General features: G+C 43.2%; 55 protein-coding genes, 3 tRNA genes and 3 rRNA genes (1 of these 61 cut by a window edge). 30 read left to right on the top strand and 31 right to left on the bottom strand.

Going from position 1 to position 57671, the window contains the following annotated elements; all coding sequences use genetic code 11:
* Nucleotides 1-376: 376 nt before the first annotated feature.
* On the bottom strand, nucleotides 377-607 hold the full coding sequence (locus ANME2D_RS06260; RefSeq protein WP_048089876.1) for a hypothetical protein: 231 nt from the start codon (nucleotides 605-607) through the stop codon (nucleotides 377-379).
* Between the two features lie 498 nt (nucleotides 608-1105).
* Here ANME2D_RS06260 and ANME2D_RS06265 point away from each other — a divergent pair, with 498 nt between their 5' ends.
* Nucleotides 1106-1627, top strand: a complete 522-nt coding sequence (locus tag ANME2D_RS06265) for a ribonuclease III domain-containing protein (RefSeq protein WP_157833989.1) — start codon at nucleotides 1106-1108, stop codon at nucleotides 1625-1627.
* 42 nt (nucleotides 1628-1669) lie between these two features.
* Here the strand turns inward: ANME2D_RS06265 and ANME2D_RS06270 are convergent, their stop codons facing one another.
* The 3 genes from ANME2D_RS06270 to ANME2D_RS06280 are packed head-to-tail and all read right to left on the bottom strand — an operon-like array spanning nucleotide 1670 to nucleotide 7700.
* Nucleotides 1670-4669: a type I restriction endonuclease subunit R gene (locus ANME2D_RS06270; RefSeq protein WP_048089878.1), complete on the bottom strand. Its 3000-nt coding sequence runs from the start codon at nucleotides 4667-4669 to the stop codon at nucleotides 1670-1672.
* A gap of 2 nt (nucleotides 4670-4671) precedes the next feature.
* Nucleotides 4672-5982 (bottom strand): restriction endonuclease subunit S, encoded by a 1311-nt coding sequence (locus ANME2D_RS06275; RefSeq protein WP_048089879.1) that lies wholly within the window; start codon nucleotides 5980-5982, stop codon nucleotides 4672-4674.
* Entirely contained in the window at nucleotides 5982-7700 is a 1719-nt protein-coding gene (locus ANME2D_RS06280; RefSeq protein WP_048089880.1) for a type I restriction-modification system subunit M, read from the bottom strand. The genes ANME2D_RS06275 and ANME2D_RS06280 overlap by 1 nt, the downstream gene beginning before the upstream one ends.
* Before the next feature lie 433 nt (nucleotides 7701-8133).
* On the opposite strand from ANME2D_RS06280, the gene ANME2D_RS06285 reads away from it, so the two are divergent.
* Nucleotides 8134-8517: a GxxExxY protein gene (locus tag ANME2D_RS06285; protein WP_048089881.1), complete on the top strand. Its 384-nt coding sequence runs from the start codon at nucleotides 8134-8136 to the stop codon at nucleotides 8515-8517.
* Between the two features lie 442 nt (nucleotides 8518-8959).
* Here ANME2D_RS06285 and ANME2D_RS06290 read toward each other — a convergent pair whose 3' ends face one another.
* Entirely contained in the window at nucleotides 8960-9247 is a 288-nt protein-coding gene (locus ANME2D_RS06290; protein WP_048089882.1) for a hypothetical protein, read from the bottom strand.
* A 125-nt stretch (nucleotides 9248-9372) separates the two neighbouring features.
* On the opposite strand from ANME2D_RS06290, the gene ANME2D_RS06295 reads away from it, so the two are divergent.
* On the top strand, nucleotides 9373-9594 hold the full coding sequence (locus tag ANME2D_RS06295) for a hypothetical protein (protein WP_048089883.1): 222 nt from the start codon (nucleotides 9373-9375) through the stop codon (nucleotides 9592-9594).
* Nucleotides 9595-9604: 10 nt separating this feature from the next.
* On the opposite strand, the gene ANME2D_RS06300 is transcribed toward ANME2D_RS06295, so the two are convergent.
* From ANME2D_RS06300 to ANME2D_RS06320, 5 genes are all read right to left on the bottom strand, one after another.
* Nucleotides 9605-9688, bottom strand: a tRNA-Ser gene (locus tag ANME2D_RS06300).
* A gap of 38 nt (nucleotides 9689-9726) precedes the next feature.
* Nucleotides 9727-10731 (bottom strand): RNA-guided pseudouridylation complex pseudouridine synthase subunit Cbf5, encoded by a 1005-nt coding sequence (locus tag ANME2D_RS06305; RefSeq protein WP_241763321.1) that lies wholly within the window; start codon nucleotides 10729-10731, stop codon nucleotides 9727-9729.
* Entirely contained in the window at nucleotides 10719-11240 is a 522-nt protein-coding gene (gene cmk, locus ANME2D_RS06310) for a (d)CMP kinase (RefSeq protein ID WP_048089885.1), read from the bottom strand. Before cmk ends, ANME2D_RS06305 begins: the two co-directional genes overlap by 13 nt.
* Nucleotides 11241-11837 carry a DUF106 domain-containing protein gene (locus tag ANME2D_RS06315; protein ID WP_048089886.1) on the bottom strand — a complete coding sequence of 199 codons (597 nt, stop codon included), beginning with the start codon at nucleotides 11835-11837 and terminating at the stop codon, nucleotides 11241-11243. It abuts the gene before it with no gap.
* Nucleotides 11830-12480: an adenylate kinase gene (locus ANME2D_RS06320; protein ID WP_048089887.1), complete on the bottom strand. Its 651-nt coding sequence runs from the start codon at nucleotides 12478-12480 to the stop codon at nucleotides 11830-11832. Before ANME2D_RS06320 ends, ANME2D_RS06315 begins: the two co-directional genes overlap by 8 nt.
* A gap of 537 nt (nucleotides 12481-13017) precedes the next feature.
* On the opposite strand from ANME2D_RS06320, the gene ANME2D_RS06325 reads away from it, so the two are divergent.
* Nucleotides 13018-13908, top strand: a complete 891-nt coding sequence (locus ANME2D_RS06325; protein WP_048089888.1) for an NOP5/NOP56 family protein — start codon at nucleotides 13018-13020, stop codon at nucleotides 13906-13908.
* A gap of 13 nt (nucleotides 13909-13921) precedes the next feature.
* On the opposite strand, the gene sppA is transcribed toward ANME2D_RS06325, so the two are convergent.
* Together sppA and ANME2D_RS06335 are read right to left on the bottom strand one after the other, a co-directional pair.
* Nucleotides 13922-14827, bottom strand: a complete 906-nt coding sequence (gene sppA, locus ANME2D_RS06330; protein ID WP_048089889.1) for a signal peptide peptidase SppA — start codon at nucleotides 14825-14827, stop codon at nucleotides 13922-13924.
* 39 nt (nucleotides 14828-14866) lie between these two features.
* Nucleotides 14867-16576, bottom strand: a complete 1710-nt coding sequence (locus ANME2D_RS06335; protein ID WP_048089890.1) for an ATP-binding cassette domain-containing protein — start codon at nucleotides 16574-16576, stop codon at nucleotides 14867-14869.
* 192 nt (nucleotides 16577-16768) lie between these two features.
* Here ANME2D_RS06335 and ANME2D_RS06340 point away from each other — a divergent pair, with 192 nt between their 5' ends.
* The 6 genes from ANME2D_RS06340 to ilvN all read left to right on the top strand — a co-directional run bounded on the left by ANME2D_RS06340 (nucleotide 16769) and on the right by ilvN (nucleotide 24012).
* Entirely contained in the window at nucleotides 16769-17794 is a 1026-nt protein-coding gene (locus tag ANME2D_RS06340; RefSeq protein ID WP_048089891.1) for a tetratricopeptide repeat protein, read from the top strand.
* A 51-nt stretch (nucleotides 17795-17845) separates the two neighbouring features.
* Nucleotides 17846-19138: an outer membrane protein assembly factor BamB family protein gene (locus tag ANME2D_RS16775; RefSeq protein ID WP_052368599.1), complete on the top strand. Its 1293-nt coding sequence runs from the start codon at nucleotides 17846-17848 to the stop codon at nucleotides 19136-19138.
* Nucleotides 19139-19172: 34 nt separating this feature from the next.
* On the top strand, nucleotides 19173-20222 hold the full coding sequence (locus ANME2D_RS06350) for a M42 family metallopeptidase (protein WP_048089892.1): 1050 nt from the start codon (nucleotides 19173-19175) through the stop codon (nucleotides 20220-20222).
* Between the two features lie 74 nt (nucleotides 20223-20296).
* Nucleotides 20297-21784 carry a (R)-citramalate synthase gene (locus ANME2D_RS06355; protein WP_048089893.1) on the top strand — a complete coding sequence of 496 codons (1488 nt, stop codon included), beginning with the start codon at nucleotides 20297-20299 and terminating at the stop codon, nucleotides 21782-21784.
* A 41-nt stretch (nucleotides 21785-21825) separates the two neighbouring features.
* Nucleotides 21826-23505 (top strand): acetolactate synthase large subunit, encoded by a 1680-nt coding sequence (locus ANME2D_RS06360; RefSeq protein WP_048089894.1) that lies wholly within the window; start codon nucleotides 21826-21828, stop codon nucleotides 23503-23505.
* A 6-nt stretch (nucleotides 23506-23511) separates the two neighbouring features.
* Nucleotides 23512-24012, top strand: a complete 501-nt coding sequence (ilvN, locus tag ANME2D_RS06365; RefSeq protein WP_048089895.1) for an acetolactate synthase small subunit — start codon at nucleotides 23512-23514, stop codon at nucleotides 24010-24012.
* Nucleotides 24013-24019: 7 nt separating this feature from the next.
* On the opposite strand, the gene ANME2D_RS06370 is transcribed toward ilvN, so the two are convergent.
* From ANME2D_RS06370 to mptA, 5 genes are all read right to left on the bottom strand, one after another.
* Entirely contained in the window at nucleotides 24020-25648 is a 1629-nt protein-coding gene (locus ANME2D_RS06370) for a hypothetical protein (RefSeq protein ID WP_048089896.1), read from the bottom strand.
* A 101-nt stretch (nucleotides 25649-25749) separates the two neighbouring features.
* Nucleotides 25750-27528 (bottom strand): ribosome biogenesis/translation initiation ATPase RLI, encoded by a 1779-nt coding sequence (locus ANME2D_RS06375; protein ID WP_048089897.1) that lies wholly within the window; start codon nucleotides 27526-27528, stop codon nucleotides 25750-25752.
* A gap of 8 nt (nucleotides 27529-27536) precedes the next feature.
* Nucleotides 27537-27908 carry an EMC6-like membrane protein gene (locus ANME2D_RS06380; RefSeq protein ID WP_052368600.1) on the bottom strand — a complete coding sequence of 124 codons (372 nt, stop codon included), beginning with the start codon at nucleotides 27906-27908 and terminating at the stop codon, nucleotides 27537-27539.
* 6 nt (nucleotides 27909-27914) lie between these two features.
* Nucleotides 27915-28799, bottom strand: a complete 885-nt coding sequence (gene argB / locus ANME2D_RS06385) for an acetylglutamate kinase (protein ID WP_048089899.1) — start codon at nucleotides 28797-28799, stop codon at nucleotides 27915-27917.
* A gap of 59 nt (nucleotides 28800-28858) precedes the next feature.
* On the bottom strand, nucleotides 28859-29809 hold the full coding sequence (gene mptA / locus ANME2D_RS06390; RefSeq protein ID WP_048089900.1) for a GTP cyclohydrolase MptA: 951 nt from the start codon (nucleotides 29807-29809) through the stop codon (nucleotides 28859-28861).
* A 273-nt stretch (nucleotides 29810-30082) separates the two neighbouring features.
* Here mptA and ANME2D_RS06395 point away from each other — a divergent pair, with 273 nt between their 5' ends.
* The 15 genes from ANME2D_RS06395 to rrf all read left to right on the top strand — a co-directional run bounded on the left by ANME2D_RS06395 (nucleotide 30083) and on the right by rrf (nucleotide 44644).
* On the top strand, nucleotides 30083-30646 hold the full coding sequence (locus ANME2D_RS06395) for a DUF4367 domain-containing protein (RefSeq protein ID WP_048089901.1): 564 nt from the start codon (nucleotides 30083-30085) through the stop codon (nucleotides 30644-30646).
* A 26-nt stretch (nucleotides 30647-30672) separates the two neighbouring features.
* Nucleotides 30673-30903 (top strand): transcriptional regulator, encoded by a 231-nt coding sequence (locus ANME2D_RS06400; protein ID WP_048089902.1) that lies wholly within the window; start codon nucleotides 30673-30675, stop codon nucleotides 30901-30903.
* A 69-nt stretch (nucleotides 30904-30972) separates the two neighbouring features.
* Nucleotides 30973-32223 (top strand): TolB family protein, encoded by a 1251-nt coding sequence (locus tag ANME2D_RS06405; protein ID WP_048089903.1) that lies wholly within the window; start codon nucleotides 30973-30975, stop codon nucleotides 32221-32223.
* Nucleotides 32224-32248: 25 nt separating this feature from the next.
* On the top strand, nucleotides 32249-32839 hold the full coding sequence (locus ANME2D_RS06410; protein WP_048089904.1) for a helix-turn-helix transcriptional regulator: 591 nt from the start codon (nucleotides 32249-32251) through the stop codon (nucleotides 32837-32839).
* Nucleotides 32829-33770 carry a hypothetical protein gene (locus ANME2D_RS06415; protein ID WP_048089905.1) on the top strand — a complete coding sequence of 314 codons (942 nt, stop codon included), beginning with the start codon at nucleotides 32829-32831 and terminating at the stop codon, nucleotides 33768-33770. Before ANME2D_RS06410 ends, ANME2D_RS06415 begins: the two co-directional genes overlap by 11 nt.
* 36 nt (nucleotides 33771-33806) lie before the next feature.
* Entirely contained in the window at nucleotides 33807-34745 is a 939-nt protein-coding gene (locus ANME2D_RS16780) for an S-layer protein domain-containing protein (protein WP_052368601.1), read from the top strand.
* A complete protein-coding gene (locus tag ANME2D_RS16785; RefSeq protein WP_052368602.1) occupies nucleotides 34742-35218 on the top strand; it encodes a PLD nuclease N-terminal domain-containing protein in 477 nt (158 codons plus the stop codon). The genes ANME2D_RS16780 and ANME2D_RS16785 overlap by 4 nt, the downstream gene beginning before the upstream one ends.
* 207 nt (nucleotides 35219-35425) lie before the next feature.
* Entirely contained in the window at nucleotides 35426-36169 is a 744-nt protein-coding gene (locus tag ANME2D_RS06430) for a hypothetical protein (protein WP_048089906.1), read from the top strand.
* 59 nt (nucleotides 36170-36228) lie between these two features.
* On the top strand, nucleotides 36229-36768 hold the full coding sequence (locus tag ANME2D_RS06435; RefSeq protein WP_157833991.1) for a hypothetical protein: 540 nt from the start codon (nucleotides 36229-36231) through the stop codon (nucleotides 36766-36768).
* A gap of 192 nt (nucleotides 36769-36960) precedes the next feature.
* Nucleotides 36961-37605 (top strand): CehA/McbA family metallohydrolase, encoded by a 645-nt coding sequence (locus tag ANME2D_RS06440; protein WP_048089908.1) that lies wholly within the window; start codon nucleotides 36961-36963, stop codon nucleotides 37603-37605.
* A 70-nt stretch (nucleotides 37606-37675) separates the two neighbouring features.
* Nucleotides 37676-39082 (top strand): phytoene desaturase family protein, encoded by a 1407-nt coding sequence (locus ANME2D_RS06445; protein WP_048089909.1) that lies wholly within the window; start codon nucleotides 37676-37678, stop codon nucleotides 39080-39082.
* A 652-nt stretch (nucleotides 39083-39734) separates the two neighbouring features.
* Nucleotides 39735-41205: ribosomal RNA gene (locus tag ANME2D_RS06450) — 16S ribosomal RNA — on the top strand.
* A 105-nt stretch (nucleotides 41206-41310) separates the two neighbouring features.
* Nucleotides 41311-41383, top strand: a tRNA-Ala gene (locus tag ANME2D_RS06455).
* 151 nt (nucleotides 41384-41534) lie between these two features.
* Nucleotides 41535-44464 (top strand): 23S ribosomal RNA (locus ANME2D_RS06460).
* Nucleotides 44465-44522: 58 nt separating this feature from the next.
* A 5S ribosomal RNA gene (gene rrf, locus ANME2D_RS06465) occupies nucleotides 44523-44644 on the top strand.
* Together the 16S, 23S and 5S rRNA genes with 1 tRNA gene alongside form the textbook arrangement of a ribosomal RNA operon.
* A 57-nt stretch (nucleotides 44645-44701) precedes the next feature.
* On the opposite strand, the gene ANME2D_RS06470 is transcribed toward rrf, so the two are convergent.
* Nucleotides 44702-45448: an A24 family peptidase C-terminal domain-containing protein gene (locus tag ANME2D_RS06470; RefSeq protein WP_048089910.1), complete on the bottom strand. Its 747-nt coding sequence runs from the start codon at nucleotides 45446-45448 to the stop codon at nucleotides 44702-44704.
* Between the two features lie 100 nt (nucleotides 45449-45548).
* Between ANME2D_RS06470 and ANME2D_RS06475 the strand changes: the two genes are divergently transcribed.
* The 3 genes from ANME2D_RS06475 to ANME2D_RS06485 all read left to right on the top strand — a co-directional run bounded on the left by ANME2D_RS06475 (nucleotide 45549) and on the right by ANME2D_RS06485 (nucleotide 46636).
* Nucleotides 45549-45622: transfer RNA gene (locus ANME2D_RS06475), tRNA-Thr, on the top strand.
* A 43-nt stretch (nucleotides 45623-45665) separates the two neighbouring features.
* Complete coding sequence (locus ANME2D_RS06480) at nucleotides 45666-46079, top strand: nucleoside 2-deoxyribosyltransferase (RefSeq protein ID WP_048089911.1); 414 nt, start codon at nucleotides 45666-45668, stop codon at nucleotides 46077-46079.
* The gene (locus ANME2D_RS06485) at nucleotides 46076-46636 is read left to right on the top strand and encodes a flavodoxin family protein (RefSeq protein WP_048089912.1); all 561 of its coding nucleotides are present in this window, start codon (nucleotides 46076-46078) and stop codon (nucleotides 46634-46636) included. The genes ANME2D_RS06480 and ANME2D_RS06485 overlap by 4 nt, the downstream gene beginning before the upstream one ends.
* A 3-nt stretch (nucleotides 46637-46639) precedes the next feature.
* Here ANME2D_RS06485 and ANME2D_RS06490 read toward each other — a convergent pair whose 3' ends face one another.
* From ANME2D_RS06490 to ANME2D_RS06540, 11 genes are all read right to left on the bottom strand, one after another.
* Nucleotides 46640-47635: a radical SAM protein gene (locus ANME2D_RS06490; RefSeq protein ID WP_048089913.1), complete on the bottom strand. Its 996-nt coding sequence runs from the start codon at nucleotides 47633-47635 to the stop codon at nucleotides 46640-46642.
* Nucleotides 47622-48227: an endonuclease III domain-containing protein gene (locus ANME2D_RS06495; protein ID WP_048089914.1), complete on the bottom strand. Its 606-nt coding sequence runs from the start codon at nucleotides 48225-48227 to the stop codon at nucleotides 47622-47624. The genes ANME2D_RS06490 and ANME2D_RS06495 overlap by 14 nt, the downstream gene beginning before the upstream one ends.
* Nucleotides 48224-48880 carry an NADPH-dependent F420 reductase gene (gene npdG / locus ANME2D_RS06500; protein WP_048089915.1) on the bottom strand — a complete coding sequence of 219 codons (657 nt, stop codon included), beginning with the start codon at nucleotides 48878-48880 and terminating at the stop codon, nucleotides 48224-48226. The genes ANME2D_RS06495 and npdG overlap by 4 nt, the downstream gene beginning before the upstream one ends.
* Entirely contained in the window at nucleotides 48877-49800 is a 924-nt protein-coding gene (gene aglJ, locus ANME2D_RS06505; protein WP_048089916.1) for an S-layer glycoprotein N-glycosyltransferase AglJ, read from the bottom strand. The genes npdG and aglJ overlap by 4 nt, the downstream gene beginning before the upstream one ends.
* A gap of 55 nt (nucleotides 49801-49855) precedes the next feature.
* A complete protein-coding gene (gene ubiE / locus ANME2D_RS06510) occupies nucleotides 49856-50539 on the bottom strand; it encodes a bifunctional demethylmenaquinone methyltransferase/2-methoxy-6-polyprenyl-1,4-benzoquinol methylase UbiE (protein ID WP_081810166.1) in 684 nt (227 codons plus the stop codon).
* Nucleotides 50540-50549: 10 nt separating this feature from the next.
* Nucleotides 50550-51380: an HAD family hydrolase gene (locus ANME2D_RS06515; protein ID WP_048089917.1), complete on the bottom strand. Its 831-nt coding sequence runs from the start codon at nucleotides 51378-51380 to the stop codon at nucleotides 50550-50552.
* A 26-nt stretch (nucleotides 51381-51406) separates the two neighbouring features.
* Nucleotides 51407-52186, bottom strand: coding sequence for a 16S rRNA (adenine(1518)-N(6)/adenine(1519)-N(6))-dimethyltransferase RsmA (rsmA, locus tag ANME2D_RS06520; protein WP_048089918.1), 780 nt, complete (start codon nucleotides 52184-52186; stop codon nucleotides 51407-51409).
* 4 nt (nucleotides 52187-52190) lie between these two features.
* Nucleotides 52191-52781 (bottom strand): DUF655 domain-containing protein, encoded by a 591-nt coding sequence (locus tag ANME2D_RS06525; protein ID WP_048089919.1) that lies wholly within the window; start codon nucleotides 52779-52781, stop codon nucleotides 52191-52193.
* Nucleotides 52782-52859: 78 nt separating this feature from the next.
* On the bottom strand, nucleotides 52860-53210 hold the full coding sequence (locus tag ANME2D_RS06530; RefSeq protein WP_048089920.1) for an RNA polymerase Rpb4 family protein: 351 nt from the start codon (nucleotides 53208-53210) through the stop codon (nucleotides 52860-52862).
* A 17-nt stretch (nucleotides 53211-53227) separates the two neighbouring features.
* The gene (locus ANME2D_RS06535) at nucleotides 53228-53521 is read right to left on the bottom strand and encodes a 50S ribosomal protein L21e (protein WP_048089921.1); all 294 of its coding nucleotides are present in this window, start codon (nucleotides 53519-53521) and stop codon (nucleotides 53228-53230) included.
* The gene (locus ANME2D_RS06540) at nucleotides 53464-54789 is read right to left on the bottom strand and encodes a tRNA pseudouridine(54/55) synthase Pus10 (protein ID WP_081810167.1); all 1326 of its coding nucleotides are present in this window, start codon (nucleotides 54787-54789) and stop codon (nucleotides 53464-53466) included. The genes ANME2D_RS06535 and ANME2D_RS06540 overlap by 58 nt, the downstream gene beginning before the upstream one ends.
* An 82-nt stretch (nucleotides 54790-54871) precedes the next feature.
* Between ANME2D_RS06540 and ANME2D_RS06545 the strand changes: the two genes are divergently transcribed.
* Nucleotides 54872-55105 carry a type II toxin-antitoxin system HicB family antitoxin gene (locus tag ANME2D_RS06545; protein WP_048089922.1) on the top strand — a complete coding sequence of 78 codons (234 nt, stop codon included), beginning with the start codon at nucleotides 54872-54874 and terminating at the stop codon, nucleotides 55103-55105.
* Nucleotides 55098-55319 carry a type II toxin-antitoxin system HicA family toxin gene (locus tag ANME2D_RS06550; protein WP_048089923.1) on the top strand — a complete coding sequence of 74 codons (222 nt, stop codon included), beginning with the start codon at nucleotides 55098-55100 and terminating at the stop codon, nucleotides 55317-55319. Before ANME2D_RS06545 ends, ANME2D_RS06550 begins: the two co-directional genes overlap by 8 nt.
* Here the strand turns inward: ANME2D_RS06550 and trmY are convergent.
* Entirely contained in the window at nucleotides 55314-55925 is a 612-nt protein-coding gene (gene trmY / locus ANME2D_RS06555) for a tRNA (pseudouridine(54)-N(1))-methyltransferase TrmY (protein ID WP_048089924.1), read from the bottom strand. The genes ANME2D_RS06550 and trmY overlap by 6 nt on opposite strands.
* Before the next feature lie 95 nt (nucleotides 55926-56020).
* Nucleotides 56021-57671 carry the 3' portion of a sensor histidine kinase gene (locus ANME2D_RS16790; protein WP_052368603.1) on the bottom strand. Its footprint extends 113 nt past the window's final position, so 1651 of the gene's 1764 nt are visible here — the last part of the coding sequence; its start codon lies beyond the right edge, outside the window; it ends in the stop codon at nucleotides 56021-56023.

The following is a 57671-nucleotide window of genomic DNA, read 5'->3' on the forward strand; positions in this document are numbered from 1 at the left end:
GATATATCATGAAGAACATATAATATATATCTTACGACTTTAAACTATTGACGTGACACTAGGACACAGAGCAAAAACCACAACTCTCTGTGCTCTCGGTGTCCTGGTATGAAAAAGTTCAACTATATTGCATCTTAGATTCCGATGTGGTTCAGCTAATATATAACAACGAACTGGTACGAACTTAAACGAACTCGGGCTCTATAAGTTCATTTTGAGTTCGTTGTTAATCGTCTTTTTCATGTTCATTTATGAACAGCGTTCATAGTCGACTCTGTGGTTGATTTTGACTGATTTACATAGATACGAAATCCGCGCAATCCCCGTCCAATCGTATCTATCCTAACCAGTTATGTGTGGATTTCTTATTGCAGGATTATGGCTCTTCAGTATATTTTTTAATAACGAGACATTTATTTTCAGGGTCAATCCTGACAATTACTTCATCACCTGATTTAAAAGGAAAATTGCTATCTCTTGCGACTTCACTGGGAACATAAACAAAATACTTATCATATAATTTGCCCTTGCTCCTGCTTGGTCTGTTCATCAGCTTACTTTTTCCTTCAATCACTGTGGTATCACTGACCTGTGTAACAATGTCCATGCATAATCACCTTTTCCGATCACTGATTAGTTATACTGGATTGTGTAACAAAGTTATATATAGACATTGATACAGAACTATGGAACAAACGAGTGAAGATAAAAAATGTGTTTAAAAACCTCTGATCAAAGAAAAAAGCTATTGAAATCTGGTTTTACTGGAAATGAGATTGAAAATCTCTATATTATGCTAAATAATTTCATATTTTTAGAAATTGATTGGCAGAAGAATGATAATACAGTATAAAGATAGCTGCACCAAATTGTTTCACAACTTTTATATACATGAACGTTTTAACGAACCAGTGGCGGTGGTCAAAACCTTTTTTAAAACACTAACCCCCACTCCCCAAATAGACCACCGCACCCGTCAAACATACTTCTTTTTTTTGACAATATCCCGGTAATTGAAAAGACATTGGAAAATCGGCTAAATCAACTTCCTGATCATCTTCGAGAAAAGAGGAAAATTACAAACTGGATGAACCATATTAAAAAAATGAACGATAATATTCATAATATTAAAAAATCTAAAATTGTTGAACTGGAAAGGAATATTAATTATAATTTTACTGAACCTGATTTAGTCGTCTTATCTTTTATTCAGCCAAGCATTATAAACATATTTAGAGAATTATATACGGATTCTTCTAAACTCAACTTAAACATTGATTTTGAACCTTATCTGAGTATGGGCGACGCGGCTAAAGTATTAGCATTATTTGGTGATGCTGCAATTAGTCTGGCATTATTAATGAAAACTCCCTGGCAGCCTGATATTCCAAATGCTGGATGGTTAACAATACAGCGAGCAGAATATGCAAAAAATAAAAATCTGGCAAAGATATGTGATAAATGGGGTTTGTATGACTTTAGAATTCATTTTGATTCAAATCAATCTGAGAATAGTGGAGAAAAAATTAATCATGCAAAAGGAACCATAGTAGAAGCCCTGTTTGGTGTTGTATATATTGAAGCCGGGCTAGATCAAGTAATATTATCAGTTGATGCGTTAAAGTAAAATCCTTGTTTATAACCTTGTATCAGACAATGTATATACGCTTTAGTAGGTGCTGAAAGCAGGGTTTAATCTTTTATAAACTTTTTTCAGCATGTAATCTTTAACCACCTCTGCAACTACGTTATCATCCATTATCTTTATGAAAATCTCTTTATTTTGTTCCATTCTGTCTATCAATTTATTTATAAAAACATCCTGAAATCCATATTTAAAATTATCAATAGTATTGATTTTAGCTTGCTTTGATAATGTTTCATCTGCCACAAGCTCTTCTTCTATCTGGTCAAAGAAAAGTTTATCCGCATCAGTAAGTGGTTTTCCAAATCTCTCATTAAATACCTTTATAATCTCAGAAAGTATGGCAAACTCTTCTTTGTCCTTTTTTGTACCAGCTTCAGTTGTTGGTTTTAGTCCACTCTCTCCGCCTTTTTCAAGAATAATACTTCCTTCACTAATTTTCTGAAGCCTGTAATATTCCAGAGCAACTTCATCATTCAATTTTAATTTCTCTGACATTACTTTCTTAGGAAGTTTGTTGAGCAGTAAACGTCCATATGAATAGAATTTCTCCAGTTCAGCATCTTGAAAAGGCATGATTTGTGATAGGAAAGAATAGAGACGCAGAAAAACAGTTAAAGTATGTTTAAAATCTTCCTGAACTTCCTCTTTTCCAATGGCTTTGTAGCGGTCAACTGCTGGATCAATATAAGCATTTAATTGAGCAGGGTCCTTGCTGGTTTGAGAACCACTTTTTTTGAAAAATATATTACAAAAAGCATCGATTTCCGATTGCCAGAATATTTGCGTTGCTTCTAATTTTGATTTTAAATCATAAAGCTGGTTTGGGTCGGTGGTTTCAATAAGAGTTGTTTGCTCATAATAAGGTTGAAAAGAATCTAAAATTTCCTGCGTATCATTAACGAAATCAAGAATAAAGGTATCTTCCTTTCCTGGATAGATTCTATTCAAACGTGAGAGTGTTTGAACCGCTTTTACTCCTGATAGCTTTTTATCAACATACATTGTGTGAAGCAAAGGCTGGTCAAATCCTGTCTGGTATTTATCCGCAACCAATAGCAGTTGATATTCGGTTGTATTAAATTTATCCGGAAGTTCCTTTTCACCAAAACCATTTATTTCAGATTCAGTATGAATGATTCCAGATTCATCTTTAAAAGCTGAAAAAGCAACAAGCGTTTTTATCTCTGTATATCCTTTTTCTTTTAGGTATCTATCAAATTCCTGCTTATAACGAACAACATGAGGGCGTGAAGCTGTAACTACCATAGCTTTGGCTTTTCCACCAATTTTCTTTATAGTGACCTGTCGGAAATGCTCAATGATAATTTCAGTTTTTTGAGCCAGGTTATGCGGATGAAGCGATATAAACCTTGCAATGGCTCTACTCGCTTTTTTCTTATTGATTTTAGGATCGTCTTCTATTTGCTTGGATAGTTTGAAAAAGGTTTTATAGGTTGTATAATTTTTTAATACGTCCATAATAAAACCTTCTTCTATTGCCTGACGCATTGAGTAAAGATGGAATGGAATCGGTTTATCTGTAATAGCATCTTTTACGCCAAAGACTTCTAACGTTTTGGGCTTTGGTGTAGCTGTAAATGCAAAGAAACTCAAATTCTTGTGCTGTCCTCTTGACAACATTGATTTTCTGATTTCATCTTCCGCATCAGATTCAGTGTAAATTCTCTCTCTATCTTTTCTTGCTGCATCTTCCAGATTGCCTATGGTGAGAACCTCTTTCAATTTTCTTGATGCCTCTCCACTTTGAGAGCTATGTGCCTCATCTACGATTACCGCATAATTTCTGGCAGGGAGCTGTCCGATTTTCTCTAAAACAAAAGGAAACTTCTGCAGGGTAGTTATGATAATATTAGTTCCTGAGCTCAGTGCTGCTGCCAGTTGATTGGAATCCTTATCAATTCTCTGAACCACGCCCTGTTTATGTTCAAATTGATAGATGGTATTCTGTAACTGCTGGTCTAACACCAGCCTGTCAGTGACTACAATCACAGAATCAAATACTCTTTTATCGTCTTTATCATGCAGGCTTGATAAACGATAGGCGAGCCAGGCAATAGAATTACTCTTACCACTGCCTGCTGAATGCTCAATCAGGTAATTTTTTCCTGCTCCGTTTTTTCTTGCATCATCCTCCAGCTTTCGGACAACATCTAACTGATGGTAGCGCGGGAAAAGCAGGCTTTCCTGTTTGAAGGTTTTTCCGTCAAATTTGTATTCTTCCACCTGCAGATGCAGAAAACGGCCTAATATGTCCATCCAGCTATCTTTTTCCCAGATATATTCCCACAGGTAGGATGTTTTATAACCATCTGGATTAGGCGGATTTCCTGCACCCCTGTTATAGCCAAGATTAAAAGGAAGGTACTTTGTTCTTGACCCTTCAAGCTTCGTAGTCATATACACTTCATCAGGGTCAACCGCAAAGTGAACCAGGGCTCTTTTTTTGAACTGAAAAAGCAATTCTTTCGGGTCTCTATCCTCAATAAATTGCTCTTTAGCATCACTCACATCCTGTCCTGTAAATCGATTTTTTAACTCAACTGTTGCGACAGGCAGACCGTTAAGACCAAGAAGCATATCAACAGATCTTTCACTCTTCTGGCTGTATTTTAACTGCCTTGTTATGGTTAACCTGTTAAGCCTGTATAACCTCTCTGCTTCTGGATTTAAGCCACTTGCAGGTTTAAAGTATGCCATCTTATAGCGAACACCATAATCAATAAAGCCATTTCTCAAAACATCGAGAGTGCCCCTGTTATCTAATTCTCTGGTTAAGCGCTGTAAAAGTTTAGATTCGGTATTTGAACCATGTATGGAAACTGATTTTTTCCAGGCTTCATGCTGGCTTTCTTGAAGAAAGGCAAAAATTGTTTTTGTATCAAGAGCCAATTCACGGTTGAAGTCAGCAGGATTTCCTTTAATATATCCACATTTTTCAAGCAGGTGGCTTTCAATGGCTTCTTCAAAGGCTTTTTCGGTATGTATTTGAGTGAGCGCCATTTTTATATCGCCTCTCGGACATCAATTTTACCTGTTACTACTTCTGAGATTAAGGCAGTTCGGTATTCTTGAAGTAGGGCAATTTCTTTTTCTATTCTGGAAATTGTATAGTCTGTTTTGACGGATTCAGATTCAATAAACTTGACGATTTCTTGTTGTTCTTCAATTGAGGGAAAAGGAATAAGTAAGTTTCCAATAAAGTCCCAACTTGCTCTCGGCATTTTTGCACCGTAAGTTGAACTATTAACTTCATTTATAAAATCCTCTGATAAAACTCTATAATACACAAAATCTGATATCATTGATTTTGAAGGTCTTAATACCAATAATTCACTAACACACACTCCATTTGTATTGGCATTGTAAACTTTTGCCAAGTAAGGTCTTAATTTATTGAATAAAACATCCCCTTTTATGAATATTTTTGCTTCTCCTTCAAATGTGGTTTGTGAATCTAAATTGATTAATTTACCAGTATAACTCTCGATGTTTTCTAAAGCAATTTTTATCTCAGGCGATTCAGAATTACTTTTTTCATTAACCAAGGTTATTAAATACTTCAATCTCTTTACTTCCAAATGTTTCGGTACTTTCTCCAACCACTCAATGCCCGAATCTTTCATTGGCATATCAGGGTTCAGACCCTTTGTTACTGCCTGATTGATAATGGCTGTGCGTTCTTCTTTGAGCAGCTCAATAAGCTTTTGTTCTTTCTCAATTAAAGTATCTATTTTTTGGGTGCGGTCATCAAGGTAGCGGGCAATAGTATGTTGCTCCGAAAAAGGTGGTATTGTTATGGGGATATTTCGTAAAATTTCTGTATTAATAGAATCCCTAGTTGAGCCTACAGATTTAAACTGTACAAATTCAGAGATTAAATTGGAACTAAAAATGTATACAGCGAAATGATTATATAAACTTGGATTTTTAATGCGTATTCTCAGCATTTGCCCTGAAATCAACCATCCTTTTTCCCGCTCAGTAACTGAGGCAATACGTCCAATACTTCCAACACGACTAAAAACAATATCTCCAACTTGAAGGCGATACATTGATAAGCTTTCGGCTTTCTCTTTTGAAATCTTGGGTATATCAGAATCATCAATCATTAAATTATTAACGTTACGAATTAAAATCAACGGTATGCCCTCATTGACGTAATCACTGGCGTGAAGCTGAGCGCCGAAAGGTCCAGTTTGAACAACGTTAATATCATTACCAGCCAAGTGTTTCAGGCGATATAAATCCCAATGCTCTGGTATCTCCCCAATCCATTCTATATTAGACGGTTTATATTTATGATACGCTCTCATTATGCGATTACCTCTCTCAACAATCCATCAGTCTCTTTTTCCAGTGCCATAATATCCGCCCTTATTTCTGCAAGACTTCTCAATGGCTTATATTTATAAAAATACTTCGTAAAGTTAATTTCATATCCCTTTTTTGTTTTACTGTTGTCTATCCAGGCATCAGGCACATGTGGCAATACCTCCCTCTCAAAATAGGTCTGTATCTCCTCCTTGAGTGGCACTCTTTCACTATCTCTTAAATTAGCGTCTGATTTGAGCTTACCCTTGCTGTCTTTTACAATATTACCGCTTTCATCTCTCAAAGGTCGATCAACTGTAATTTGCCAGTAGCCAAAATCTTCATTGGCAAAAATCTTTGAGAACTCATTTTCCTTAAAATCACCATAGATTTTAGTGATTGTTTCAATATGACCTTCTCCGATCTCATTACGCTTATTACCCAGGCTTCTTGCCATTTTATTGTAAAGGCTAATGGCATTAATCAACTGGATTTTCCCTTTTCTTTCTCTGGTTTTTCGGTTAGTCACTATCCATATGTAGGTGAAAATGCCTGTGTTATAGAATAATTGCTCTGGCATCGCAACAATGGCTTCAAGCATATCATTTTCAATGATCCATTTTCGGATCTCACTTTCCCCGCTTCCAGCACTGCCTGTAAACAGAGGCGACCCGTTGAAAACAATTCCTATTCTTGAGCCACCGTTTGCGGGTTTCATTTTGGAGATCATGTGCTGCAAAAACAAAAATGAACCATCGCTTATCCTTGGCAGTCCAGCGCCAAAACGCCCTCCAAAACCTCTTTTTTCATGTTCATCTTTGACCTGCTTCTCAACTTTCTTCCACTCAACGCCAAATGGCGGATTAGATAGCATATAATCAAATTTTTCGTTCTCTAAACCATCATTTGTAAACGAATTTCCGAATTTTATGTTAGAAGCGTTTTGTCCTTTGATGAGCATATCTGATTTACAGATTGCATAAGACTCAGGATTAACTTCCTGCCCGAACACTTCAAGTCTGGCATCGGGATTAAGCTCACGCAGGTATTCTTCTGCTATAGATAGCATACCGCCTGTTCCGCAGGCAGGGTCATATAGTGTTCTTACAATACCCTGTTTAGTCAGGATCTCTGTATCATTCACGAAAAGCAGATTAACCATCAGTCGGATTACTTCTCTTGGCGTGAAGTGCTCTCCTGCTGTCTCATTGGATAACTCAGAAAATCTCCTTATAAGTTCTTCAAAAATGTATCCCATCTCCAGATTGCTTACTTTATCAGGGTGCAGGTCAACTTCACCAGATCGCTTAACAATCATGTAAAGTAGATCTGCTTCATCCAGTTTCGCAATCTGTTCAGTGAAGCTAAAATAATCAATGATCTCTCTTGCACTTGCAGAGAAACCATTGATATAATTGTTCAGATTGGCAGCAATATTATCCGGGTCTGCTTTTAATTTCTCAAAATCAAATTTGCTTTTATTGTGGAAGTTGAAACCTGCAATATTATTAAGAACAGGGTCTATGTTCTGAATATTCATACTGGCGATTTTGGGTAGATAATCCAGAACTTTTTGTTTTGTAGGTTCTAACACACAATCCAATCGTCTTAAAACTGTAAGCGGTAGTATTACTTTGCCATAATCTGATTGCTTATAATCGCCTCGTAGAAGGTCAGCAATTTCCCAGATAAAATTAGCATGCTCCTTAACGTTTACCATTTATCCGTTCTCCTTTTTAGATTAAATCCAGCAGGTTCTGAATCCAGCTTAAATCCTTTCTCTTACTAATATAAATTTCTGTCGTTTTATTGTATTTGATCTATAGCGTCAAGATTAGCTTGGATTTTATAAATAATCATCAATAAATGATTTCCACACTTGTTTCTACCCCCAAAATGGATTGAAGAGCAGGTATCAATTCGCGGGATGGACTAGTCTTCTACAAAATTTTTATGATATTTGTTAAAATATCAAACACTTTCACTCTGCTTGGCATTACTAAATAAGATTTAGAGTTAATATTGTATCAGATACACGTCTGTAGCATTCGTTTTCAATTGAAAATGAAATAATACTGGCCTGAACTGGAAATCTCTGATAAAAGAGTTCGTTCAGTTCGTTTTAGTTCGTTGTTTATCTTGCACAGAGGGATATGATGGAATTAATATATAAACAAGAGTTTTATGACATTAAATCAGCCTGTATAGCCATAAAAATTGAACTTGGTCTTGGATTCTTAGAAAAGGTATACGAAAACGCTCTAAAAATTGAACTTGAAGATAGAGGTTTCATAGTCAAGCAACAATTCCCGATTCAAGTTACTTATAAAAAAAATGTCGTCGGCGACTACTATGCAGATTTATATATTGTAGATAAAATAATCATTGAGATAAAGGCTGTGTACGAAATAACAAGCATACACAAAGCACAAGTTTTGAATTATCTGAAAGCAACAGGGATTAAACTTGGAGTTTTAATTAACTTTAGCAGAGAAAGAAATACAGTGGACATTGAACGGATACCAAATTTAATTTAAAATAATAAAAAAACAACGAACTAATACGAACTGTTACGAACTCCGGTTGATTTTGTTATCAGTTAAGATTGTTTAATTTAATATATCGAAAAAATATTTGTCTGAAAGTCATGTTATACTTCGATATATCTATTTTGTCACCTTGCTGATTTTCCAGATAAAGTATACGTTCATTTATGTGTGTAGTGTATATACACTATACAACCTTTTGCCTTAGAGGAGGAGGCTATATTGGGACGGAGCCTAAGCCTTTTTCATAAAAAAATAAGGTGGTATTTTTTAAAAATCCAAAAAATCACAACGCTGAGGGGGAGATTCGAACTCCCGAGGGGCAAAGCCCCACAAGCTTTCAAGGCTGGGGAAAAATCTCTTAAAACCCATCTTTCAATAATTCAATGTCTCAGTAGCTCTTTCCCATGATGCTTTCAGTAAATTATAAACCCTAGATGAACACGGATGAACGCAGATACGATGCAGCAAATCTGCGTTCATCTGCGTCTATCTGCGGTTTCTTATTCTTATCCTGCTTGGTTTTTTCTTCATATGCTATTATGGTTCTGCAGTGTGGCAAAAAAATGAAATACATTGTCTTGCCTTCAAGCCCTTCTCCTTCTTTTTGTACGAACATAGGTATGTCGTAGTGCGCAACCAGTCTCTCCAAGACCTCCTTTTCTGCTATTATTGCATCTTTTTGTATATTGGGTGCATTGATTACCTGGTATTCTGCCATGTTTCTCACCGCTGATGTTGTGTTAGCCGTGCGTGTGCTAACACACTTAATGTATTTATATTTTGTGCGCACACAATAGGCTTATTATATGTGGCTCGATAAGATAAATATGGGATGTGATAACAATGTGTGATGTGTTAGAGGGCAAAGGAAAAATTGTAAACCGTCCAACCAGGACGCGCAAGGAAACGTATGACAAATTTTTTTGCTATATACCAACCAACGTGGCAAAGGACAGCGGATTTCCCTTCGAGGAGGGCGAAGACGTGCTTGTAGTGGTAGACCCTGCCCGCAAAGAGGTAATTCTGAGAAAGCTGCCTTCTCGTGAAGATGTTGAGAAGACTTAATAAATCATAACGCCGAGGGGGAGATTCGAACTCCCGCGGGGCAAAGCCCCACAAGCTTTCCAGGCTTGCGCCTTAGCCGCTAGACTACCTCGGCATAATCGGCATACGCCCTTATAATGTACCCGATGGCTTTTATTCTTTTGCCTTCCACCCTTTCGGATACGTCCCCGGCTCCAGAAGCACCCTGTCAGTACTTACTACGATCCCTGTAGCCGCTTTTAAGATCTCAATGGATCTCATCTGCGCCCTGCCGAAAGATACCGCCTCCCCTTTCTGTGTAAAGACAGCCACAGGATCTCCTCTCTCGATCCCGCTCTCAAGTGTGAGCACACCGGCAGCAGCCAGACCTGCGCCATGGCAGACCGCATCAACCGCGCTATCGCGTATCACTATCTTAGGAAGGTGAGACAGCCCGACCTCCATTGGAAGTATAACTTCTCTCAACAACTCTTCATTGCTGTTCTCCTTCCACTCAACATACGCATCTTTAAGATCGTGAAGTGTGACCATCGTTTTATCCTCACGAAAAGGACCGCTCTTCGTGCGGCGCAGCTCCTGCATATGTGCGCCTGTGCCGAGTGCTAACCCCATATCATGGCATAATTTCCTGATATACGTCCCGGCCTCACACCCGACCTTAAAAAGGACATTCTTATCCTCGATCTCAAGCAGCTCAAGATAATATATGTTCCTTATCCTTGTTTCCCGTTTCACTGCTGATTTAATAGAGGGCATCTGGTATATCTCGCCTGTGAACTCACTAAAAATTCGTTTTATCTCCCTCTCAGGCACTTCGGTATGGAGTTTCATAAGGCAGACGTATTCCTTGCCTGCCGTAAGGAGCGCATCCACAGCTTTTGTCGCATCGCCCAGCATAATCGGAAGAAGCCCTGTCACTCCCGGATCAAGCGTACCGCTGTGCCCTGCTTTATCAATCTCAAGGATCTTTTTCACCCATGATGTGACCTCGTGGCTTGTCGGCCCCGCAGGTTTATCAAGATTTATCACTCCTTTCTGGATATATTCCTGTATCGGCCGATCTATCGGTCTTTTACCAGATCTCTCATCAGTAGTATCCTCTGATTTTACCAGGGTCTCTCTTTTTCTCTCAGAAGGCAGCAGGTTCATACTAGATATTCAATCGCTTTAACCACTATATCACTTATACCTTCAGGTCCCCACTTACTGGAATCTATCACAAGATCATACACTGACATATCCTTTATATCAATATTATAATAGTTAAGATAGCGCTCCCTTTCACACTGTTCCCTTTCTGAAGTCTCTGCCATTGCAGTCAGAACATGTTTGCCCTCTCTCTTTGCGATACGCTCTGCCCTTATCTCAATCGGGGCTTTGAGCCAGACCTTCATGTCGGCATCCACAAGAAAACCTGAAAGCCTTCCCTCGATTATGATATTATCCTTCTCCTTTGCAATCCTTCTCTGCATCTCATCGATTTCCCTGTCTATATCTCCATTGCTCTTTGCAAGTATGCCGAATTCAGCAAGGCACATGCAGCGATCTTCCGCGCATTTCCTGAACACATCCCCCATAGAGATATGTTCCATGCCAAGCCGCACAGACAATATACGGGATAACGTGCTCTTGCCGCTGCCTGGAGGACCACTGATTGTAATGATCAATTACATACCACCTATATTCAATGCCTTTCTGGTCACCTGGCTTATGGGGATTGAGGATATGAAATACCAGAACAGCCAGTACTGGAACGGTCCCAGAAGTGTATCGTTTAATTTTTGTTCTCCCCAGAAGGGAAATACCATCGAAGCGTTTGTATCCTGGCTGATGACAGTGAAAACCCAGAAGAACAGCGGAATTGAAATGATGCTTATATAGAGCATTGGTTTGAACTGCTGTTTCATCATCTCCATCTGGTCACTCATCATTTCAGCGCGCTGTGCTTCCAGTTTTTTGATCTTCTGGGCATTATTTGCTAATTGTGCCTGTTTGAATTCTTTTTGCATGTTTTTCATCCGCTCCTGAACACGCCTCATCAAACTCCAGTCCATCGTGTACTTCTGGATGAGTGAAGCATAAAGCCCTGTTATTGCAGCAAGAATGAATATAACTATATGGAGCGGAAGAAGTGAAAGCAATGGATTCAAAAACGCTCCCACTGCTGTGCCTATCACATTCCTTAAATCCGGGAATAGCATTATGCCCAGCAAAAGGAATATCCCGATATATAATACAATTCTATTTAATATATTCTTAATCATATCTATTCAGTACTTTTTTAATATCTTCAAATATCTGTTGAATGTCCTTTCCTCCGTCTATTACCTGGAGAAGACTTTTTTTATCGTAGTATTCTATCAATGGCTCTGTTTGTTTTTTATATATAATTAACCTGTTCCTTATCGCATCAGGCATATCATCCTCACGCTGGTACAGTACTCCCTTGCATATATCGCATATCCCATTATCTTCAGGTGGATTGAATATCACATGATAACTTGTACCACACGATGCACACACCCTGCGCCCTGATAGACGTTTTATCAATTCTTCATCATCGACATCGATATTCAGTACGACATCAAGATTTCGGTTTAATTCTGTCAAGATCATCTGGAGAGCATCCGCCTGAGGTACTGTTCTTGGATATCCATCCAACAGGAACCCTCTTGAGCAGTCAGGTTTTGATAGCCTGCCTCTTATAATCGTTATTAAAAGCTCATCAGGAACAAGTTCTCCTTTTGACATATAGGATTTGGCTTTTATTCCAAGGTTTGTATTGTTATGTATATTCTCACGCAGTATATCACCAGTTGAGATATGCGGCAGTGAGTAATGCTCAGAAATTTTTTTAGCCTGCGTACCTTTTCCTGCTCCCGGGGGACCGAGTAAAAGAATATTCATTTTAAATCAGTTCACGTATGGTAACGTGTGTATTAAAGCTTTTCAAAATTTTACGATACAGAATTGATATTAACTGTGGTGTGGACTCCCTTTTTTCTGCGGTGGACAGAAAAAAAGGTTATGGTGGAGAGAAGGGAGTCCACAGACATTATTTAAAGCAGTCATGTATATAAACAAAGTTGTGAAACATATGTGAAATGTATTAATTTAATTGCGATTGGATTTCCCCGTTTCCCCTGGAGCCACCAAGAAATATATAAGCAAATCGGGGAAATCCAGATGATTCAGATAGTAATACATATATAAACTATGGTATTACACATTTATGAAGAATGTATGAAGCTTACAGGCGTTTTCAATCATTGATAGGTGGTGGATTTCCCCCTTTTGCCTGTGGGAAACAGGAAAAATAAGTTTAGTGGAGTGGGTGGGGGAAATCCATATGATTTTTAAGGTTTCATATATATAAACAAAGGTGTGAGAAATGTGTGAAGATTGATTCAAAAATCTTTTTATCTATCAGGAAAAGATAAGTGCATGCATATAAGAACATGGTTTGGGATATTCACAGTTGCTGGAGATAGAATAAACGAGGTTGAACTGTTTCAAAAAGACCCCGATTCTATTATAGATCGCATTACCGGTGAACCACTGTTATTAAGGGGCAAGGTTGCAGGTGTTGATCTCCGCGACCTGGCAGTGGAATACGGCTTTGTATCATCACACGAAGAATACGATCTCTTGCTTCATGATATCAATATCAGGCTTGTTAAAAATAAGATAGCACAGGCCCTGACACAGGACAGGAAGATCATCGCGGCAGTCGAAGCCATTGACGATATCGACAGGACAGCCAATATCCTTGCTGAGAGATTGAGGGAATGGTACATGCTGTTTAATGGGACGGATATGCAGGGCAGCGAGCTTGCCAGGTTTATACTCAATAGCGATGAGCCAGATCTAAAAATCATGAAAAGCCTGGCCTCAAATCTTGTCGGCCTGTATGAAACACGCCTCTCTATCGAAGGGTATCTTAAAGAGAGCATGAACAGTATAGCGCCGAATCTTACAGGCATTGCAGGACATACGCTGGGTGCACGTCTTTTGAGTATTGCCGGAGGTCTTGAGAAGCTCGCTTCTATGCCCTCAAGTACTGTACAGGTGATAGGAGCAAACAATGCGCTTTTCAAGCACCTGAGGGGCAGGGCTACATCTCCAAAGCATGGCCTGATCTTCAGACATCCACTCATAAATACTGCCCCGAGAAGACTTCGTGGAAAGATCTCAAGGGCTGTTGCCTCGAAGATATCCCTGGCCGCACGTTATGATTATTACTCAGGTGAACTAAAAGAGGATCTTCTCAAAGAACTACAGGCTAAAGTATCGGATATCAAAAAGCGGCATAAAAGACAAAAATCACATATTTGAGTTACTGTATCAATCACTGCATCGAGAGCAGCCGTCCATAGGGGCTGTCATCGTAATAGCTTGTGAATCGGGACAGCTCGATCATTTCATCGCCGAACAGCAGCCGTGATAGCGATGGCTTATTAGCATAGGTAACCTCTGGTTTACCTTTTATCCCACCAAGCAGGGCAGCAGCTTCGATTGCATCATCAAGGCTCCCGAGATCATCTATAAGCCCCAGTTCCTTAGCTTTAGCACCTGTATAAATCCTGCCATCTGCAATATCCTTGACTTTGCTCAGGGAGAGGTTCCTGCCCTCTGCGACTTCCTCTACGAAGCGACCGTAAGCTTCTGAGACTATCTGATCTGCATATTTCTTTTCATCGTTTGTTAAGCCCCTCCAGTCTCCGCCCATATCCTTCAACTCACCGGATTTTGCTATATAGAATGAAGTCCCGTCATTCTCATAGAAGGCTGACCTGTTCTGGAATTCCCAGATCACCCCGATGCTGCCTGTAATGGTATCAGGGTTGGCGATTATCTTATCAGCAGGCACACTGATATAATATGCTGCACTGGCCGCAACATCACCCATGGAGATGACGATCGGTTTTTTGATTTTTTTCATAGCAGCCACGATCTCCTCAGCCGCTGCAGGAGAGCCCCCTGGACTGTTTATCCGCAGTACAATAGCTTTTACTCCCTCATCCTCAGATGCATCTTTTAATCTTTTTGTTATATCCTCGGATGTGGCGATTCCAAACCCTGTAGGGATGCTGCCTGTCAGCATCACTCCCTGCACATAGATCACTTCAACCCTGTTCTTAGATATACCAAAATCCCTGCCTCCGAGGATTATGTAAAGACTGCCGGTTATTATGATCAGCAGAATAGAAACTACTGTAAAGTAGATTAATATCTTTCTGAATAGTCCTGCCATTTTTATGAAAAATGTAATTATATTACCAAATAGTTATCCCTATTTATATTGGCTGCAACTAAGGTACCGCGCATTGCTTGCTCTTATGAACTCATTGCAGACCTCTTTTGGATCTCCATCAGAGACAATACTCCCTTTATCGATCAATATCGCTCTCTGTGCGACCTCTTTTATGAAATCTACATGGTGACTTACGAATATGATCGTTGTATTGAATACTTTATTGATATTCTTCAGTGAATTTGCAACATCCCTTAGCGTTATAGGGTCAAGATCACCAAAGGGCTCATCAAGCAGCAGGATTGAGGGTTTTGATGACAGTGCTAAAGCAAGAGCAGCTCTCACATTCTCACCGCCGCTCATCTGATATGGCTTGACATCAAGAATGCTCAGTGGCAGACCGACAGCTTCAAAGATAGGCTTTGCGTAGTTCATCACTTCTGTAAGCGGATGGCTTGGGAATAGTACGCTCAGTATAGCAGGTGTATAACCCATTCTTGCGAATATCTCCTTTGCGTTCTCCTCAGGCATATCAGTCATCCTGTACAGCTCATCAAGGTCCTTATCTGATATACCAAGTTCTTTAGCACGTTTCCTTGCTTCTTCTACAACCTGCTGCCCTTTTACACCCAGTCTGTACGCAAGCTGCTGTTTTATCGTGGAGTGGGGAGAGAGCGCGAACTCCTGGTACATGATGCTGGTAATCCTTCTAACCTCCATTCTCTTTGGTGAATATGTTGACATATCAATCCATTCATTGTCAACCAGGAATTCTATCTCACCATCATCAGGATAAACGAGTCCGTCCATGGCATGAAGTAGCGTTGTTTTCCCTGCTCCGCTTGGGCCTATGAGTGCAGTGATCTCACCCTGTTTGAATTCGAGATTAATGCTATCAAGATCAAGCACTTCTCCCTGTCTGATAAGCCAGTATCTCTTGGAGAGATTGTTTACCTTGATCACAGTTTTATCAGATCTGCGCTCTGGCATAGGAATAACAGGTTTCATTTTCTTCATGAATTTCTTTAATACTTCCTCAGGCTCTCCCTCTTCTATTATCCTGCCGCCTTCAAGCCACAGGACACGGTGGGCAAGATAGGAGTGAACCTCAGGAAGATGGGAAACTACAAGGGTCTTGAGCTTCAGTTTCTCGTTTACGTTCTTTATTGAATCAAGAACCTCCTGTTTTGTTGCAGGACACGTCATGGTTGCAGGCTCATCCAGAAGAAGAAGAGAGGGTTTTGCAGCAAGCTGTCTTGCGATCAACAATCTCTGTTTCTCTCCTCCGCTGAGCACTGCTGAGAAATGCTCTGCTTTTTTATCAAGGTTTACGATCTTCAAATACTCCATGCTTTTTTCATACAATTCATCATAATATGGTGAATCTTTCTCAGGCAGCATCTCGAATCCGCATTTTTCGACATAGAGCCTGCGAAGCACATTCTCATAAGTAGCGCCAGGCCATAACCCGAAGTTCCGCTGGAGATGAATGGCAGTCATTTTCTGGAGTTGCTTGATATCCTCGTGTGAAGCACCGGGTCTAACTGTAAGCCCATCAATCTCAAAACTACCATCAGTGAGCGGCTCAATACCACGTAAGACCTTAAGTATCGTGGATTTACCACCTCCGCTTCTACCTATAATACCGAGGATTTCACCCTCTTTTATATCAAAGCTTACTCCATCCAGGACTCTGATCGTATCAGAATCAATCACATAGTCTTTAACCAGATTATTTACTTTCAGCATTAAATGCCTCCAAAATATGCAGCAATTTACGATTATAGTAATGTAGTTTTCGTAATGTTTGAACGTCTATATATTCTTATTGTTTGGGACTCTACATTTAGTATGCAACTGTTAGAAAGATATATACTCTAAAAAATACTACAAAAATAGAATTATACTCTGGATTAATAGTCCTGAGACTGAGGTAGTTATATGAGATTAGGCGGATTTTTAAGGAAAACGGAAAAAAAGGACTCTATACAGGAGGCTGAGGATTATAAGCGCCTGGGTAAATATGATAAAGCACTTGAAGCGTATGGGAACATTCTGAACGCCGATCAGGGTAATCTTAAAGCCTGGTATGGTAAAGCATCTATCCACCTTATACTTGAGCAGTATCCTGCAGCACTTGAGGCCTATGAGAATTTTCTGAGACTTGATCCCATGAATACAAAAGCATGGCATGAGAGGGGTTTCGTACTTGTGAACCTTGGCAGACTGGATGAAGCACTGGAGGCATATGACAGAGTACTTGAATCTGAGCCTTATAATATTAAATTGCTATCTGAGAAAGCAATGATATTGAAGGAACTTAAAAAAGATTCTCTATTACTGGAGATATACGACAGGCTTCTTCAGCTTGATCCCATGAATACAAAGATCTGGTTTGAGAAGGGATCGATACTATTAGATATGGGCAAAGAAGCAGAGGCATTTCTGGCATATGAGAGGGTGCTTGAGCTTGATCCTGATAATATAGAAGCACTTGCCCGCAAAGGATTGATTACAGGGCTCAGAAGACAGTATGCCCAGGGTTTTGCTCTGCTTGATAAAGCACTCAAGAAAGATCCGGAGAACATGAGCGCATTGTATGGAATGGGAGCGATATGGAAGCTAAAAGGCGCAGACCTTGCAACTCTTGATATACGTCATGATTCTATAAAAGCATACGGCAATGCGCTTCATATCTATGAAAGAGCTATTGAGCTTGAGCCCAATGACCCAAAACTATGGCATGAGAGTGGTGCTATTCTCAAAGAACTTGACCGCATGAATGAAGCTATCAGGGCGTTTGATAGATCAATAGAGATCGATCCAGAGAATACGAAACCATGGTATGATAAAGGAGTGGCACTCAAGGTACTCGGAAGGGAGAACGAAGCCATGGCATGTTTTAGCAGGGTGCTTGAACTGGATCCATCGCATACACTTGCACGTCATAAATTAAAGCAATTATAAACAGTTAACTTCTTACGTCCAAATGCTATTATGGTACACAGGAGGATATATATGAGAGCTATTGTTTATGTGCTGTTAGCAATCATGCTCATTACACCAGCCTCTGCTTCAGACTGGAGCATGTTTAAAAAGGACCCATCACATTCGGGCTTTACTACAGATGCAGTAAACCCGCCACTTACACTGGAGTGGACCTCAAACCTGGGATATGATACAGATTCATCTCCTGTGGTGGTGGATGGGGTATTATACATAGGCTCGAATTACGGTATCCATGCGCTTGATGCAAGATCGGGAAAAGAGATATGGAGAAACCATACCAATGGTTTTGTAAAATCCGTTCCATCGGTTGTTAACGGGACGCTTTATATCGGGGCAGATGATAAACGGTTCTATGCCATTGATACAAAAGACGGTGCTATAAAATGGACCTATAAAAATTCTACAGATGGATATCTATCCTCTGCTGCCGTAGTTAATGGTCTTGCCTATGCAGGATCAAAAGACGGTTCTCTCTATGCCCTGAATATCCGAAATGGTGAGCCCTCATGGTCTGTACTCACAGGCAGGAACATTGCTTCTTCACCTGCTGTTATGGAGGGAACTGTCTATGCCGGGAATGATAGGGGTTCTGTCATTGCCTTTGATGCCACAAGTGGCAAGGAGAAATGGCGCTATGATACAGGTATAAGTGAGATTAAATCCTCCCCCTCTGTTGCAAACGGGACCGTGTATATTGGTTCAAACAATGGGAATATATATGCTCTGGATGCAGCCAGAGGTACTATGAGATGGACATATTCCACAGGAGCTAATGTCGAATCATCACCTTCTGTAAAGGATGGTATTGTCTTTGCTGGCTCAAAGGATTCCAATTTCCATGCTATAGATGCCAGAACAGGAGCCCTTAAATGGAAATTTCAAACTGCAGGATATGTCGATTCTTCGCCTGCGATCTCAGATGATATTGTTTATTTTGGCTCAAGAAACAATTTCATCTATGCCCTTGATGCGAATACAGGACGTCTTCTCTGGAGAAACACGACAGGAACAAAGGATAAGGACTACATAACATCACCTGCCATATCTGGAAATATGCTCTATGCAGCCACCCGCAGTGGAATTGTTTACGCTTATTCGTCCGGAACTCAGACAACACCAGCGGCTACCCAGAAAGTCGATAAAACAGGGATACCTGCTCCGACCACACCTGGTTCAACAACTGCTACGTCAGATGATACATCAACCGGGGCAAAGAGGATACCGGGATTTGAATACGCAGTGTTGATACTGCTGATAACAATCCTGATAAGAAGATCTGGTTCTAAACCTCCAATAGCTTAATTATTCTTTCTTACAATTAGAAGGAGTGAAACTTATGAGTGACTTAAGAGACCTTTTAGAGCGGTTATCGAATGCGCATGGTGTTTCTGGATATGAAGGCAATGTAAGGCAGATCATAGAGAACGAAGTAAGGCCATATGTTGATGAGATCAAGACCGATAAGATGGGAAATCTTATTGCCACAAGGCGCGGCGATTCGCCCACTGTGATGCTTGCAGCACATATGGACGAGATCGGTCTTATGGTAAAATACGTTGATGACAAGGGTTTTGTCCGTTTCACCAAGACCGGAGGATGGTTTGACCAGACGCTTCTTAACCAGAGGATGATACTGCATACAGAGCACGGCCCTGTGTACGGCGTAATAGGCTCAAAGCCTCCCCATGCCATGAAAGAGGAGGATAGGAAAAAGCCAGTCAATGCAGAAGATATGTTTATTGATGTGGGTGCAAAAAGCAAGGATGATGCGGAAAAGCTCGGAGTAAGGACAGGAACGCCGATTACCCCGGATATGGAGCTAAAACCGCTCGGGAATGATCGGGTCACGGGCAAGGCTTTCGATAACCGTGCAGGCTGTGCGATGCTCATAGGGGCGCTCGAGCAGATGAGAGATGTTAGAGCTACAATTCATGCCGTGTTCACAGTACAGGAAGAGGTGGGATTAAAAGGAGCCCGGATATCTGCTTTTGGATTAAGCCCTGATGTTGCGTTAGCTACCGATGTTACGATCACCGGCGACCATCCCGGCATTGAGAAAAAACACTCTGCCATAGAGATGGGTAAAGGGCCGTCCATTACTGTAAGCGATGCCGAGGGGCGTGGAATAATCGTACCTGAGCCTGTATTGAAGTGGTTAAAAGAGGCAGCAGGATCAAATAATATCCCCTACCAGCTTGAAGTAGGCACTGGCGGAACAACAGATGCTTCTGCAATACATCTGTCGCGTGAAGGTGTACCATCGGGTGTTATCAGTATGCCAACGCGATATATCCACACACCTGTATCTGTTCTCAGCATGAGCGACCTTGAGAAAAGTGCTGAGTTGATCGCCAGGGCGGTTGAGATTGTAGATAGGTTTTTCTAATAGGAAGCACACTTAGAGGCTCACCAAGGTGATATAAATGAATAGAAGGGATCGTTTTATTTAACGGAATAAAAATACTTGATACAACATTAAGAGATGGTGAACAGACACCCGGAGTCTCTCTCACAACAGAGAGCAAGTTATTGATTGCAAGGAAGATCGACAGCCTTGGTGTGGATATCCTGGAAGCGGGTTCTGCTATTACATCAGATGGTGAGCGCACAGCTATTAAGAAAATAGCCGGCGAAGGATTGAATGCAGAAATATGCAGCTACTGCCGTATCCGCAGGGAGGATATCGACAGTGCCATAAGCTGCGATGTGGACTCCATACATCTTGTCGTACCTGTCTCTGATCTTCATATCCAGCAAAAATTAAAAAAAGACCGCAAGTCTGTACTCGGTATGGCTGTTGAGATGACAGAGTATGCAAAATCGCATGGGTTGGTCGTGGAACTGAGCGGGGAAGATGCATCCCGCGCTGATCTTGATTATCTTAAATCCGTTTACAATGCCGGGATAGAGGCAGGTGCTGACAGGCTGTGCTTCTGTGATACGGTCGGAATTCTTACTCCAGAGAGGTCATACGATATATTCAGCGACTTATCACTGCTTGGTGCACCCATCAGTGTCCACTGCCACAATGATTTCGGCATGGCAACGTCCAATACTGTTGCAGCACTGCGGGCTGGAGCAGCGCAGGCGCATGTCACCATCAACGGCATTGGCGAGCGGGCGGGAAATACATCGCTTGAGGAAGTGGTCATGGCGCTTTTTTCATTATATAAGCATAAAACAAAAATCGATCTTAAGGGTCTGTACACAACATCCCGGCTTGTGAGCAGGCTATGCGGAATCCCTGTTGCTCCAAACAAGGCGATAGTGGGCGGAAATGCCTTCACCCACGAAGCAGGCATACATGTTCACGGGCTGCTTGCGAACACTGCCACGTATGAACCCATCACACCCGAACTTGTTGGACGTGAGCGCAGAATCGTGCTCGGAAAGCATGCGGGCAGAAGCTCTGTTGTTCTTGCACTGAGGGAACTGGGATTTTCTGCCAGTGAGGAGCAGATTGATGATATCGTTACAAGAATGAAAGAACTCGGCGATAAAGGAAAGCACGTTACAGATGCAGATCTTCAGACAATTACAGAGACCGTACTGGGGATATACCAGGAAGCCAAAGTCAGGCTTGAAGAACTCACAGTCGTTGCTGGGAATACCGTGATGCCTACAGCCTCGATCAGGTTGAAGGTAAACGGGAACCACGTAGTAGAGGCAGGTGTAGGGACAGGGCCTGTTGATGCAGCCATCAACGCATTAAAAAAAGCTGTATCAGGCGTTGCCGATATTCAATTAGATGAGTACCATGTGGATGCTATAACAGGCGGGACTGATGCTCTGGTTGAGGTCTGGGTAAAGCTCAGTAAAGGAGGCAAGACGATAACAGCCCGCGGAGCCCGTACAGATATCATAATGGCCTCTGTTGAGGCCGTACTTGAGGGCGTAAACAGGCTTATACAGCAGGAACAGAACAACCGCAAGAACAGAGATTCCTGAGAAATGTTTATTAAACATTAATTTGTGTTAAGGTGAATCAAATGACAAAACCAAAGATGACCGGAGCAAAAGCAGTCATAGAATCGCTTTACCAGGAGAATGTAGAAGTGATCTTCGGATATCCGGGAGGAACCGTACTTCCGTTATATGATGAAATATACGATGCTGATATCAGGCACATACTTGTAAGACATGAACAGGCTGCTGCACATGCTGCTGATGGTTATGCAAGAGCTACAGGCAAAGCGGGTGTATGCCTTGCCACCTCAGGGCCTGGAGCCACAAACCTTGTTACAGGTATTGCGACAGCTTATATGGATTCTGTGCCGATGGTAGCCCTAACCGGGCAGGTTCCACGCTCTCTTATAGGTAATGATGCGTTCCAGGAAGCGAACATTACAGGGATAACCCTGCCTATTACCAAGCATAACTACCTTGTCAATGATGCCAGGGATATTCCCATGACAATCAAGGAAGCCTTCTATATTGCCCGGACAGGGAGGCCAGGCCCGGTACTGATCGACCTGCCAAAGGATACACAGACCGAAATTATAGAATTTGAATATCCGCAGGAGGTAAAGCTGCGTGGATACAAACCAACATATACGGGAAATGAACAGCAGATCAAGCGGGCTGCATCCCTTATACTGAAGGCTGAGAAGCCTGTTATATATGCAGGCGGGGGCATTGTTATCTCAGGCGCCTGTGATGAGCTTTGCGCTCTGGCAGAGGGGATTATGGCACCTGTAACGACCACACTTATGGGTATGGATGCCTTCCCATCAGGCCACCCACTATCCATTGGAATGCTGGGCATGCACGGGACAAGGTATGCCAACTACGCGGTACAGGAATCTGATCTGATTATAGCTGCAGGTGTACGCTTTGATGACAGGGTAACAGGCAAGATATCCGCATTTGCACAGAATGCAAAGATAATCCATATAGATATTGATCCTGCTGAGATAGGAAAGAATGTCAGGGTGGATCTCCCGATAGTTGGAGACGCAAAGAACGTGTTGAAGGGTTTACTTAAATATATCAAGCAGGAACAGGTCAGAACAGATGCCTGGAACAAAAAGATAGAGACCTGGAAAAAGGAGTATCCTCTCTCCTACAGGAAGGATGATCTTCTCCGCCCCCAGTTTGTGGTTGAGCAGATAAGCGAAGTATGTCCTGATGCGGTTATAGTCACAGAGGTAGGGCAGAACCAGATGTGGGCAGCCCAGTTCTTCAATTATAGAAACCCGCGTACATTCATATCAAGCGGCGGCCTCGGTACGATGGGCTATGGATTCCCTGCTTCCATAGGGGTAAAGGTCGGAAAGCCTGAATCTACAGTTATAGACATAGCAGGCGACGGCTCGTTCCAGATGAACTCACAGGAACTTGCAACCGCTGTCCAGAACGATATACCTGTAATCGTGGCAATACTCAACAACGGTTTTCTGGGAATGGTGAGACAGTGGCAGGAATTATTCTTTAACAGGCGCTATTCACAGACATGCCTTGATGGTAGCGTGGATTTTGTCAAGCTTGCTGATGCCTACGGTGCTCTTGGGCTTCGGGCAACAAAGAAGGGCGAAGTCAGGGATGTTATTGATGAAGCAGTAAAATCAGAGCGGCCAGTGGTCATAGATTTTGTGGTTGAGCGTGAGGAGAACGTTTCACCCATGGTCCCGGCCGGCGCAGCTATCAATGAGATACTCGATCTGGAGTGAGAAGAGATGAAGCATACAGTAGCAGTACTTGTTGAAAACAGGCCAGGTGTCCTGACAAGGGTTGCAGGTCTGTTCTCAAGGCGCGGTTTCAATATAGAAAGCCTTGCAGTCGGCATTACTGAGAACCCGGATACCTCGCGCATGACCATCGTTGTGAACGGTGATGATCATGTGCTTGAACAGGTGATGAAACAGCTTAACAAACTGATCGATGTTATAAGAGTAAGTGACATATCACATGATGAAACCGTACACAGGGAACTTGCGCTCATAAAGGTCGGGGTGGACTCCTCTACCCGTGCTGAAGTGATGCAGATAGTGGATGTGTTCAGGGCAAAGATCGTGGACGTTGGCGTAAGATCAATCGTAGTTGAAGTTACAGGCGATGAGAGCAAGATAAATGCGATGGAGCAGCTCCTGCGGCAGTTCGGGATAAAAGAGATGGTAAGGACCGGCAAGATAGCAATGAACCGCGGGGCAAAGGTTGTTCAAAAGGATAAGCGATAATTAACGCTCACCTTCGCCTGCAGGCTGCTGCGAAAACCAGCACAATAATGGCGAGTGCAATATCGAAGCCAGGCGCTATAGGCGTAGGAGAAGGCTCCTGGGCATTTTCAGGATCTTGAATATCAGGTGGTGCAGCTGCTGCGACTCCCATCGGTGCTTTTTGTGCAGGTGGGGTCTTACTTGGGTCAATAACAGTTATGGTCGGTCTGTCTGAGCTCAATACAGATCGCGTGGTTCCCTTGTACTCAACATTGGTATAATTTAAGATCGCAGCAGGCAGGAGAGCTTCTCCCTCCCTGTTCATGCGGATAGTATAGTTGAACTCCTGCACCGAATCAGGATCAGACCAGCCGGTCAGTGAGATTGAGCCGTGCACAATGCTGACGCTGTCGGGCAGTGAATCTGTGACCTCGAACCGTGTGCCTATGTTCCCTATGTTGCTGATCTTCACTGTAACATTTACAGATTCGCTTATATTCGCGACGGATTTGCTCACTGTCTTGTTCAGGATGATCTTCGGACCGTTGACCACGACCGTTGTTGTTTTGGAGGATGCGTTATACTGTCTATTATTGACCGTGAACTGAGCAGTAGCAGCCGGTACTGTATAGCCGCTCAGGCTTGTTTCCAGAGGTTTAATTGAGTATGTTGTACTCCATTCCTGTCCTGGCTTGAGCACAGCGATATCCCACTGAAAAGGAGTACTTGATTTTAACTCAAAATCTTCATTTATGCTATCCGTGACATGGATATTATAGATATCATACATTCCGCCGTTCGCAACAGTGATAGTTACGGTTGAGGTGTCCTTGAGGTACATACGGTCTCTCACAGCCTTGCTTACAGTAAAATAATCTGGTTTCGGTGAGACTGGTATGGATTTTGAGCCTGTTGCTCTGTACTCGAGATCTTTGGCATCATACCCCTTTATATTTGCGCTTAAGTCATATGATCTTTGATCGATCAATTCAGGAACAAGCAATATGACCTCAAAGCTCTCACTCTTACCTTTATCTATCCTGTAATAATATTTGCGAAGCTGGCTTATATCCCCTCCCCTCAATTTTAATTCGCCTGTATTGAGGTTTAAATCAACATTTTTGGCAAATGCATCACCGTTATTTTTTACCTCAACCTTTGCAGTAATTACCTGGCTGCTGTAAGAGGTATATGTTGTTTTATCGGTTGTAACCTTGACTTCAAGTTTAGGCTTTCCCCTCAACTGTATAGATATGGTGGCCCATGGTTTATAATACTCATATACCCATTCTTTGGCATTCTTTGCCGTAAAACCAGTAGCTGATATTTTGATCTCATAATCAGAGTCTATATAAGGCTCACTCTGCAAGGTCAGGATTATCTCTTTGACAAGTGTTCCGTTTTTATAAATCTCAAGAAGAACCGAGGGATTAACATCTGTTTCAGGAACGATCTCTCCTTTGATATTCTTTACCCCTGGCACTGGAGAAGAGAACTGTATCGCTTTGATCATGTACTCCCCGTTGGTCAGAGTACCGCCTTTATACAGAGTTGCTGACACGGCAGGTGCCCATTCTATATCGTTTGGACTGAAATCTGATGCTGATACAGGATTTATCAACCAGAGGATTATAATCAAAACTGCAAAGCTTTTCATATGCTGATTATCATAATGAGCATTCAATATAAAGTTTACTATGTAGATAATAATTATGAGGTGTATTTCACAAATGGCAGGGGTACCGTGAGGAGGGGTTATTAATAACTCTTATCCATGGTGTAATAATACTCCCCTTCAGCTTTCTGGGCTCGATCCAGCCTGGAATCCAGTTTATTGACCCTCGGTCTTTTTGTCTCTTCATCCCGCCTGAAGGTAATCCCGACATTTTTAAGAAATCGATTCATACCCTCGCGCATATCGAACGGGCCATAGACCTCACCGTTGAGCATAGGCTGCCCTTCAAAAACAAGAAGCCTGTCACTTAACATATCTATCATATAGATATCATGATCTACAACCATGGCAGTCACCTTATTATTTTCAGCAAACCGCCTGATGACTTTTGTGGCAAGTACCCTCTGCTCCACATCAAGATGGGCAGATGGCTCATCCAGAAGATAGAGATCAGCTTGATGGGAAAGACACGCTGCTATTGCAACCCTCTGAAGCTCTCCACCGCTTAATTCGTTCACGCTCTGGTTAAGGAGCCTCTCCAGTTGAAGCGGTCTCAGGATCTCCGTCTGGTAATAGCTGGTATCAAACTGTTTGGTTATGGATCGAAGTAGATCTGCTACTGCAATAGTCTCATCTGCCTTAATATACTGGGGTTTGTAGGATACTTTGATGTTCATATCGATCTTTCCTGTCGTGGGTTCTATCTCTCCTGCCAGTATCTTGATAAACGTGGATTTTCCTATTCCGTTAGGACCTACAATCCCTGTAACCTCACCTTTCCTGATCTCGCCCCCTTCGGCTATGAGCTCGAATCCGTCCTCGTATTTTTTCGAGAACTGCCCATATTCAAGAAGGGAGAGTATATCCTTTGCTGGCTGGGGCGCATGTACCTCAAATTCGATCGCTTCTGTACGTATCCTTACATTCTCTTCCCTCAGGAAACCCTTCAAGTATTCATTTATTCCTACCCTGATCCCTTTTGGATGGGTTATCACACCGAAAGCCCCGGGTGTACCATAGGCGATATGAACAACATCAGCAAGCAGATCCAGTATAGCAAGGTCATGTTCAACAACCATCACGGCTTTTTTCTCTGCAAGCTCTCTTATGATATGTGCTGCTTTTATCCTCTGGTAGATATCAAGATAGGGGCTTATCTCGTCGATGAAATAGAAGTCCGCATCCCTTGCAATGCATGCGGCAAGGGCTACCCTCTGGAGTTCACCGCCGCTTAGCTCTTCTATTCTGCGATCTACAATACCTGTGATATCAAGCTTGGATAGCAGTTCCATGAGTACTCCCCGCTCATCTGTTTTGGATAAAAGATCCCAGACTTTCCCTTTAAATTTCCTGGGGATCATATCCACATACTGCGGCTTCTGTGATGTCTTTATCTTTCTCTTTGATACTCCCTCAAGGTAACCGTGTAGGGCTGAGCCTGCATAGTACTTGAGAATCTCATCCCACTCGATTTTTTCTTTTCCGAGGTTGGGTTTAAGCGTTCCTGAGAGTATGTTTACTGCGGTACTTTTTCCTATACCGTTCTGACCAAGGATACCTGTTACTTTTCCAGCCGTGGGGACAGGGAGCCCGTACAGAACAAACCCGTTTATGCCATAGCGGTGCGTGGGCTCTTCAAGCTTCTCAGGAAGGCCGATGATCGTAATCGCATCAAAAGGGCAGCGTTTAATGCATATACCGCATCCAACGCATAGTTCTTCTGAGATAATGGGCTTGCCATCTTCACCTATTATAATTGTCTCATCACCCGTGCGTACCCTTGGACAGAACTTGATACATTGATAATCGCATAGCCTGGGCTGGCATCTATCACGGTCTAAAATAGCAAGTCTTTTTTTCATAGGCCCCCTTAATTTAATAGAAGAACCCAGAAAACCAGCAGGAATATAACAGTTAAAAACTCCACATACAGCCAGTCCTTCGTCTCAAATTCCTTTACCCTGACACCAAGTGGAGGGTATGCAAATCTCTGGATATAATATGAGCCGAACACTACTAATATAACGACCAAAAACCAGGATATTTCAGTTGCAGCACCAAATCTCAGGAAAAACAATAACGCAAAGGCTGCACCAATGAACGAAGGGAAAACAGTTTTTTTGATTCCTTCAATTAAAGTTCGCTTTCGCTCATCAGGCGTTATGGGTTTAACGACAGGCTCTTCTTTCTTCTCTACTTCTTCTTTCTTCTTCTCTCCCTTTACAGGTTTTACTTTGCTCACAATAATTCACTCTTTTCTATATATCATTGTTCCAATACCCTCGTCCGTAAACAGTTCAAGCAGCAGGGAATGAGGCATGCTCCCATCGATTATATGGACCTGTCCGACTCCAATTTTGACCGCAGCTGCGCTTGATACTACCTTTGGTATCATTCCACCGCTTATGGTGTTGCTCTTTATGAGTGTTTCGATCTCATCAAGCGCAAATCTGGAGATACGGGATTTTGGATCTCCGGGGTCTTTCAGGATACCAGGGACATCTGTCAGGGATATTAATTTTTTTGCTCTCAATGAAGCTGCTATATCTCCTGCAACAGTATCGGCGTTCACGTTCAGATCATTACCTCTCTCATCGGTTGCTATAGGTGATATGACAGGGATGTATCCACTATCTGTAAGAATCATCAATAATTCCGGGTTAATAACCTCTATTTCTCCTACCCAGCCAAGGTCGATCTCTCTCTCGACCCCTTCGATCGTTATACGCTGCGGGGCGAGCTTCCTGGCCACAATAAGCCAGCCGTCACTTCCTGAGAGGCCAACACCCTTCCCTCCGTGCTTATTTACAAGGGAAACTATCTTGGTATTGACGTTGCCTACCAGTACCATTCGTGCAATCTCAAGGGTCTCGTTATCCGTGACCCGAAGGCCAGCAACGAACTCAGGCTTCTTTCCCATGCGCTCCATCTTTTCTGTGATCTCAGGACCGCCGCCGTGTACGATCACAGGACGGATGCCCACGAATCTCAATAACACGATGTCCTGCACTATCTGATCCATTATTACAGGATCGATAATTGCATGGCCACCCATCTTGATTACCATAATGGAATTGTAGAACTTACGGATATACGGGAGAGCCTCGATGAGGATATTCTCGCGCTTTAACATTTGGGGCTAAGATGGGGTTTGCTGATATTAAAACTTATTATTGCAGTTTTAAATGCAGCTTAATAGTATCTATTAATCTCATGTCTTAATTCCCCTAACGTGGATTTACGCTCTGCGAATGCATTATGGCGGTGGATACTTTCCTCATTGATCTGTTTGATTGTTATAATAGAATCATCAGGTAATTCATGGAACTCCTTCACAATTTTTTGTGCCATGGTACGCACGCAGTCTTCCACGAATTTAGGGTTATTATGTGCCAGCTCTACAACCGCTGCCTCATCTGATCTCTTTAACAACTCAAACATCTGAGAGCTCATCGAGTTTTCAATGATATTAATGATCTTATCAATAGAAACAGAGTTGTTGTCATGAACCTCGATTGAGATAATTCCCCGCCCCCTCTGGTTGTGCGTGGGCATGGGTACACGGTTTAAGAATTTCCTGACAACTTCTTTCTCAACGCCAAGGGCCTTTAATTCCTTTTTTGCTATATCCCGCATGATCTCCTGGGCGCAGGGACATGCTGTAATCCCGAGGACTTCAGCTCCAACTAGCTTTCTCACCGCCAGTTCTTCCTCCCTGATTGCCTTTGCCTCAGCAAAGATATTCACAACCTCCTGGCATTTTACTTTTGTCTTTGGGGTCTCTCTTTTGATGATATACTCACTCCTCATCCTGACCTCTGCGTGCAGGGCATATTCATGCCTGTCGATGAGTCTTCTTGAGATCTCTCCGCATAGATCCTCTATCTCGTAAACAGGTGATCGGATCGTTTCTTCAAGCACCTCATCTATTGCCTCAAAATTCCTTGAGAGATTAGCGCCTTTGCGGTCAGACGGCAGATCAACAAAGATATCAAATGTTGATACAAGCACGATAGGACGTTTATCCTTTCTTGCTACTTCAACAAGTTTCTTTACATCTGTTACCCCGACTCTTGTTAGTGTAAGGGGAATATCTGGCTGGTTTGCCTGGATATCAGGCAGGTGTACGACAGGAAGCTCCATTTAGTTATATTCTCCAGAATATTTGTTCCTGTAAATCCTTACAGGTTTAAATGATGCTCATTAAGCCTTTTTATTATTAAACTATTGCTATTTGCTCAGTTTAGATGCCTGTCACAGATAATACTTAAAGTGTACGGTAATATCGATATTCAGAGACGCTGGTTTCAGTTTTGTGAAACCGTTTCACCTGTTGTATCGCATAAAATGTATCAGTTGTTTCACCTGTTAGCTAAATCAGGCGCAAAATATGCACTGTAATATAGAGGTGATAAAATGAAGAAATCTATACTAATCGGAGTATCCATCGTAACGGTACTGGGGATACTCCTTGCAGCAGTTGCATTAGGCTTTGCTGAAACTAATACAAAGTTCAATGCATTCACTGGTGCTGAAGATAGTAGGCAGGTTACGAAGAAGGCTATAGCTGAGGCACAGGCAAATGTTTCATTCACGATTCTTGAGCCAGATTATCTTCCATCTGGCTACAAGTTCGAGAGCGCAAGAGGGACAAAGTTCGTAGGTGTCCTGAGTGACATTGACATGGCATCATTCTCCTATAAAAATGGAGATGAGCAGTTAACCATTAAAGAGATAATAGTTGTGAAAACAAAGGATAACATAACACAACCATCTACTTTACCCAGAGATACCAGAGAGATCGTAGATATAAATGGAATTGAAGGCCGCTACTCTGAGGAAAACGGTATTAAGTTCCTGGGCTGGAAGATCGGAAACCTGAGTTTGAGCATTACGAGCTGGAAGAATGAAGGGCAGACCCAGGCCACCAGTTCTCTTGGTAAAGAGGAGATGATAAAGATGGCAGGGTCTGTCAAATGACCTTGCGGTATTTTTGAGGTGTCGGTATGAGATGGATTTTTGATGGTAATGTTCTAGAAAATGAGTTCCGTGCTGCTATCTACAGATATATAAAAGAAAACCCGGGTGCATATCCTATGAAAATTATGCGTGAAACTAACTTAGGCAGAGGCTCGGTGCTATACCATCTTGACATACTGCTTTATGCAGGTAAGGTGGCCTGCTTAAAAGAAGGCAGGATAAAAAAGTACCATGCAGCACAGAAGGCGGTTGTATGAGCACCCGAAAAATAAGCGCTTTATTCATGCTGATTGATAGAGGCGGCATAAGGCTGACGAGGCAAAATTATGAGGGGAAATCTTGAAAATATTTTCGTGATAGTGCAGATGAAAATTACAATAGCAATAATGATTGCAATTCTGTTATTCCTTCCGGTTGGCGGAGCAGCCACAAACGATACAGGAGTCGAAGAAGTAATTTCTATTACAGATATTGTGAAACCGCATGCTATCAATGATGCTAAAGAAGTTTCCCTGAAACCAGGCTATTTTAATATCGAGCCTGTCCGCTGGAGTCCGGACGGCGAAAGGCTTCTCATGCTCTCCCGCACTTCCTGGAGTCAATATGAAGAAGTATCTGGAATTTATGTGATGAATGCAGATGGAACAGGGCTAAGGAAAATCGTTTCGTCCAGATTCATAAATTCAAAAGGTGCGTGGATTGTATCTCCTACATGGATTCAGGGTGGAGATAAAATAGCCTTTCTGTTAAACCGACCTAATGCATCTCTTGTAGTGGTCGTTAATCCTGATGGAACAGGGCTGAGAGCTGTTGGAACCAATCTCTCAGATATGGAATCGATTTTAACGTTTTTACCCGATGCAGGATTCTGGCAGGGTTTGTATATAGGAGACCTAAATGAATTTACTGCGGTAACTGCGGATGGGATGAATTTAGAAAATATTTTAAAAGAGGATAGAAAGACAAATGCTGAAAAAATGGCTTCTGTGGAACGTCCTAAATACAGCTTATATACCATGAACCCCGATGGTACCGGAAAGACATTGCTTGCGTTAACAGGATGGGGAGAGTTTTTTCAGCGACCAGTATATGAATGGAATCCTTCAGGTGATAAAATTGCTTTTTCGGCTATTATAGACCCTGCAACAGGGAAACAGATGGATTTCGACACTTTATTGGCAAAAAGTGATTCTTTTGCAAGAAGTGATTCTTCTGCAGCTCATATCTTTTTAAGTAATCCAGACGGTACGGAGCTTGTACAGCTTACTGCTAAAGAACCATACAATGTAATCACAGGGGACTGGAGTCCTGATGGCAGCAGATTGATTGTTGCTTCCTCTCATGATATAGAAATGAGAACGAAGAATGTATCGATAATAAAACTAAATGGATATGATGAAGTACTGTCGGTTTATGCCCCCTTATTTGTTGAACAGGATGAGGAATCAGAACAAATAGCTGATATAGCAATACCTGTGCCGACAGCAGCAGATACACCTGAGGCACAGGGGTTTGATGCTATCCTTACAACAGGAATTCTATCTACAATCTATTTATTTAAAAGGAGGTACAACTGAGAGCTTATGCTGAGGTGCTAAATTGATGATTTCAAGGAAAACGGGAACAATGGTACTGGCGGGCGCTGTGCTTGTAATATCAAGCGTAATCGTCACAAGCATGCTGCTTGCTACAAAGCCATCGATTATCCAGATAAGCGATGGTTCTTTCAAAATCCTTGAGCTTCCGTACACCTACACAAAGAACGATGCATACGTTCTGGTCATCGGCTCGGCAATTGGCGGCATGATGCTCTCGTATATTCTCACAATGTTATTTGCGGCAGGAAAAAGCGAGGTTAAGAGTATGATAATGGAAGAAAAACCAGCGGAAAGCTCTGTCCACGGCACTGATATAGCTGCTGTTACTGAGCATGTTAATGACAGCACGAAATTAATTGAGGCAGTCATAACCGCACTGGAAGGCGATGAGAAGAAACTGATTAAAGAAATCGCTGACCATGGCAGCGAAATGCTTCAGAATGAACTGGTACTTTCTCTGAATTTCTCAAAGGCAAAGGTCTCAAGAATGCTGACTGATCTTGAGAAACGAGGGTTAGTGGTTAAAAAGCAGTATGGATTGACCAATAAGGTCGCTCTTGCTGACAAATTGCGAGGTGAGACGAATGAGAAATAAGATGGTTGCAGTAGCAATAATGGCAATAGTTTTGCTATCTGTAGGAGTGTTATTCTGGTATTTTACCCCTTCAGACGTCAAAATTGTAAGTCTGGAGGCACCTGAAGAACTCAGATTAGGACAGTTGAGTTCTCTAAAGATCAATCTGCAAAATAATGCTTCAGAAGATGTAAATGTTACCATAAATGTGAAAAATGCATTTGTGGATGAAAAAGGAGAAAGTCTAAAAGGATTCACGATTCTGGCATACGCAAATTTAAGCTATAATGAATCGAATGCATTCGATAGTCCTCAGAAAGAAGTTCTACTAAAACCTGGAAGCAATTTCATAGTTGTTAGCATAGGATATCAAGTACCAGGTGCACAAAAAGTTGAGGTTGAGGTCTATCAGCGAGGAAAACTTGCAGATTCCAGAACAATAGAAATCAATATTCCTAAGCCAGAGATCGAAGTATTTCTTTATAACTATCAGGGCATCAATGGAACCAGTGAAATACACGCTGTTTATGGTTATTTACAACTCAGAGGAAAAGGCTATGCACCGGGTGTTGAAGTCAATATATCAGTTATAAATGAGTTAACAAATACTACAGTTTCGACAGTTACAAGGAGATACTCTTTACGCAGCGAAATAGATGAATCTGAACCCCTTGTAACCTGGGAGTTCCGCAATAGCACCTATGACCCTGTGACAGGGGCAAGAACAACTTATGATACCAAAACATATGCGCCTATCGTAGTCATAGAACTTGCAAAGGATGAGCCATCGGCTGAGAAATATATACTGTCTCCTATTGTTATAAAAGGCAGGATAGGAGATAAATATAAAGTGGTTGCGACCGCAACGTGGGTGGATCAGGTGGTGAGTTCAGAAATGAGGATACCTTCACCATCTGCGATTTCTGGACGGGTGTATCCATATGGAGGATAAATATAAATATAAAATGGAGGAATTTGAATATCTAATATGGTTAAAAAAGCTGCAATATATGTTTTGATCGGGATCTTTGCACTCAGTTTATTCTCAGATGTAGTTTCTGCAAGCTGGTCAGCGGAAGCGGGAGAACTATCGTATCAGGTAAATCATTCCGACAGGATTATCATAGGCACTGTAAAGGAGGTACGCCCGGGTTACGATTACACTGATGTGGTTATTGATGTGGATGAATGGTTAAAAGGTTCCTTGCCCGATAATGAAATAACTATCAGGACTGAGCAGGGTACAAATGTTTTTACTGCAGGCGCTGCAAACTTCAGCGTGGGCGAGAGGGCCCTTTTGATGCTCAGTGATGAAAACATTGAAAAAGGGAGGTTCAGGATGCTAAATATGCAACTTGGAAAGCATCCAGTTTCAGATAGAGATGAAGTTATTATTGTAATAGACAAACTCCTTTCACCTGTGGCCACCACGCCTAAAATAAAAACACAAATCTGGAGTTCTGAAGAAAAGATGCTTGTGGTAGGTGGTACCTGGGAAAAAGACGGCTGGAGTCTCTCTGTTAAGGCTGTAGATAAATCGGCAGCGCCAGGATTTATCCTGATTTCACTTTCCTATCAGGGTAAACAGCTTGAGGATGCAAGGATTGAAACAGGTAAATCCTACACATACAGGGGCAAGAATCCGGATGGCTCCGAAGTACCGCTTTTAACAATTAAAGAGGGCAGAATATTTGTTGGTGCAAGTGAAGATGCTATCCTGCTGGAAATCAACTGGTCTATACCCGAAAGTGAAGTTCAGATACTTGAAGTGCCTGAAGAACCGGATCAAATGGAAACTGAGACACCAGTAGCTCCTGCTCCAACAGCGCAGGCACGCAGAGAAGCGCCCGGGTTTGAAATGATATCAGGGATTCTGGGAGCTCTGGCTGTGTGGTGGAGATTAAGCACAGGGAGGAATGAAAAGTGATAGGCATAAGTGAGATATTCTTGATTCTCTTTGTTCCTGTATTTGTTTTTGTAATAGTTTTCTGGTTCTGGATGCTGATAGATTGCCTGAAGAGACCGGATGATAAGTTCAAAATCGGCGGAAATTATGCCAAGATCATCTGGATTCTGGTGATAATCTTTGCAGGGTTTATAGGTTCACTGATCTATTATTTCCTCATTAAAAGAACAGATTCTCCTCAAGATAGGCTTATTGGCATTGCTTTAATTGCCTCGGTGGTTATCGTCATAATTTTGATGGCCAGTAATTTTGTGGTAACTACAAAAACTACCGTTTCTATTGAGCCATACCCTTCAGGTAAATTACCACAATACATCACAACTGAAACTCCAACAGCGATCGAGACCGTATCGCCTGCTCCAGCTATCACGACAATTCAACCTGATGCTGGAACTACCGGAACAAATGGTAAAACAAAACGGCACGAGCAATAGCGCCAATTTTATTATGTCACGGTAAAGTGACTGTAATATCAGGATACGTATGCCAGTAAAGAGGAGTGGTATAGCTACGAATGGGTTCGTAGTTTAAGAAAATTTTTTATAAGTATTATGTGTATATGATTGTCACAGAGAATATTTGTAGAGCTGCCCTGAAAGAACTACAGGTAGAGATTAAAGAAGTAAGGAGGAAATAAAATTATGATGAAAATGGAACAAATCAATAAATATATTTACTCAATTATCCTTGTGTTAGTTCTGGTACTGCCGGGGGCATTTACAGTTGTGAATGCTCAAGAGCAGGACAATGGTGAAAAACCTGCACTGGATGATAATGATCCACTATTGTATGATGCACAAATATATGCATCAAATAATAATGTTAGTACTGAGGAAGCTCTCTGCCGATTCCAACTTCAAAACATTCCAATGCCCGAAGAAGAACTGAGAACGAAGGAAGTAGAGACATTTGCTGGACTTTGGATTGAGCACAATCCGGAATTCCGCGTTGTTGTGCAGTTTACTCGTGACGGTGAGAAGACAATCAAACCGTACTTGAAACAGTATCCAGAGTTCGCCGACATTGTTGAGGTGCGCAACACTGCAAAAGTATCCTTAGCTGACCTCCAAAGAGACCAAAATAATGTTACCTATTCTACCAATGCTTTAGGTATACGTGTACAGTCAGACATCAATGTATACAATAACAATGTTGAGTTGTATATTACTAAAGCTGATAGGAGCCGGTTTGATGATGCTTTACAAAGAAGGGAGATACGATTACCTGATACAGTTAGAGTGATTACAGTTGAAGCTGAGCAGATGGGAATCGATATGCCTTTTCTTACGCCAACGGCACAGGTAAGTCCAGAGGCGCCTGGATTCGATGTTATACTATCCGTAATCAGTTTACTGGTTGTAACGATGCGGAGAAGAAAAAAATGAACCGGAAAGTCAAATTTTCAATCTTAGCAATTATAATTTTAATTGTAATAAGTATATATTTGATATCCCAAGAAAAAATAGAGCCGCCGCCAGCAATCCTTAAGATAGACGGAAAAGAGCAGATTTCAGGAATAGGCAGCTATTGCTGGAAGGGAACATGGAATGCTCTCTGTGTTGACATGATAGGCATCCCGACAGTGCAGGAACCACTGATTGCAAGTTCACCCTTTACAGCACATCTACGTTTGCCTCTTCAGGAGCCCCCTTCTGAGTTGCAGTTCAATATCATTCAGGTTACAGAGCAAGACGAACTTAATTTGAGTGCGCGTGACTGGCGCTGGTGGAACATTTGGGAGTTGCAAGGAAAGCGCTTAACTCCACCTCTTGAACGTGAATCAGATATAGAGCTATCGCTTGAACCAGGGCTTTACGTTCTGAATATTGAGGCATGGTTAGAGAAAGGTTCTGTAAGCTATGGCTTCCTGGTTGAAGTGCAATCTAACGGCACTAGCGCGCTTCCTGCTACATCTGTATCTCCAGTTAATCAAAATGGCACAAGCAATAGCGTTAATTTTACTATATCGCGTGGGTTACAGTAGAGTGACTGCAGGTACATATTCTTTACCTGTGCCTGCCTAAAAGTTCGCAAATGATAGTAACAGCATAAACTCTTATCCATGGAGTAAGGATAGAAAGTCCAGAAACACCATACTTATCCATTCACCTCTTAGCTTTCTCACTCCTGTAGTACCGGGGTTAACTTATTTATCATCTTAGAAAAATATCAATATATGCGCTTTGATCTGCACATACATTCGAATCATTCAAACGACAGCAGCCTGGCTATCGATGATATCCTAAAGCAGGCTGTAAAGAAAGGCCTTGATGGTATAACCATATGTGATCATAACACCGTTGAGGGAAGCCTTCTTGGCATCAGACGCTCCCGGGAATTGAACCTGCCTTTACTTGTGCTTCCTGGCATGGAGATAACAACGACAGAAGGACATCTTATCGTACTTGGTGTACGGGAAAATATTCCATCGAAACTCTCATTTCTTGAGACCATCAGGCTCACCAGGCAAAGAGGTGGCGTGGCCATAGCTGCACATCCTTTTAAGAGGGTGGGCGCTGGCTATGATGCAAAGTATGCAGATGCCATTGAGACATTTAATTCCAGATGTATATTCGGAGAGAATACAAAAGCAAAAAAGATGGCACAGGAATCTGGAAAACCCGAAGTAGGTGGGAGTGATTCCCATATACTATCAACAATTGGTCTTGGTTTCACGAATATAGACGCAGAATCTAACGAGGAATCTGTACTATCCGCTATCCGGGAGGGAAGAACAAGATCCTCAGGACAGATTATCCCCCTATCTGCTATTTTCACTCAGGTTGTACGTGGATTATTTCGCAGGATCTACAGAATTTGAAGGTCTCAGGGATTTGAAGGAAATCTAACAGCAAGATTTTTCATAAGAATGAGATAATATTAGAGACATTATGGTAGATTATGATGTAATTGTTATAGGAGGAGGCATCAGCGGCCTGATGTCTGCCCTGACTCTTTCCAAACACGGAAAGAAGATTCTCGTACTTGAAAAAAACAGTGTGGTTGGAGGCAATTGTAATAGTTACGATGTGGATGGCTTCCAGGTGGATACAGGCGTACATGCTATAACCCATCTGCGCGAAGGTCCACTCAGGCGGCTAATGGATGAATATTTCATATACTCACCTGTATTTTTGGAGTTTGGGCATTATTATGCGCGTACAGAGAAGGGCCTTACTAAGCTGCCCTCTAATATTAAAGAGTTTGTTACTTTTGATGTCCTGCCCAGAAAGGACAGGTTCATGCTCTCACAGGTATTGACAAAAGCTCTGACACAGATGACATTCGGAATGCTGGAAGGCAATCAGTCTGTATATGATTACCTGCCAAACGGATTATCCAAAGACACCCATGATTTTGTGGATGCAATTGCTTATTCCCTATCTGGAAAATCCATGAAATATACATCTGTCAACCGTGTATTATACGGAAGCAGCTTTATCAGGGATAGCGTTTCAGAGGATATTTTTCATAATGAACAGCATACAAATACATCATACACTTCTGTAATAACAGATACACTATCGAAATACCAGTTAAAAAGCCATTTCTCTGCTATAAGCAGACTTGCCACCAATAGAATAGCCTACGCGCAGGCATATCCGCGTGGTGGCCTGAAATCTCTTTTAAATGCGGTTCTATATTCAATGCCTAAAACCGTGCAGATTAAAACTGGTTCAAGGGTAAAGGAAATTATATTCAGGGATGAAAGGGTAGCAGGGGTTGCTATAGATAAAGAGGTGTTCACAGCCAATACTGTTGTATATTCAGGTTTTGTAAAAGATCTTCCAGATCTTGTTTCTTTGCCTTCTGATTATATAGAGAATATTTCCCATATCGATCAGACGCTTAGCCTTACCATATGGCTTGGCCTGAGTGAAAAAATAAAAGAATTTGACTATATAGGGTCTGAGATCTGGTTCAAGGATGGCGCATACTGGGCAATGCCTATTAGCAATTATGATTCAAGTATTGCGCCAAGGGATAAGCAATTAATAGGGTTCACGTTTGTTATCGATGATAAAAAGAGTTTAGAGGGAGAAAAGAAGCGGGCACTTGATCTAATCTACAGGGCTATTCCCGGAATTGAGAGCAGGACTGAAATGATCCATTACCAGGTTACAATACCTGAGAAAGCCGCTGTCACTATCAATGGATTTATTGCAGGGCCGCGCTCACCGCTTTCGAATCTTTACCTTGCAGGGACTGATACTGATAACCGCAGTATGGGGGTAACAAGAGCAGCATATTCAGTGCTTGAACTTTTGAAGGCTATGAGGGAGGATAAAAAACTCTGATTATAGCACCAAAAATTTACCGGGTCTATATACGGGGAAAGGTATATCTACTATGGATCACATAAACATCACCTTTGTGGTAACAGGGATGTTATGTACCAATGCATAGCAATCTATAGTTATGAAAATCAGGTATAATCTGGTTATCACATTAAAAATTAATGAGTTCGTGTATAAATTTATACACGAGGGAAAGGTATATCTACTATAATTTACATATAAAGGGTTCCCTGCGCGGTAGCAGGGACGTTGTGTATAAAAACACAATCGTATATGTAATGCTGTGAGATGAACTCGTGTATATTTATCATACACGAGGGAAAAGCATATATAGGATAGATTACATATAAAGAGTTCCCTGTGTGGTAACAGGGTGTTGTTAGAATACAGCAGTTGTTTATCACTATTAATTCATGGTTTAATTTGGCGTCGGCTCAGATTATAGGGCAAACCTAAATGTGAAGGGCTGTTTTCCGACCATGATACATTAAATGGAGACAAGAACAGATGTTCTCGTCTGACGTTGGCGTGACAGTTCGGTTAATTCCAATCGATAGATGGGAATTAACAAGGAACTATTAAACCTTAATAGTTCCTCCTAAAATTCCGATAGTTTATAAAACTTCAAAACAGGTGTGCAGATATCAACTTAATTCTGGTTGATCCTGCCAGAGGTTACTGCTATCGGGGTCCGACTAAGCCATGCGAGTTGAGAGGGGAAAGCCCTCAGCATACTGCTCAGTAACACGCGGATAACCTGCCCTTGGGTCCGGGATAACCCCGGGAAACTGGGACTAATACCGGATAGGCCATAGATGCTGGAATGCCCTATGGCTGAAAGCTCCGGTGCCCAAGGATGGATCTGCGGCCTATCAGGTTGTAGTGGGTGTAACGTACCTACTAGCCTACGACGGGTAAGGGTTGTGAGAGCAAGAGCCCTGAGATGGATTCTGAGACATGAATCCAGGCCCTACGGGGTGCAGCAGGCGCGAAACCTTTACAATGCGGGCAACCGCGATAAGGGGACCCCGAGTGCCAGCACCTAGTGCTGGCTGTCCCGCTGTGTAAAAAGCAGTGGTTAGCAAGGGCCGGGCAAGACCGGTGCCAGCCGCCGCGGTAACACCGGCGGCCCGAGTGGTAACCGCTTTTATTGGGTTTAAAGGGCCCGTAGCCGGCCTATTAAGTCTCTTGGGAAATCTGGCGGCTTAATCGTCAGGCGTCCAAGAGATACTGGTAGGCTTGGGACCGGGAGAGGTGGGAGGTACTCCAGGGGTAGGGGTGAAATCTCGTAATCCTTGGGGGACCACCGATGGCGAAGGCATCCCACCAGAACGGGTCCGACGGTGAGGGACGAAAGCTGGGGGCACGAACCGGATTAGATACCCGGGTAGTCCCAGCTGTAAACGATGCTCGCTAGGTGTCAGGTGCGGTGCGACCGCATCTGGTGCCGCAGTGAAAACTTGAAGCGAGTCACCTGGGAAGTACGGTCGCAAGGCTGAAACTTAAAGGAATTGGCGGGGGAGCACTACAACGGGTGGAGCCTGCGGTTCAATTGGATTCAACGCCGGGAATCTTACCGGGTTCGACAGCAATATGAAGGTCAGGCTAAAGACCTTACCGGATTCGCTGAGAGGAGGTGCATGGCCGTCGTCAGTTCGTATCGTGAGACATCCTGTTAAGTCAGGCAACGAGCAAGACCCGTGCCCACAGTTGCCAGCATTCTCGCAAGAGAGATGGGCACACTGTGGGGACCGCCGCTGCTAAAGCGGAGGAAGGAGCGGGCTACGGTAGGTCAGTATGCCCCGAATGACCCGGGCTACACGCGGGCTACAATGGTTGGGACAATGGGCACCTACACCGAGAGGTGACGGTAATCTCCTAAACCCAGCCCTAGTTCGGATTGAGGGCTGCAACTTGCCCTCATGAAGCCGGAATCCGTAGTAATCGCGTATCAACATCACGCGGTGAATACGTCCCTGCTCCTTGCACACACCGCCCGTCAAACCATGCGAGTGGGGTTCGAGTGAGGGCACGCTTTTTGGCGTGTTCGAACTCGAGCTCCGCGAGTGGGGTTAAGTCGTAACAAGGTAGCCGTAGGGGAATCTGCGGCTGGATCACCTCCTAAAGCAGCACACAAACGTGTGCTAAAATTAGAATCTATCGATTGGAAACCGAAAAACTGTCAAGCCAATTAAGGAAGATTCGTGGGCCATACGAGACCACGACAAGGGCTCGTAGATCAGCTGGAAGATCGCCGCCTTTGCAAGGCGGAGGCCCTGGGTTCAAATCCCAGCGAGTCCATAGACCTCGGGCTTAAGTCCGGGGACTTAATACCAGTGCACTCAGCGGTATAATACTGCTGAGGAAGGGTAGATGGCTGATTTGTACCAAAATCATGCTAAATGAAACCATGTATAAGTATAATCTGGACGCTAACTGAATGTAGTGAAACGTGTTCTGGCACTTATGCCATCCGATGAATGGCTTGGCTCAAGCGCTGATGAGGGACGTACCAAGTTGCGATAAGCCTCGGCGAACCGCATGGAGGTTTTGAACCGAGGATGTCCTAATGAGACCTCTTAGCACTTCGGTGCTGATCCGTAAGGATCGGGAACGCCCCGGATTGAAACATCTTAGTAGGGGCAGGAAGAGAAATCAATTGAGATGCCGCCAGTAACGGCGAGTGAAAACGGTAGAGTTTAAACTGAATCCCTGCCGAGAGGCAAGGGAGATGTGGTGTTATAAGCCCAAACCGTATACAGTGCGAACCAGTGAAGTCGAACTTGCCTGGAACGGCAGACCACAGAGTGTGATAGTCACGTAAACGTAAACTGGAGGACTGTGGCTTGGGCTTGAGTACCGTGGGTCGGAAATCCCGCGGGAATTTGGGAGTCATCAACTTCCAAAACTAAATACGTCTTGAGACCGATAGCGTAGTAGTAGCGTGAGCGAAAACTGAAAAGTACCCCAAGAAGGGAGGTTAAAAGCGCCTGAAATCGGATGGTGATGGAGCGATACGGCGTGGAAGGATCTGCATAGCGAAGGAATGTGTCGCAAGGCACTTGTACGGGCTATGTTGCCAGCGTCGTATCATACGTTTTGAAGAACGGGCCAGGGAGTGTACCCAAGTGGCGAGGCTAACCACACATAGGAAGCCGAAGCGAAAGCAATATGCGCGCAACACTGTGAGGCGCAGCGTATACAAGTGCGTGGAGTCACTAGAGTACGACCCGAATCCTAGCGATCTAGGCGGAGACAGGTTGAAGCGTCCCGAAAGGGGCGTGGAGGACCGCATGCGGTTTTGATTTGCAAATCATTCGCGCGATCCCCGTCTAGGAGTGAAAGGCTAATCGAGCTGGGTGATAGCTGGTTCCTTCCGAAACATGTCGCAGCATGACCTTGCCAGAGGCTGTCGGCGGAGTAGAGCACTGATTGGGGAATCCTGGGGGGAAACCCCTAGCTCTCCTGTCAAACTCCAAAACCGCCGTCGTCGTAGAAGGCAGGAGTCCGCACTGGTGGGTAAGCTAACAGTGCGTGAGGGAGACAACCCAGACCGTGGTTAAGGTCCCAGAGTATCGGCTAAGTGTAAACACAAAAAGGGTGTCCCAAGCCCTAGACAACTGGAAGGTGAGCTCAGAAGCAGCTATCCTTTAAAGAGTGCGTAACAGCTCACCAGTCGAGGTTTGGGGCCCCGAAAATGGACGGGGCTCAAGCCGATCACCGATACCACGGGGCACCGAAAGGTGATCCTGTAGGAAGGCGTCTCGTATGGGTAGAAGCAGGGTCGTGAGATCCTGTGGACCATGCGGGAACGAAAATCCTGGCAATAGTAGCAGCAAAAGTCCGGTGAGAATCTGGACCGCCGTAAGGGCCAGGGTTCCTCGGCAATGATTGTCAGCCGAGGGTTAGTCGATCCTAAGTCGTACCGTAATTCGAGTACGACAAAAGGGAAACAGGTTAATATTCCTGTACCATTCAGCCATACCGCGCAAGCGGGCCAACGCATCCGGGTAGGTCAGGCGGCGTACCCGCGCCGTCCAAGCGCTCAAGCCGGTGGAGAACCGTAATGGTGAGAAGCTGGTGAAGGCGTTATGGCGTAAGCTGGCTCAACCGGGTGCCCGTGAAAAGGCGGCTGAATGTCCGTACCGAGAACCGACACAGGTGCCCCTAGTTGAGAAGACTAAGGCGTGTCGGATCAAACTGGCTAAGGGAATTCGGCAAATTAGCTCCGTAACTTCGGGAGAAGGAGTGCCTGCCTTGAAGAAGGCAGGTCGCAGTGACCAGAGAGCACTGACTGTCTAATAACAACATAGCTGACTGCAAATCCGAAAGGATGTGTACAGTTGGTGAATCCTGCCCAGTGCAGGTACCTGAAAGCCCGGTACAACGGGACGAAGGGCCTGTAAACGGCGGGGGTAACTATAACCCTCTTAAGGTAGCGTAGTACCTTGTCGCTTAATTGGCGACTTGCATGAATGGATCAACGAGTGCTCTACTGTCCCTAGTCAGAACCCGGTGAACTTTACATTCTAGTGCAGAGTCTAGAGACCCCTAAGGGGAAGTGAAGACCCCGTTGAGCTTTACTGCAGCCTGTAGCTGGGTTGTGGTCTTGGATGCGCAGCGTAGGTAGGAGGCGTAGAAGCTCCCGCTCCGGCGGGAGTGGAGCCGCCAATGAGACACTACCCTTCTGAGACTACGACCCTAACTCGGAAACGAGGACAACTATAGGTGGGCAGTTTGGGTGGGGCGCCACGCCCTTGAAAAGATATCAAGGGCGCCCAATGGTTGACTCATGTGGGTCGGAAACCCACAGTGGAGTGCAAGAGCATAAGTCAGCCTGACTGGATTTCGCACAATAAGAAATCCTGGGACGAAAGTCTGGTCTAGCGAACCACTACGCCCTCTTGGTGAGGGCTATTGACTACAGAAAAGCTACCACAGGGATAACAGAGTCGTCGCCGGCAAGAGTACATATCGACCCGGCGGCTTGCTACCTCGATGTCGGTTCTTTCCATCCTGGCCGTGCAGCAGCGGCCAAGGGTGAGGTTGTTCGCCTATTAAAGGAGATCGTGAGCTGGGTTTAGACCGTCGTGAGGCAGGTCGGTTACTATCTATTAGGGGTGTCTTGAAGTCTGAGGGTAAGTTGCATTTAGTACGAGAGGAACTGTGCAACGGTGCCGCTGGTGGACCTGTTGTCTGGCAAGGCATCGCAGGGCAGCTACGCACTAAAGGATAAAAGCTGAAAGCATCTAAGCTTGAAACCTCACCTAAAAAGAGACTTCTCAGGACTCTCGTAAAAGACGAGTTTGATAGAGTCGGGGTGTACGCACCAAGGTGACGAGGTGCTCAGCCCGTCGACTACTAACGTCCATGCTAGATTTTGTTTCGCTACATTCGGGCGATATTCATGATTATACTTTATACATGGGAAATAAGTGAGTATAGCGGCCAAAGCGGCGGGGAAACACCTGTACCCGTTCCGAACACAGAAGTTAAGCTCGCCTACGTTCTGTATTGTACTATGATGTGCGAACTCTAGGGAAGTGCAGAACGCTGCTATATTCACCTATTACTATTATTTTTTATTTCGTATTGTTAATTAATTTGAAATTAATTGTTTTAAAGTAAATACTTGGTAAGCTCAAGAATCAAATCGCCATACGATACAGCTACAAGAAAACCTGCTGTTATCGGAATCATAAAAGGCAGGCTTGGGGTTACCCAGACTTCCTCGTCAATCAATCCTTTCTCTGATAATGCTTTAAGCTCAAGAATGTTTTTCTCATTTATTTCTACACCCCCCCTTTTAAAATAGAATCTGACCTCCCCATTTATCACTTCATAATCCTGGATCAGTCTTACATGCTTACCTGAAAGTTCTGAAATTCTGGATTTATACCCAACAAAAATATATGCCGGCTTATCAATATGCAGACCCATTTTTATTATATTTAATACTGCTAACCCGGCCGGGACAACGATTGTCAGAAGCACTGCATTACCAAATATCCCCAGAGCAAAAATATCAATCAGTGGCTTATTCAGTGGAAAGATGTATCCAAAGGCCTGGAATGTAGGGTAAGCCGGGAGAATTAACGATAAAACAATAAGAGATTTGGCATCAGCACCTCCGAATGTTCCAAGTTGGAAAAAAATATAGACCAACAAGAATATGAATCCTGTTGAAATAAATAATCCTGGAAGATACCCTATTCCTTCCCTTGAAACATCATATAATATAAAAAAGATGCTTCCTACAAGCATGACCAACCATAGATTATTGGTCACACGGCGCGTTTTAATATCAGAATAGCATGAATACAGCAAAAATGGTATGCAAAATGATATCTTTAATATATCCAGCATGTTCTTTTAATTGTGTTTTACACATAAAAGATTATGCTATGACAAGAGCTATAACAAGGTAAACTATTTAGACAAAAATGTGGATATACTGCTTTTTCATGCCGTCGTGGCTTAGCCTGGCAAAGCGGCTGATTCGTAATCAGCAGATCGAGGGTTCAAATCCCTCCGACGGCTTGCTTAAGAAAACTTATTTGCCCATCAGGGCTATATTTGCTGCATGAAAAATGTTTATCTTGCAGCACCGCTTTTTTCAGAATCCGAGCGTGATTTTAATCACAAACTGAGGGATGAGATAAGGAATATAGGCTTTAATGTTTTTCTGCCTCAGGAGGATTCAAACAATATAAAGAATGTGAACCATCAGCAGCAGGTCATTTTTAATAAAAACCTGGCTGCGATTGAAAAATCAGATCTGCTGGTGGCCGTAATTGATGGTTCCGATGTTGATTCAGGTACTGCATGGGAGATCGGTTACGCTTTTGCAAAAGGCAAACCTGTACTTGGATTGAGGACAGATTTCCGCACGCTGGGTATTGAAGGTACAGTAAACCTGATGATAGAGTGCTCGGTCATCCTTTGCACCGGTGTTTCGGAATTATTAAATCACTTAAAGCCATTACGATCCGCATGAAAATAACAGGCATATCAGGAAGTCCAACTGTAAACGGTAACAATGAGAAGGTAATCGATCTTGCCCTGGGCATCGCAGAGGAGCATGGATATGAAACTGAAAAAATTCTGTTATCAAAGCTCAGGGTCCTGCCGTGTACAGACTGCGGAGTCTGCAAGACTGCGAAGGAATGCCCTATCGACGATGATATGGAAGAGATTTACAGACAGCTTGAGACCAGTGATGCGTTAATAGTAGCCTCACCTGTGTACTTTGGGAGCGTGTCGGCGCAACTCAAGGCGTTGTTTGATCGCACGATCCTGCTCAGGAGAAACGGATTTCTGCTAGAAGGTAAAGTGGGAGGGGCGATCGCCACAGGCGGTTCACGGAACGGCGGGCAGGAGTTTACCATACAGGCCATACATTCCTGGATGCACATACACGGAATGCTTGTTGTCGGGGACAGGGCACACTTTGGGGGTATAGTTGCAAAACCTGTGGATTCGGATGAAGTAGGATTGAAAACGGTAAGAGATACTGCGAATATGGTATGTAAAACACTTAAGAGATTTAAGTGAAATTTATCTTGCTATATATATCCCGTCCACCACTCTTTCCATCCTTACATACACCTCTCTTCCGATGGGAATACTGTCAGCGTTCACAACTGTAATTACCCTGCCGCGTGCAACTGCAAGCTTCTCTCCTCTCATCCAGCCATGTCCAACGATCTTTACCTTCACTTTCTCATACCGTTTGAATACGCGTGGAATTGCCCTGCATTCAAAGCTTCCAAAATCCTCAGGCGTCAGAACGAGCTTTGTCCTGTATATCCCTTCCCACTCACGGAGCCGTGAATAGAATATCTCCCAGCTCATTGGCCTGATATCAGGTTTTCTTCCATACTTATGGGGCAGGAACTTCTGTATTCCAAGCGCAGGCCATCTTTTTCCCGCACCTGTCCTGAGCGCAAATTCGATCAATTTTGGTATCTCCTCATCATTAATACCCGTAAGCCACACAGGCGCTATAAGCAGGTCGATCTCCGTGTTCTGTGCAATATACTCTGCATTCTCAATAACTTTTCCAAGGTTGTAGGAATCAGTTCCGGCAATCCTCTTTGCAAGATCAGGATCAAGGGATTCGATGGACATGTTGATACGCGAGAGCCCTGCAGCTTCCAGTTTATCGATGAGCTTAGCGTTCAGCAGGGTGCCGTTTGTCTGCATTGAAACTGTTCTTACATGGCTGTTCTCTGACAGTCCCTCAACAAGTTCAACAAGCCGGGGATACATCGCAGGTTCACCAACTGTGTCGATGTGGGCCTCAATACCATCGATCTCCTTGTATGAAGCAGCCCATTCAAACGCACAGAGCAATTGCTCAAGATCCACCATATATGCAGATGCTATACGTTTTGAATGAGGCCCGGCATCGGTAGAGCAGAAGACGCATGATAAAGGGCATTCGCTTATGGGACGCACCTGCAGCACATTCGTTCCCCGGTCGATGATTCCGAATGCTATGCACCCAAAAAGAGGGATATCCCTTATGAGGATATTATTACATCTTGCCATTTTCTACCAGTATGCACTCAGTGCAACGTTTTTGTCCACAGAACCGTTTTCCGTACTCCACTATGAGCGCATGGAATTCTTTATACAGGGGAACATCCTGCGGAAGTGAATCCTCAAAGATGGACTGCAACTCACCGTAATCACCTTTAATACCCATGCACATGCAGATTCTCTTTGTATAGGCATCGATCACGAACCTGGGTCTATCGGCTGCGTATAATACGATGCTGTCAGCAGTCTCTTCTCCAACGCCATTTAGAGAAAGAAGTATATCTCGAAGTTCATCTTCTGGTTTTTTAAGGATATCAGGATTCTCAAAGAAGAACTCTGAGATACTCTTCAACCTTTTCGCCTTCTGCCTGTAGAACCCTGTGCATCTGATAAGCTCCTCCAGTTCCTCCAGATCGATCCTGGAGAGGGGCTCTTGTTCCAGAAGTCCTCTTTCTTTCAGGTTTTTTATTGCCCTCTCCACATTCTCCCATCTTGTCTGCTGGGTAAGAAGAGCTCCGATCACGACCTCAAACTGGGTATCTGCAGGCCACCAGTCCTTTGATCCGAATTGATTCAGGAGTTTATTATAAACATCAATCATGTGAACTTTACACCAAGATCAGAGAGCCTGTTTCGGATGGCAAGGTTGATCAGAAAAGGCGTAAGGGACTCAATCATATAGGAGCATCCAAGGTCTCCTCCATCAAGGGGACGGAGGTTCTTGATCTCCTCTGTCAGCTCCATCACGATTTTCTTTGCATCCCCATCATCGCCGCAGATAACTACATCATAATCAAGAACTAAATCGAGATTTGCAAGCTTCTTTGCAGATATATTATGATATGCTGATACTACTTTAACGCTTTTTGGAAGAATATCCCTGATCTCAAGAGCTGCACTGCCCTGCTCTGGAGGGGTATATTCAAAGAATTTATTCTTTTTCATAGGAACTACAAGCGAAATAACGATCTGGTCTTTAAAATAAGGCCCAAGCCTCTCCAGGAGCGGCACTACCCCTTCATAGGGCACTGAGAGAACAATAACATCCGCATCCCTGATCCCGGCCTCATTCGTGCAGCCTGTAATACCGCAGCAGGCCAGTCCTTTGCTTAAGACCATGCCTGTATATTCTTCTGCAGATATAGCTGCTCTATCAGCGCTGCGTGAACATAGTAAAATATCATGTTTTGTGGCCCACCTGAGCGCGAAACCCTCTCCGATGCTGCCTGTACCACCCAATATTGCTATTTTCATAACTCCTCCCTTTCCTTTACAATTTTACGCATCATACGCATATTCTCCTTATGCACAGAGACTATAAGATCGCTTAAAATCGCGAAAATGAACATCTGGATCCCTATAACAATGAGAAGTGTTGCAAGAATCGTCATAGGAATACGGGTTATACCCTTCAGCCAGTCGTTTACCACATAGACGCCTATGAATACACCGCTCACAGTTAAAAGCACACCGATCAGATTAAAGTAAAAAAGAGGATTATGGGTCCGAGCAAGTAAGTATATGGTAGAAGCTATTCTGAAACCGTCTCTCAGGGGTTGCAGTTTTGTAGCCGTGCCGCTTGCCCTTGCAAGGTATGTTATAGGTACTTCGACTATCTTTAAATCTTTTTTTACGCATTCAACTGTGATTTCTGTTTCGACCTCAAAGCCTGTTCTATTCAAATCTATCTGTTTAATGGCATCATTATTAAACGCCCTGTAGCCTGAGAGTATATCCTCAAGCCCGACACCGTACGCAAACCGGAATATCTTGTTTAATATCCTGTTACCGATGAGGTTCAAACGGGTAAATGCATCTCTCTGGTAATTTGCAAACCTGTTTCCGATCACATGATCTGCTATTCCTGTAGTAACAGGTTCAAGAAGTTTATCTATCTCTCCAGGAATATACGTCCCGTCCCCATCGATCATCACCACATACTTGCTTTTTATCAACTTGAATGCCTGGCTTACAGCCTGTCCTTTCCCGGTCCCGCTCTGTATTATCACCTTTGCACCTGCGCTCTGGGCACTCCTTACCGTATTATCTGTACTGCGGCCATCGATGATGAGAATATTTGAATAGCCCATAGATTTAAATTCTCTTACAAGACCCTCTACTGTCTTTCCCTCATTGAGTGTGGGAATCAATATACAGACATCCTCTTTATTCATTTTTTTGTCCTTATTCTTTTGTTTATACTTAATAGTTAATAATTCCTGTTATCTATCATTTTATGCCTGTATACACGGTAACTATTCCGAATGTCAGGCAATAGAATCCGATGTTCTTCATACCAGATTCTTTCATGATTTCGACAAATTCACTCCTTTTCGGGAATGCCATTACTGAAGAGGGAAGATAACTGTATGGGCCAGTTCTCTTAGAGATCAGGGCACCTATAACCGGCAATATCTTCTTAAAATAAAAATAATAGATTGATCTTAAAATCGGGTTCTCAGGCTGCGAGAACTCAAGTACGACCACCTCCCCTCCGATTTTGATCACCCGGTTCATCTCAGTTAATGCTTTTTTAATATCAGATACATTTCTTATCCCGAAGGCAACAATTGCGCCATTAAAAGTCTCATCCTTAAATGACAGGTTCTCTGCATCGTTCTGGATGCAATATATGTTCTTTATATTCTTATCTTTTATTTTCTGAGCACATAGTTTAAGCATCTCTTCACAGAAATCAGCCGCTATTATCTGGCTTTTATTAGAAACTTTAGAGACCTCAACTGCCACATCTCCTGTTCCCGAGCAGATATCAAGGATCAGCCCTGATGGCAGTTTATCTGCGGCAAACCTGCGCCAGTACCTATCCTGCCCCAAGCTCAACAGGTAATTGAGCAAATCGTAGCGGTACGAGATACCCGCAAACATCTTCTTGATATATTCTTTTTTTTGCAATTGTTATCCTTCACCTAAAATACTTTTTAAGTTTTAAGTATTGTGTGAGCTCATCCAGTATCCCGATTATCTCCTTGATATCCCTGATCACAATATCCGCCTCCTCGCAAAGCAGGGGCGGGCACCTACCTGTTTGCTGTATCGAGAGCACCCCCAGATCCGCGGCACGCATTGCAAGTATATCATTAATCCCATCGCCCACCATAATCACTTTATCGTAATCTTGTTTTAACTCTTTCACCACCTCTTCTTTTTTCTTCGGTGTGGCTATCTCAAACACCCGATCAAGGGGTATGTTAACATTCTTTGCAAGAGGTGAGAGGTTCCGCATGCTGTCGCCTGAAGCAATATATGTGTCTATTCCCATCCCGTTAAGCGTACTGATCACAAAAGGAGTATTTGGATATGCTTTTCCCCCTGTGCAGATGACATAAGGGATGCTTCTTGTCTCCACGTCTATGATCAGCCCAACGCCCATATAAAAAACATCATTACATCTCCTCTTAACGGCAGCCATCACATCCTGCAGATCTCTCATGGAAGCCATTGTATCATTCTCAATAACAGATGATGCAGTGGCTTTATCTATCTGGGATCTTGAGCAGCCCACCTCTGCATCTATCCCGTATTCCCTGATAAAATCCGAGATCAGCATATCTGATGGGCAGTTAACGAGCTTATTTGAATCAACCTGCATTACCAGGATAGCGCAATAGGGTTTTTTCCCGACAAGTTCGGTTGATACTACTTCGTATAAGTACTCTCCTGTTTTTATATCCTTGGCCACGCGATACATGCGAAGCAGCGTTCCTGCACTATCAAATACCACAGCAATTTTCATAGCTTATAAACGGTTTTTATGATTAATTATGTTATCTCATGAGATCTGATAGAGTATAGAATATCAGCCAGCATTGCAAGTTCATGAGGTGGGATAGTCTCAGCCCTTCTATCAATCATCTCATGCGGAAGTACTGCTTCAATATCAATATCAATATCTTTAATTCCAAGTAAGGCTGCATTGTTTAATATAGCGTTCCTGAGCTTTTTTCTCCTCTGGGAGAAAGCAGCAGTAATGAACCTCATGAAAAAATCCTCGTTCTTTACCCTGTAAGGTGCAGGACGCGGAATCAGCTTTACTATGGCAGATTTGACTTGAGGTGGAGTACTGAATGCCGTCCGCGGTATGACATCCAGTATCTCAACATCGGCGTAATACTGGACCGCTACCGAAAGCCTGCTGTAATCCTCAGTATCTGGTAATGCGACCATTCTCTTTGCGAACTCATACTGGTACATCAGAATCCCGAGCTCGAACTTATAGTGCAGCAGTTTAAAAGTTACAGGAGAAGAGATAGAGTATGGAAGATTGGAGATCACTTTATTGAATGGGGGAAACTCTATTTTAAGAGCATCACCGATTATGACCTCAACATTCCCCCATCTGTAAAGAGAAGCCGCAAGAAGAGCATCAGCTTCAATGGCAATTACTTTGCCAGCTTTCCTTGCTAATTCACCTGTGAGATTACCGTAGCCTGCTCCGATCTCAAGTACAGTATCCAGGCTATTTAATCTCCCGTACCCGATTATTCTATCGAGGACCCGTTTATCTATCAGGAAATGCTGATCTTTTTTATACCGTTTCACATTATCATCTTTTAGGTGGCATCGGGGTTGTGAAAACACGGTATTTTATAGTATCATCCTTTAATTCATCCATGATCCTGTTTGTAATCAGTTTCTCAGGCGCATGCAATCCCTTTACCCGGCTGCTGAGATCCTTAAAATTTTCAAATTTTTTCTTCTTTCTCTCATCGATTATTCCCCACATCAGCTTCTTACCTATGCCAGGCAGTAGTTCAAGCATATGCAGGCGGGTTGTTATGGGATATGCATCATTAAAGAAAGATAAAAAACGCTTCTCATCTGCAAGGACTATCATCTCTATCACAGAAGGAAGTTCCATCTGAGCATTGCGGGTTAGATCATTGTATGAGATTCGCCTCTTGACATGGTCGATTATCGGACGTTCACCTTCACCTATATAGACCCTATCGTGAAGTCTGGGGGCAACGTTCTCTTTTGGTACCATCTCCATGAGAACAAAGCTTTTCTCTCCGACTCCTTGAGCAAGTGGTTTTTTTTGATACATCGGCCTGGGATCATCCGGGCGACCATAAGGTAAATAATCCAGAATATATGCTACATCTTCCCTCTCTGCCCTTTTCCCTAAGGTTACCATCGAATACCACTCTCTCTATTAATGTCTCCTTATTCTATTATATATAATTAGAGTAGATGCATATATACTTTTACAATCTCAGGCGTACCTTAATACCAGCTCCAGAATCTGTCTTAGATCGTTCTCAGTCAGCGTGTAGCGCTCTTTTGCATAGATCGATCTTATCTCATCATATGATAGTGGAAGAATATCAGCGATACGGATCGCTATCTCAGGTCTCATCTTCTCAAGTTTCATCAACTCGTTCACCAGTTCTCTTGATTTGACTGCATCAAGCCTTGAGAACATCTCAGCATGCGCTATTGCTTTTCGCAATTCGTAGCCAAGCTCTTTTTCCTCTTTTTCCCTATCCTTTTTTACCCTGTTGAGTGTATCCCTGATCTCAGGAAAGGTCAGCAACTCTTCATGGATAATCCTTTTCACTATCATTATTTCACCGGTTATCTTTATGAGCTCTGTGAGGTCAAATGCTCAGGAAGTGCGATTACTTCTTTCATGAGCCCGCCATCGCGCACCTTAACAATATAGGCACGGCCGCGCTGGCCTATAACTCTCCCGGTCCTTCCGTGAAACTTGTGGTGGGGCATTCCGTTCTGGATACCAGGATCGAGATCGATGTTTACAATATCCCCTTCAATGAACTCCTGTATCGCCCTGCTTATCGGAGATAATCCTTTCTCTCTTACTGTTTTTTTGAGCTTATATCTTGATTTCCTTCTTGTTCCGTGGGTCTTTGCCATAAATATTCCTCCGAGCTATGAGTATTACTTCTATCGTCTACCTTAATTACCTCTAGCTCTATAACCTTTGCCTCACCTCCAGTCAGTGCTGTGATGCTGGGTGTCGTGCGCCCGTTATCACCTGAGACAAGTTCCTTGACATACAGCCCGCCTTCACAATGGATTTCTATGACTGCAGTATTTTTATCAAATGATTCAAGCCCAGTTGAGTAAACCTTACGCGTTCTTTCAAGATCTGCACGCCTGTGGAGCACTCTGGTCGGAGTTCTCTGCTTGATGAGAGTTCCACTCAATATGTCAAGGGACGATTTAAGTCTTTCCTCTGTGGTATTGTGCTCTATCTTAAGGCGGTATATCTTATCAGCTTTCATTGATTTTATCTTTTCGATGGCTTCGCTCTCAACGAATCTGAGCCCGGTGACCTCTATTTTCCCTTTTGATTGACTGTTTATCTCAGCTTCAAGCGCATTCAGGTCTATACTTCTCTTATGCGGTTTTTTTGCTTCTACAATGAAAGGACGGCCTTCGCCCAGCATCAGTGCATCAATGTCCTCGCGTCCTGCGCCATGAAAAGCAGTATCTTCGCACTGTGCTGCTGCTAGGATATGCGGCTTGATAAGCTCATCCACCGATTCCTGGTACATCCTGCCAGTGAAGCCGCAGCGCTCACACCCCAGACCCTTGCACTCACGACACGGCCATCTTGTCTGGGGGATCCCGCGAACCAGCTTTCTGTACCTGCCGTAGATATACAGTGAATTTACCTCCAGCTCAACTCTATCATTCTCAAGATCAAGCAGTACAACGATCTGCGGTTTTTTGAGGTTCGCCTTTTTACCTGTTAACTTTTCAATCCGCTTTCCGACCTCACGGTTCAGTTCTGTTTTAAGTGGCTCTGCAAACGTTGTCCCGCTCTCTGCCCAGATAATCTCCTCGTTCTCGGCCAGGAGACCGGTCACCTTTGTACCTACAAGGAAAGTATCGTATTCATAATCCGAGAGCGCAGTAACAGCTTTTTCAGCCCACGAATCAAGATTTTTAAACAGGCTGTTGCATACCCAGCATTTATTCTCACCGCTCTTTTCAAGCTCATCCAGCAGTGCTTTATCTTTATCAGCGCTTGCCTGCATTACAAGTACAAGTCTTATAGCACTTCCGCGCTGATCATTGGATAATCCTGTTGAAAGTTTAGCGAACTGCCTTCCGAGGCAGTGGTCGCAGATAGGGCCTTCATGTATGATCTTGTGCGCTATATCGAGAATTGTCATCTGGTTCTGAATAATGCGCTGTGTTGTAAATACATTTCTATAGCCGAAATTTTTAACATAATAAACGACATGAAATGATCATATGAAAGTATTAAGCTATCGAATCCTGCTTAGAAAGGAACCAGAGGGGGGATATACAGTAATAGTTCCTTCTCTTCCTGGCTGTATTACATATGGAGATACCATAGATGAAGCCATAGAGATGGCAAAGGAGGCTATTGAGCTATATATAGAATGCTTGAAGGAGCATGGTGAGGAGATACCAACAGAGGAAGGAACTTTGGAGTACTCTCTAACGGTAGAGGCTTATGCCTAAACTTCCTTCTCTTACGCCTCATAAAATTATTAAATTACTTGAAAAGGAAGGGTTCGTATTGGATAGAACTAAAGGGAGCCATTATATCTATTATCATCCAAAGACAAAAAGAAAAGTTGTAATTCCTCTTCATAAAAATGATTTACCAAAGGGAACTTTGCTTGAAATTTTAAAACAAGCAGGTATAAGTAGAGAGGAATTAAGAGATTTATAATATTATGTGGTTAATAGAGTGGAGAGAAGCTTTTTCTTTCCTATCCATTTCATTATGCAATATAACAATACAGTGATCCGCATGTAAAGATAGGGGACCCACACTCACTATCTTATGTTCACATCCTTCAATTAATTTCTCCTCTTCATCCGTCAGACCAAGATGATCACCCAGCACAAATAAAGGCTCCTCAAATCTCTTTCCCCGGATATCCTCGCCATCTTCTCTCAGATATATTATTTTTTTATTCAATTCTCTCAAGAGATTGCTAAAATTTCCTCTCCTTATGCTCACACCTGGCATAGATTCGGTCCAGAAATCCTGTGCATTCTTCTCAAGGGCTTTCTTTATAAGTGAAGCCGCGCTTCTCTCATCAGGGCTCAGGTATCTTACCTCATTTCCATCAAAGCGGATGAGCTTTGGCGGGTCGGGTTCCCCTTTGAGTACAAGGTATACGCGAACATCCCTGCGCAGATCATGGGAGAGGAAGAGCGCGGCATTAATGCACCTGCAGAGGATATCCATACGTCCTGCTGCGCCTGGAAGGTCGTTGAGCGAGAAAGGTGCTGTAACTGCTTTGTGGCCGATTATGATGAATTGCTTCATGGGAGGAAGAGATGCATATGGAATATTAAAGGTAGCTTATGCCTGATGTCCAGCGCCTGATACCCAGCAGTTCTTTGAGGTTCAATGAAGGGCTATCATTGCTGAAAGTTTCTCACTGGTATCGTGAAATAGAATGTCGAGCCCCTGCCTACCTCAGATTCTGCCCATATCCTGCCACCGTGGCGCTCCACGATCTTCTTGCAGATCGCAAGACCTATGCCTGTGCCCGGGTACTCATCTCTTGTGTACTGGCGCTGGAATAGCTGGAAGAGGTGTTCGAAGAATTCAGGGGCTATTCCTATCCCGTTATCTTTTACTGAGAAAACCCATTCATTCTCCTTTCTTCTGGCAAAGACATGAACATGTGGCGGCTCCTCTTTTCTGAACTTGATACCATTACTGATGAGGTTCTGGAACAACTGAATAATTTGAGTTGCATCGCCCATAACATTGGGTAGAGGGTCATGTGTCACTGTGGCTTTATTTTCCTCAATAGCCACCTTAAGATTAGTCACTGCCTGATCAAAGACATCTTCTAAGTTGGTAAGCTCAAACGGCCTGCCCCGCGTACCAACCCGTGAGTACGCCAGCAGATCCTCAATCATCCTCTGCATTCTGGTAGTCCCGTCCACGATATAGTCAATGAATTCATCAGCACTCCTGTCAAGCTTACCTTTATATCGCCTTGACAGCAGTTGAGTAAAGCCTGATATCATGCGCAAAGGCTCCTGAAGATCATGTGAGGCTATGTATGCGAATTGCTCAAGTTCAGCATTCGAGCGGGCAAGCTCTGCTGTCCGTTCCTGAACCCTCATTTCTAACTCATCATATGCTCTGCGCAGTGACTCCTCAGCCCGTTTTCGTTCTGTTATATCGCGCGCCACAGCCACCGTGTAACTATTTTTTCCAATTACTGTATAACTGACATTTACCTCTACAGGAAATGTCGTACCATCTCTGCGCCTGTGTCGGCCTTCCATAACTACATACCCTTTTCTCTTGACCTCATTAACATGTTCTTTCCAGGAAAAATCATCTGGTAGGACAGCTTCAATATCAAAGACCCGCATATTGAGGAGCTCTTCCCGTGTGTATCCAAGGCTGGTGCATGCTTTACCATTGACGTCAAGAATACGGCCTGTTTCTGGATTATCAACAAAAATAGCATCATTTGATCGATCGATTAGGTTGCGAAATAACCGCAACCTCTCTTCAGCCCGCCTGCGCTCTGTGATATCGCGGATGATTACCTGTACTGCGGATTTGTCTTGATAGGTGAAGGGTATTGCAGCCACCTCCGCATCTATAACAGACCCATCAAGCCGGATGAACTTCTCCTCAATAAGGGGTACAGTCCTTCCTTCTTCTCTCATCTGCCGAACTCGTTCTTTAACAACCTCATGATAATCAGGGTGCACGATATCCATTATATCTTTTCCGATAAGTTGCCCAGGATCTGCCGCACCGAGAAGTCTTGCTCCAGCCATATTAACAAAGACAATCTTACCCTCACTGTGAACAGCAATTGCATCCGGAGAGAGCTCCACAAGCTTGCGGTAGCGCTCCTCGCTCTCCCTAAGCGCATCCTCAGCCCGCTTACGCTCGGTGATATGCATGACAAGCGGATGGAACAGGAAAAAGTAAAGCGTAGGAGAAAGAAGAGCAATCAGTAGAGCAGAATCGATTAACACCTCAATCCACAGGGGAAGGGGCGGTAGTAGAGACAGGAATATCATTACAAGGGCT

Source organism: Candidatus Methanoperedens nitratireducens (assembly GCF_000685155.1).
GTDB lineage: Archaea > Halobacteriota > Methanosarcinia > Methanosarcinales > Methanoperedenaceae > Methanoperedens > Methanoperedens nitratireducens.

Excerpts from the sequence above, each read along its gene's own strand:
- ANME2D_RS06495 (WP_048089914.1), bottom strand. The coding sequence starts at position 48,227 with ATGATTGATGTTTATAATAAACTCCTGAATCAATTCGGATCAAAGGAC.
- ANME2D_RS06405 (WP_048089903.1), top strand. The coding sequence starts at position 30,973 with ATGAGGGGAAATCTTGAAAATATTTTCGTGATAGTGCAGATGAAAATT.
- ANME2D_RS06515 (WP_048089917.1), bottom strand. The coding sequence starts at position 51,380 with ATGAAAATTGCTGTGGTATTTGATAGTGCAGGAACGCTGCTTCGCATG.
- ANME2D_RS06270 (WP_048089878.1), bottom strand. The coding sequence starts at position 4,669 with ATGGCGCTCACTCAAATACATACCGAAAAAGCCTTTGAAGAAGCCATT.
- ANME2D_RS06315 (WP_048089886.1), bottom strand. The coding sequence starts at position 11,837 with ATGATTAAGAATATATTAAATAGAATTGTATTATATATCGGGATATTC.
- npdG (WP_048089915.1), bottom strand. The coding sequence starts at position 48,880 with ATGAAAATAGCAATATTGGGTGGTACAGGCAGCATCGGAGAGGGTTTC.
- ANME2D_RS06290 (WP_048089882.1), bottom strand. The coding sequence starts at position 9,247 with ATGGCAGAATACCAGGTAATCAATGCACCCAATATACAAAAAGATGCA.
- ANME2D_RS06410 (WP_048089904.1), top strand. The coding sequence starts at position 32,249 with ATGATTTCAAGGAAAACGGGAACAATGGTACTGGCGGGCGCTGTGCTT.
- ANME2D_RS06525 (WP_048089919.1), bottom strand. The coding sequence starts at position 52,781 with ATGGTAACCTTAGGGAAAAGGGCAGAGAGGGAAGATGTAGCATATATT.
- ANME2D_RS06275 (WP_048089879.1), bottom strand. The coding sequence starts at position 5,982 with ATGAGAGCGTATCATAAATATAAACCGTCTAATATAGAATGGATTGGG.
- ANME2D_RS16775 (WP_052368599.1), top strand. The coding sequence starts at position 17,846 with ATGAGAGCTATTGTTTATGTGCTGTTAGCAATCATGCTCATTACACCA.
- ANME2D_RS06445 (WP_048089909.1), top strand. The coding sequence starts at position 37,676 with ATGGTAGATTATGATGTAATTGTTATAGGAGGAGGCATCAGCGGCCTG.
- ANME2D_RS16780 (WP_052368601.1), top strand. The coding sequence starts at position 33,807 with ATGGTTAAAAAAGCTGCAATATATGTTTTGATCGGGATCTTTGCACTC.
- ANME2D_RS06400 (WP_048089902.1), top strand. The coding sequence starts at position 30,673 with ATGAGATGGATTTTTGATGGTAATGTTCTAGAAAATGAGTTCCGTGCT.
- ANME2D_RS06540 (WP_081810167.1), bottom strand. The coding sequence starts at position 54,789 with ATGACAATTCTCGATATAGCGCACAAGATCATACATGAAGGCCCTATC.
- ANME2D_RS06295 (WP_048089883.1), top strand. The coding sequence starts at position 9,373 with ATGTGTGATGTGTTAGAGGGCAAAGGAAAAATTGTAAACCGTCCAACC.
- ANME2D_RS06470 (WP_048089910.1), bottom strand. The coding sequence starts at position 45,448 with ATGCTGGATATATTAAAGATATCATTTTGCATACCATTTTTGCTGTAT.
- ANME2D_RS06395 (WP_048089901.1), top strand. The coding sequence starts at position 30,083 with ATGAAGAAATCTATACTAATCGGAGTATCCATCGTAACGGTACTGGGG.
- ANME2D_RS06550 (WP_048089923.1), top strand. The coding sequence starts at position 55,098 with ATGCCTAAACTTCCTTCTCTTACGCCTCATAAAATTATTAAATTACTT.
- ANME2D_RS06440 (WP_048089908.1), top strand. The coding sequence starts at position 36,961 with ATGCGCTTTGATCTGCACATACATTCGAATCATTCAAACGACAGCAGC.
- argB (WP_048089899.1), bottom strand. The coding sequence starts at position 28,799 with ATGTTAAAGCGCGAGAATATCCTCATCGAGGCTCTCCCGTATATCCGT.
- ANME2D_RS06430 (WP_048089906.1), top strand. The coding sequence starts at position 35,426 with ATGATGAAAATGGAACAAATCAATAAATATATTTACTCAATTATCCTT.
- sppA (WP_048089889.1), bottom strand. The coding sequence starts at position 14,827 with ATGGCAGGACTATTCAGAAAGATATTAATCTACTTTACAGTAGTTTCT.
- ANME2D_RS06480 (WP_048089911.1), top strand. The coding sequence starts at position 45,666 with ATGAAAAATGTTTATCTTGCAGCACCGCTTTTTTCAGAATCCGAGCGT.
- ANME2D_RS06485 (WP_048089912.1), top strand. The coding sequence starts at position 46,076 with ATGAAAATAACAGGCATATCAGGAAGTCCAACTGTAAACGGTAACAAT.
- ANME2D_RS06260 (WP_048089876.1), bottom strand. The coding sequence starts at position 607 with ATGGACATTGTTACACAGGTCAGTGATACCACAGTGATTGAAGGAAAA.
- ANME2D_RS06490 (WP_048089913.1), bottom strand. The coding sequence starts at position 47,635 with ATGGCAAGATGTAATAATATCCTCATAAGGGATATCCCTCTTTTTGGG.
- ANME2D_RS06360 (WP_048089894.1), top strand. The coding sequence starts at position 21,826 with ATGACAAAACCAAAGATGACCGGAGCAAAAGCAGTCATAGAATCGCTT.
- ANME2D_RS06335 (WP_048089890.1), bottom strand. The coding sequence starts at position 16,576 with ATGCTGAAAGTAAATAATCTGGTTAAAGACTATGTGATTGATTCTGAT.
- ANME2D_RS06265 (WP_157833989.1), top strand. The coding sequence starts at position 1,106 with ATGAACGATAATATTCATAATATTAAAAAATCTAAAATTGTTGAACTG.
- ANME2D_RS06340 (WP_048089891.1), top strand. The coding sequence starts at position 16,769 with ATGAGATTAGGCGGATTTTTAAGGAAAACGGAAAAAAAGGACTCTATA.
- ilvN (WP_048089895.1), top strand. The coding sequence starts at position 23,512 with ATGAAGCATACAGTAGCAGTACTTGTTGAAAACAGGCCAGGTGTCCTG.
- ANME2D_RS06280 (WP_048089880.1), bottom strand. The coding sequence starts at position 7,700 with ATGGTAAACGTTAAGGAGCATGCTAATTTTATCTGGGAAATTGCTGAC.
- trmY (WP_048089924.1), bottom strand. The coding sequence starts at position 55,925 with ATGAAGCAATTCATCATAATCGGCCACAAAGCAGTTACAGCACCTTTC.
- ANME2D_RS06350 (WP_048089892.1), top strand. The coding sequence starts at position 19,173 with ATGAGTGACTTAAGAGACCTTTTAGAGCGGTTATCGAATGCGCATGGT.
- aglJ (WP_048089916.1), bottom strand. The coding sequence starts at position 49,800 with ATGAATAAAGAGGATGTCTGTATATTGATTCCCACACTCAATGAGGGA.
- ANME2D_RS06545 (WP_048089922.1), top strand. The coding sequence starts at position 54,872 with ATGAAAGTATTAAGCTATCGAATCCTGCTTAGAAAGGAACCAGAGGGG.
- ANME2D_RS06535 (WP_048089921.1), bottom strand. The coding sequence starts at position 53,521 with ATGGCAAAGACCCACGGAACAAGAAGGAAATCAAGATATAAGCTCAAA.
- ANME2D_RS06375 (WP_048089897.1), bottom strand. The coding sequence starts at position 27,528 with ATGAAAAAAAGACTTGCTATTTTAGACCGTGATAGATGCCAGCCCAGG.
- ANME2D_RS06325 (WP_048089888.1), top strand. The coding sequence starts at position 13,018 with ATGCATATAAGAACATGGTTTGGGATATTCACAGTTGCTGGAGATAGA.
- mptA (WP_048089900.1), bottom strand. The coding sequence starts at position 29,809 with ATGGAGCTTCCTGTCGTACACCTGCCTGATATCCAGGCAAACCAGCCA.
- ANME2D_RS06320 (WP_048089887.1), bottom strand. The coding sequence starts at position 12,480 with ATGAATATTCTTTTACTCGGTCCCCCGGGAGCAGGAAAAGGTACGCAG.
- ANME2D_RS06530 (WP_048089920.1), bottom strand. The coding sequence starts at position 53,210 with ATGATAGTGAAAAGGATTATCCATGAAGAGTTGCTGACCTTTCCTGAG.
- ANME2D_RS06285 (WP_048089881.1), top strand. The coding sequence starts at position 8,134 with ATGATGGAATTAATATATAAACAAGAGTTTTATGACATTAAATCAGCC.
- ANME2D_RS06370 (WP_048089896.1), bottom strand. The coding sequence starts at position 25,648 with ATGAAAAGCTTTGCAGTTTTGATTATAATCCTCTGGTTGATAAATCCT.
- ANME2D_RS06415 (WP_048089905.1), top strand. The coding sequence starts at position 32,829 with ATGAGAAATAAGATGGTTGCAGTAGCAATAATGGCAATAGTTTTGCTA.